The organism is Bradyrhizobium tunisiense, from assembly GCF_042263385.1.
Lineage (GTDB): Bacteria > Pseudomonadota > Alphaproteobacteria > Rhizobiales > Xanthobacteraceae > Bradyrhizobium > Bradyrhizobium tunisiense.
The window spans coordinates 734,509-792,179 of the sequence record NZ_JBHLEV010000004.1 but is presented as its reverse complement, the minus strand read 5'-3'; the positions used below and the strand labels follow the sequence as shown (position 1 = coordinate 792,179).

Annotated in this window: 50 protein-coding genes (1 of these 50 running past the window's edge); 8 read left to right on the top strand and 42 right to left on the bottom strand. The window is 64.5% G+C overall.

What is annotated here, in order from left to right; all coding sequences use genetic code 11:
* Together ACFDR6_RS22405 and ACFDR6_RS22400 are read right to left on the bottom strand one after the other, a co-directional pair.
* Positions 1-5,247, bottom strand: the start of a protein-coding gene (locus tag ACFDR6_RS22405) for a leukotoxin LktA family filamentous adhesin (protein WP_375859510.1). 12,153 nt of this gene lie to the left of the window's left edge; only the first 5,247 of its 17,400 coding nucleotides appear in the window; it begins with the start codon at positions 5,245-5,247; the stop codon falls past the left edge of the window.
* 12 nt (positions 5,248-5,259) lie between these two features.
* On the bottom strand, positions 5,260-6,021 hold the full coding sequence (locus ACFDR6_RS22400; RefSeq protein ID WP_375859509.1) for a hypothetical protein: 762 nt from the start codon (positions 6,019-6,021) through the stop codon (positions 5,260-5,262).
* Positions 6,022-6,315: 294 nt separating this feature from the next.
* Here ACFDR6_RS22400 and ACFDR6_RS22395 point away from each other — a divergent pair, with 294 nt between their 5' ends.
* Positions 6,316-7,347, top strand: a complete 1,032-nt coding sequence (locus ACFDR6_RS22395) for an ABC transporter substrate-binding protein (protein WP_317240243.1) — start codon at positions 6,316-6,318, stop codon at positions 7,345-7,347.
* Positions 7,344-10,037 (top strand): hybrid sensor histidine kinase/response regulator, encoded by a 2,694-nt coding sequence (locus tag ACFDR6_RS22390; protein ID WP_375859508.1) that lies wholly within the window; start codon positions 7,344-7,346, stop codon positions 10,035-10,037. The genes ACFDR6_RS22395 and ACFDR6_RS22390 overlap by 4 nt, the downstream gene beginning before the upstream one ends.
* Here ACFDR6_RS22390 and ACFDR6_RS22385 read toward each other — a convergent pair.
* On the bottom strand, positions 10,030-10,953 hold the full coding sequence (locus ACFDR6_RS22385) for a LysR family transcriptional regulator (protein WP_375859507.1): 924 nt from the start codon (positions 10,951-10,953) through the stop codon (positions 10,030-10,032). The two genes, ACFDR6_RS22390 and ACFDR6_RS22385, sit on opposite strands and share 8 nt — an antisense overlap.
* 129 nt (positions 10,954-11,082) lie before the next feature.
* Between ACFDR6_RS22385 and ACFDR6_RS22380 the strand changes: the two genes are divergently transcribed.
* Together ACFDR6_RS22380 and ACFDR6_RS22375 are read left to right on the top strand one after the other, a co-directional pair.
* Positions 11,083-12,021 carry a ring-cleaving dioxygenase gene (locus tag ACFDR6_RS22380; RefSeq protein WP_375859506.1) on the top strand — a complete coding sequence of 313 codons (939 nt, stop codon included), beginning with the start codon at positions 11,083-11,085 and terminating at the stop codon, positions 12,019-12,021.
* Entirely contained in the window at positions 12,018-12,644 is a 627-nt protein-coding gene (locus tag ACFDR6_RS22375; RefSeq protein ID WP_375859505.1) for an alpha/beta hydrolase, read from the top strand. The genes ACFDR6_RS22380 and ACFDR6_RS22375 overlap by 4 nt, the downstream gene beginning before the upstream one ends.
* A gap of 40 nt (positions 12,645-12,684) precedes the next feature.
* Here ACFDR6_RS22375 and ACFDR6_RS22370 read toward each other — a convergent pair whose 3' ends face one another.
* The 5 genes from ACFDR6_RS22370 to ACFDR6_RS22350 form a co-directional block, all read right to left on the bottom strand.
* On the bottom strand, positions 12,685-13,659 hold the full coding sequence (locus ACFDR6_RS22370) for a magnesium transporter CorA family protein (RefSeq protein WP_375859504.1): 975 nt from the start codon (positions 13,657-13,659) through the stop codon (positions 12,685-12,687).
* A 204-nt stretch (positions 13,660-13,863) separates the two neighbouring features.
* A complete protein-coding gene (locus tag ACFDR6_RS22365) occupies positions 13,864-14,172 on the bottom strand; it encodes a DUF1330 domain-containing protein (RefSeq protein ID WP_212092430.1) in 309 nt (102 codons plus the stop codon).
* Positions 14,173-14,304: 132 nt separating this feature from the next.
* A complete protein-coding gene (locus tag ACFDR6_RS22360; protein ID WP_212092429.1) occupies positions 14,305-15,138 on the bottom strand; it encodes an SAM-dependent methyltransferase in 834 nt (277 codons plus the stop codon).
* A 249-nt stretch (positions 15,139-15,387) separates the two neighbouring features.
* Positions 15,388-15,942 (bottom strand): hypothetical protein, encoded by a 555-nt coding sequence (locus tag ACFDR6_RS22355; protein ID WP_375859503.1) that lies wholly within the window; start codon positions 15,940-15,942, stop codon positions 15,388-15,390.
* A gap of 127 nt (positions 15,943-16,069) precedes the next feature.
* Positions 16,070-16,507, bottom strand: a complete 438-nt coding sequence (locus ACFDR6_RS22350) for a GFA family protein (RefSeq protein ID WP_375859502.1) — start codon at positions 16,505-16,507, stop codon at positions 16,070-16,072.
* Positions 16,508-16,818: 311 nt separating this feature from the next.
* On the opposite strand from ACFDR6_RS22350, the gene ACFDR6_RS22345 reads away from it, so the two are divergent.
* Complete coding sequence (locus tag ACFDR6_RS22345; protein WP_375859501.1) at positions 16,819-17,757, top strand: LysR family transcriptional regulator; 939 nt, start codon at positions 16,819-16,821, stop codon at positions 17,755-17,757.
* 122 nt (positions 17,758-17,879) lie between these two features.
* Here the strand turns inward: ACFDR6_RS22345 and ACFDR6_RS22340 are convergent, their stop codons facing one another.
* The 7 genes from ACFDR6_RS22340 to ACFDR6_RS22310 form a co-directional block, all read right to left on the bottom strand.
* Entirely contained in the window at positions 17,880-19,520 is a 1,641-nt protein-coding gene (locus tag ACFDR6_RS22340) for an amidase family protein (protein WP_375859500.1), read from the bottom strand.
* A gap of 206 nt (positions 19,521-19,726) precedes the next feature.
* The gene (locus ACFDR6_RS22335; RefSeq protein WP_212092425.1) at positions 19,727-21,223 is read right to left on the bottom strand and encodes an ABC transporter substrate-binding protein; all 1,497 of its coding nucleotides are present in this window, start codon (positions 21,221-21,223) and stop codon (positions 19,727-19,729) included.
* 55 nt (positions 21,224-21,278) lie between these two features.
* On the bottom strand, positions 21,279-22,283 hold the full coding sequence (locus tag ACFDR6_RS22330; RefSeq protein ID WP_375859499.1) for an ABC transporter ATP-binding protein: 1,005 nt from the start codon (positions 22,281-22,283) through the stop codon (positions 21,279-21,281).
* Complete coding sequence (locus ACFDR6_RS22325; RefSeq protein WP_375859498.1) at positions 22,280-23,293, bottom strand: ABC transporter ATP-binding protein; 1,014 nt, start codon at positions 23,291-23,293, stop codon at positions 22,280-22,282. Before ACFDR6_RS22325 ends, ACFDR6_RS22330 begins: the two co-directional genes overlap by 4 nt.
* Positions 23,294-23,295: 2 nt before the next feature.
* Positions 23,296-24,183, bottom strand: coding sequence for an ABC transporter permease (locus ACFDR6_RS22320; protein WP_317240257.1), 888 nt, complete (start codon positions 24,181-24,183; stop codon positions 23,296-23,298).
* Complete coding sequence (locus ACFDR6_RS22315) at positions 24,180-25,130, bottom strand: ABC transporter permease (RefSeq protein WP_317240258.1); 951 nt, start codon at positions 25,128-25,130, stop codon at positions 24,180-24,182. The genes ACFDR6_RS22320 and ACFDR6_RS22315 overlap by 4 nt, the downstream gene beginning before the upstream one ends.
* 84 nt (positions 25,131-25,214) lie before the next feature.
* On the bottom strand, positions 25,215-26,636 hold the full coding sequence (locus tag ACFDR6_RS22310) for an amidase (RefSeq protein ID WP_212092499.1): 1,422 nt from the start codon (positions 26,634-26,636) through the stop codon (positions 25,215-25,217).
* A gap of 122 nt (positions 26,637-26,758) precedes the next feature.
* On the opposite strand from ACFDR6_RS22310, the gene ACFDR6_RS22305 reads away from it, so the two are divergent.
* Positions 26,759-27,646 carry a LysR family transcriptional regulator gene (locus tag ACFDR6_RS22305; protein ID WP_212092420.1) on the top strand — a complete coding sequence of 296 codons (888 nt, stop codon included), beginning with the start codon at positions 26,759-26,761 and terminating at the stop codon, positions 27,644-27,646.
* 4 nt (positions 27,647-27,650) lie between these two features.
* Here ACFDR6_RS22305 and ACFDR6_RS22300 read toward each other — a convergent pair whose 3' ends face one another.
* From ACFDR6_RS22300 to ACFDR6_RS22230, 15 genes are all read right to left on the bottom strand, one after another.
* The gene (locus tag ACFDR6_RS22300; protein ID WP_375859497.1) at positions 27,651-28,586 is read right to left on the bottom strand and encodes a carbohydrate kinase family protein; all 936 of its coding nucleotides are present in this window, start codon (positions 28,584-28,586) and stop codon (positions 27,651-27,653) included.
* A gap of 5 nt (positions 28,587-28,591) precedes the next feature.
* On the bottom strand, positions 28,592-30,238 hold the full coding sequence (locus ACFDR6_RS22295) for an FGGY-family carbohydrate kinase (RefSeq protein WP_375859496.1): 1,647 nt from the start codon (positions 30,236-30,238) through the stop codon (positions 28,592-28,594).
* Positions 30,239-30,271: 33 nt separating this feature from the next.
* Positions 30,272-31,045, bottom strand: coding sequence for an SDR family NAD(P)-dependent oxidoreductase (locus ACFDR6_RS22290; protein ID WP_317240261.1), 774 nt, complete (start codon positions 31,043-31,045; stop codon positions 30,272-30,274).
* Positions 31,046-31,097: 52 nt separating this feature from the next.
* Positions 31,098-32,105, bottom strand: a complete 1,008-nt coding sequence (locus ACFDR6_RS22285) for an ABC transporter ATP-binding protein (RefSeq protein WP_212092416.1) — start codon at positions 32,103-32,105, stop codon at positions 31,098-31,100.
* A 15-nt stretch (positions 32,106-32,120) separates the two neighbouring features.
* Positions 32,121-32,951 carry a carbohydrate ABC transporter permease gene (locus tag ACFDR6_RS22280; protein WP_317240263.1) on the bottom strand — a complete coding sequence of 277 codons (831 nt, stop codon included), beginning with the start codon at positions 32,949-32,951 and terminating at the stop codon, positions 32,121-32,123.
* A gap of 4 nt (positions 32,952-32,955) precedes the next feature.
* Positions 32,956-33,828 carry a carbohydrate ABC transporter permease gene (locus ACFDR6_RS22275; protein WP_212092414.1) on the bottom strand — a complete coding sequence of 291 codons (873 nt, stop codon included), beginning with the start codon at positions 33,826-33,828 and terminating at the stop codon, positions 32,956-32,958.
* Between the two features lie 144 nt (positions 33,829-33,972).
* Positions 33,973-35,286 carry an ABC transporter substrate-binding protein gene (locus ACFDR6_RS22270; protein ID WP_375859495.1) on the bottom strand — a complete coding sequence of 438 codons (1,314 nt, stop codon included), beginning with the start codon at positions 35,284-35,286 and terminating at the stop codon, positions 33,973-33,975.
* 289 nt (positions 35,287-35,575) lie between these two features.
* Entirely contained in the window at positions 35,576-36,526 is a 951-nt protein-coding gene (locus ACFDR6_RS22265) for a sugar-binding transcriptional regulator (RefSeq protein WP_212092412.1), read from the bottom strand.
* Between the two features lie 7 nt (positions 36,527-36,533).
* Positions 36,534-37,196 (bottom strand): HAD family hydrolase, encoded by a 663-nt coding sequence (locus ACFDR6_RS22260; RefSeq protein WP_375859494.1) that lies wholly within the window; start codon positions 37,194-37,196, stop codon positions 36,534-36,536.
* Between the two features lie 74 nt (positions 37,197-37,270).
* Positions 37,271-39,190 (bottom strand): nitric oxide reductase activation protein NorD, encoded by a 1,920-nt coding sequence (locus ACFDR6_RS22255; RefSeq protein ID WP_375859493.1) that lies wholly within the window; start codon positions 39,188-39,190, stop codon positions 37,271-37,273.
* A gap of 10 nt (positions 39,191-39,200) precedes the next feature.
* The gene (locus tag ACFDR6_RS22250) at positions 39,201-40,010 is read right to left on the bottom strand and encodes a CbbQ/NirQ/NorQ/GpvN family protein (RefSeq protein ID WP_375859492.1); all 810 of its coding nucleotides are present in this window, start codon (positions 40,008-40,010) and stop codon (positions 39,201-39,203) included.
* A gap of 65 nt (positions 40,011-40,075) precedes the next feature.
* Positions 40,076-41,422, bottom strand: coding sequence for a cbb3-type cytochrome c oxidase subunit I (locus tag ACFDR6_RS22245; protein WP_375859491.1), 1,347 nt, complete (start codon positions 41,420-41,422; stop codon positions 40,076-40,078).
* Positions 41,423-41,462: 40 nt separating this feature from the next.
* The gene (locus ACFDR6_RS22240) at positions 41,463-41,915 is read right to left on the bottom strand and encodes a c-type cytochrome (RefSeq protein ID WP_212092407.1); all 453 of its coding nucleotides are present in this window, start codon (positions 41,913-41,915) and stop codon (positions 41,463-41,465) included.
* 98 nt (positions 41,916-42,013) lie between these two features.
* Positions 42,014-42,274, bottom strand: coding sequence for a cytochrome C oxidase subunit IV family protein (locus ACFDR6_RS22235; RefSeq protein WP_375847654.1), 261 nt, complete (start codon positions 42,272-42,274; stop codon positions 42,014-42,016).
* Positions 42,274-42,852, bottom strand: coding sequence for a cytochrome c oxidase subunit 3 family protein (locus ACFDR6_RS22230; protein WP_212092405.1), 579 nt, complete (start codon positions 42,850-42,852; stop codon positions 42,274-42,276). Before ACFDR6_RS22230 ends, ACFDR6_RS22235 begins: the two co-directional genes overlap by 1 nt.
* Before the next feature lie 173 nt (positions 42,853-43,025).
* Here ACFDR6_RS22230 and ACFDR6_RS22225 point away from each other — a divergent pair, with 173 nt between their 5' ends.
* Complete coding sequence (locus ACFDR6_RS22225; protein WP_091892367.1) at positions 43,026-43,181, top strand: hypothetical protein; 156 nt, start codon at positions 43,026-43,028, stop codon at positions 43,179-43,181.
* Between the two features lie 180 nt (positions 43,182-43,361).
* Positions 43,362-43,982 carry a response regulator transcription factor gene (locus ACFDR6_RS22220; RefSeq protein ID WP_317240270.1) on the top strand — a complete coding sequence of 207 codons (621 nt, stop codon included), beginning with the start codon at positions 43,362-43,364 and terminating at the stop codon, positions 43,980-43,982.
* A gap of 17 nt (positions 43,983-43,999) precedes the next feature.
* On the opposite strand, the gene ACFDR6_RS22215 is transcribed toward ACFDR6_RS22220, so the two are convergent.
* The 12 genes from ACFDR6_RS22215 to ytfQ all read right to left on the bottom strand — a co-directional run bounded on the left by ACFDR6_RS22215 (position 44,000) and on the right by ytfQ (position 57,265).
* On the bottom strand, positions 44,000-44,929 hold the full coding sequence (locus ACFDR6_RS22215; RefSeq protein ID WP_375859490.1) for a helix-turn-helix domain-containing protein: 930 nt from the start codon (positions 44,927-44,929) through the stop codon (positions 44,000-44,002).
* A gap of 49 nt (positions 44,930-44,978) precedes the next feature.
* Positions 44,979-46,169 carry a multiple monosaccharide ABC transporter permease gene (gene mmsB / locus ACFDR6_RS22210; protein WP_317240272.1) on the bottom strand — a complete coding sequence of 397 codons (1,191 nt, stop codon included), beginning with the start codon at positions 46,167-46,169 and terminating at the stop codon, positions 44,979-44,981.
* Complete coding sequence (gene mmsA / locus ACFDR6_RS22205; protein ID WP_375859489.1) at positions 46,166-47,743, bottom strand: multiple monosaccharide ABC transporter ATP-binding protein; 1,578 nt, start codon at positions 47,741-47,743, stop codon at positions 46,166-46,168. Before mmsA ends, mmsB begins: the two co-directional genes overlap by 4 nt.
* 130 nt (positions 47,744-47,873) lie before the next feature.
* On the bottom strand, positions 47,874-48,947 hold the full coding sequence (gene chvE, locus ACFDR6_RS22200; protein WP_375859488.1) for a multiple monosaccharide ABC transporter substrate-binding protein: 1,074 nt from the start codon (positions 48,945-48,947) through the stop codon (positions 47,874-47,876).
* Between the two features lie 72 nt (positions 48,948-49,019).
* Positions 49,020-49,898, bottom strand: coding sequence for an SMP-30/gluconolactonase/LRE family protein (locus ACFDR6_RS22195; protein WP_375859574.1), 879 nt, complete (start codon positions 49,896-49,898; stop codon positions 49,020-49,022).
* Positions 49,898-50,974 (bottom strand): aldose epimerase family protein, encoded by a 1,077-nt coding sequence (locus ACFDR6_RS22190; protein ID WP_375859487.1) that lies wholly within the window; start codon positions 50,972-50,974, stop codon positions 49,898-49,900. Before ACFDR6_RS22190 ends, ACFDR6_RS22195 begins: the two co-directional genes overlap by 1 nt.
* 2 nt (positions 50,975-50,976) lie before the next feature.
* Positions 50,977-51,903 (bottom strand): Gfo/Idh/MocA family protein, encoded by a 927-nt coding sequence (locus ACFDR6_RS22185; RefSeq protein ID WP_375859486.1) that lies wholly within the window; start codon positions 51,901-51,903, stop codon positions 50,977-50,979.
* Entirely contained in the window at positions 51,900-52,676 is a 777-nt protein-coding gene (locus ACFDR6_RS22180; protein WP_375859485.1) for a FadR/GntR family transcriptional regulator, read from the bottom strand. Before ACFDR6_RS22180 ends, ACFDR6_RS22185 begins: the two co-directional genes overlap by 4 nt.
* Positions 52,673-53,653: a galactofuranose ABC transporter, permease protein YjfF gene (gene yjfF, locus ACFDR6_RS22175; protein ID WP_375859484.1), complete on the bottom strand. Its 981-nt coding sequence runs from the start codon at positions 53,651-53,653 to the stop codon at positions 52,673-52,675. The genes ACFDR6_RS22180 and yjfF overlap by 4 nt, the downstream gene beginning before the upstream one ends.
* On the bottom strand, positions 53,650-54,642 hold the full coding sequence (locus ACFDR6_RS22170; protein ID WP_212092395.1) for an ABC transporter permease: 993 nt from the start codon (positions 54,640-54,642) through the stop codon (positions 53,650-53,652). The genes yjfF and ACFDR6_RS22170 overlap by 4 nt, the downstream gene beginning before the upstream one ends.
* Complete coding sequence (locus tag ACFDR6_RS22165) at positions 54,639-56,183, bottom strand: sugar ABC transporter ATP-binding protein (protein ID WP_375859483.1); 1,545 nt, start codon at positions 56,181-56,183, stop codon at positions 54,639-54,641. Before ACFDR6_RS22165 ends, ACFDR6_RS22170 begins: the two co-directional genes overlap by 4 nt.
* 116 nt (positions 56,184-56,299) lie before the next feature.
* Entirely contained in the window at positions 56,300-57,265 is a 966-nt protein-coding gene (ytfQ, locus tag ACFDR6_RS22160) for a galactofuranose ABC transporter, galactofuranose-binding protein YtfQ (protein WP_375859482.1), read from the bottom strand.
* Between the last annotated feature and the right edge of the window lie 406 nt (positions 57,266-57,671).

Genomic DNA, 57,671 nt, shown 5'->3' with positions numbered 1-57,671 from the left:
GTTGGAGTTCGCGCCGACCGCGACGTTGCCCGATGCGGTCAGCTTGGAGCCGGTGACGCCGGCGCTGACATTGTTGGCGATGCTGCTGTTGACCAGCGCCAGGCCCGCGGCGCTGCCCTGCGTCGAGGCACCCGCGACCGCGGCGGTTCCGGTGATACTGGAATTGTCGATCGCGCTGACAGAGATGTTGCGGCCCGTGACGGTCGATTGAGTCGTGCTCGACTGGCTGTTGCCGATAGAAGCCGAAACGGTATTGGAGATGCTGCTGATCGTGGTGCCGCCGACGCCCGCAAATTGTCCGGTCGCAAGACCGAAGCCGATCGTGACCGCCTGGATCTTCGAGGAGTCGACCGCGCTCACGCTGACATTGCCGTTGGTGCCTGCCGACATCAGGACGTTGGCGATATAGGCCGAATGCGTGGTCGCGATGGTGTTGTAGACGATCGAGGCGCCGACATTGTTCTTGCCGGCCTGGATCAGGCCCGCAACGGAGACGATGCTGGCGCCCGGACCGTTGCCCGTCCCGTCGTTGAGCGCGGCCGCGCTGAAGTCGATGCAGTTCTGCCCGCCCGTGCCGCCGGCGACGGTGCAGGTATCCGAGGCGAGAAGATTGTTGTTCGACTTCTTGACGAGGTTGCCGAGCGCCGTATCCAGCGCCGACACGGCGCCGCTGTCCGCCAGCACCGTCACGCGGCCGACGTTGATATTCACCGTCGCGCCGCTGTTGATATAGGCGGTCGTGGTGGGCGTGATCTCGCTGACGACGATCGCGCCGGCAAGTCCGTTGGAACCGGCGCCGCCCGAGGCCGCACCGGCCGCGATCACGCTGGCGCTGTCGGCCATCACCAACAGGGTGTCGTAGTTGGAGATCGACGTGCCGCGGATATGCGCATCGGTGGCGTTGCCGCCGGTGGGATCGGCGATCGAGGCATAGGTCAGCCCGATGCCGACGCCGGCCTGCCCGCCCGAGATGTAGAGCGAGCCGCCGCCGATCGCGACGTTCGTGGTCTGGTAGGCATCGACCTCCAGCGCGCGATTGACGCCTGAGGACTGACCCGTGATCGTCGAACTCTCGATATAGGCGTTGGCACTATCCGTGATGATGCCGACGGAAGCAGAAAGCGCCGCCGCGTTGGATTTCGATCCCGCCACGCCGATGGCGATGACGGTTTCCGAGCCGCCGTTGAGCGCCTGCACTGTCAGCGAACTCTGGTTGTTCACAGTGGTGCCGTAGATATAGGCGAGCGTCACGTTGCTGGACATCGCCGCCGCGATGGCGCCGCCGATCGCAGCGCCCTGGGCAGATGCGCCGGCCAGATTGAGCGCCGCAGAACCGGAACCATTGTTAAGCATGGTGTCGTTGAGCGCCTGGACGATCGTGTTCGTCACCACGGTTCCGGTCGTGGTGTACTTGTTGACCGTCGTATTCCTGATGTAGGCGCTGGTGCCGAGTGAGACGTCGCTCACTGAGGAGCTTCCGGCCAGATCGATGCTGAAGCCGTCGGTGCTCGATCCCGAAGTTGAGCCGATCTTGCTCACGGCCGTCGTAATGCCCGCGGTTCCCCCGGTCGCGCCGGCTCCGGCAGCGCCCGCCTTGTCGGAGAAGCTCGATGCGGCCGGCTCGGAGATCGACGCCGCGACGGCGGCCGCGGTGATGCGGCCGGACGTGGTCGCGCTGATCGTGAGATTGTCGACATTGACCGCGCCGCTCCCGCCGCTCGTACCGGCAAACGGATCGTTGGCGCTGAACGGGCCCGGGCGGATGTCGGAATGGTTGTCGCCAATATAGGCGGAGGTGTCGGCATTTGCACCGAGATAGGCGACCGCCAAGCCAACTGCCGAACCTCCGCTCGTGTTGCGGCTCATCGCGCCGGCAAGCGTCACGACCGACAGATCCTGCTGCGCCAGGATGCCAACGGTCGGAGCATAGACGGTGGCCTGGCTCGAGATCGACGCATGCGTCGTGTTGTTCAGGAAGCCAAGCGAGGTGATGCCGTTAAGCGCCAGCGCGCCCGCGGCCTTGCCGGACGACGGCGCGACGGCGACGAACTGGTCCGACGTGATCGCGTTGACGGCGATGTCGTCCGCCGCCCGGAGCGTCGCACGGTCCGAAACGCCGGCAATGGTGTTGGTCTTGAACTGGACGAGATTGAGCGCGCCGCCGACCGAAGAGCCGCCCGACGTATTGCCGGTCAGGAAACCGAGCGTGCCGACATTGCCGGCGGCGTCGATCGACGCGGTGGTCGTGGTCGCCGCGATCTGAATGGTGGCGTCGTAGGTGTGGACGTCGCCGTTGTCCATTCCGGCCGCCCAGCTGCTGCCGCAAGCCGCGGTCGTGCATGTCGCCGTCAGGCTCGCGCTACCCGCGACCCACGCCGTCGTATTATTGTTCACGACGAAATGGTTGAGCGAACCGGAGATGCCGATCGTGTCGCCGGCGTCGGCCGTGGCATTGGCATAGCTGGTCAGGATGTTGCCGCCGACGCCGAAACTGCCGTTGAGATGGCTCAACGTCGCACCCAACCCGTCCCATTTCAGCCAGGTGTTGGTGATCGGCAATTCCGTGGTGGCATCGACGGCGATGTTTGCCGCGTTGATCAGCGTGCCGCTGCCGACATAGGCGTTCGAATTGTGGGTGAAATTGCCCCAGGCGACGGCCGCGCTGATCGCCGTGCTCTCGCCGGATACCACGTCCTTGGTAATCGCACTGGCCGTCGCATTGCTGCGAACGCCGCGATCGATGACGTTGCTGGCGACGGCGACGTTGCCGCTGGCATAGATGCTCGGCGCGCCGCCGCTCGGATTCTGGGCGATCGCGGCGGTCGCACTCTGAGTGCTGCTGGCCAGGGCAAGCGCGCCCGCGGCCTTGAAATTGAAGTTCAGCGGCACCAGCGAGGACATGTGGTCCTGGATGATCGACGTCGGCGCGGTGACGGCGCGCAGTCCTCTCTCGATCGCCGCAATCAGCGCCGGCAAGCCGGCGATGGACGAGGCCATCGTGGAATTGCTCGTGGTGTCGGAGGTGGCCTCGACCAGAACGGAGCCGTTCATCCGGTTGGCGGCATCGGTTCCGAGCGATGCGCCGAGCGTTGCGGTCACGGACGTCGTGATGTCGCTGATGGCGAACGCACCTCCGACGGCGCCGCTCGCCCCTAGTCCGGGTGCCGCAACCGACGTCGCGCTGGTCGAGAACGAATTGTTATTGATCGCGCGTACCTTCAGCGTGCTCCCACTCGTGTTCACGGTCCCCGCCGCAATATGCGCGCCGCTCTCGACGTTGGCGATCGTGGTCACCGACCCCTTGGAATAGGCCACCGTCGGGACGATCTGCGCGCTCGTCGATGCCGCGAGGGCGGAGACGGCAATGGTCGCATCGTTGAGCGCCTTGATCTCGAGGTTGCCCCCGGCATTGATCGTCGCCCCCGAGGCCACGTTGGTCGTGGCGATGCCGTCGATCTTGCCGACAACGACGCCGGCGGCGACCGGCGTGAGGCTGCCGAGCAAGGTGGACGCGATGGCCGGATCCGAGGCGGTTTCCGATGCATGGGCGGAAATGGTGACATCGCCGCGGCCGTTGATGTCGGCATGGCTGTTGATGTTGATGGTCGCCGTGGCGCTGGCCGCAACATAGCCGCCATTGAGGCCCAGCAGCGAGCCGGCGAGCGTCGAGCCGACGAGCGCCAACGCCCCGACCGGCGAACCGTCGAGGAAACTGGATACAGCCGTCGAGGTCGCGGTGATCGATACGGTGCCGCCCGCGATCCTGCCGTCAACGGTGATCGCCGTCGCTGCGGTGGCCTGGCCGGACAGCTTGATGTCGCTTGCCGTAGCTCTCAGCGTGACGTTGCCGTCGGCGTAGTTGGTTCCGCCGAAATTGACCGTCTGCGCCAGGATCTGCGCGCCATTCTTGATATCGATGTTCGGCGCGTCGATGATGACGTTGTTGGCGTTGCCGGTCGAATGGCCGGCGCCATCGAGACGGCGGGCATCGATCATCGCATGCGCGGCGAGCGTGATGGAGTTGTCCGCCTGAACGAGGTAATCGGCACCGGCGCTGAGCCCCGCGAGCGCATTCGCGATCGAGCTGTTCGACAAGGTCACGCCGGTGTCGCCCTGGGTGGCGTCGCCGATCACCAGATCGATCGGATCGAACAGCAACGTGCCCGCCTTGCCGTTGGGCGCGGCAACATTGACAGAGACGCCGCGGCCGACGTCGATGACCCCGTTCGCGCTGAAATCGACCAGGCCGGCATTGCCGGCCTTCGAGCTGGCGTTGAACTTGGCTCCGCCCGCCACGGTGAGGTTCTGCGCCGCCTTCAGGCGGATCTCGCCGCTATTGCCAGTCGTGCTCGCGATATTCAGCCCGGCATTCTTGCCGATCTCGATATTGTTGCCGGCCTGAACGGTGATGCTGCTCGGCGCCGTGGTCTTGCTGCGCGCCGTCAGCCGTCCGTTGACCCTGGCGTTGTTGACGGCGCCGATATGGATCGAGCCGTTGCTAACGGTGATCGCGCTGGCGCTGCGCAGGCCCTTCGAATTGACCGAGGCTGCGAACTTGGCGGCATGGTCGAGATTGGCGACGTCGCGCTGGCTGGCACCGCCGACGTAGACGTTCTGCCCGGTCAGCCGCACCCCGTCCTGGGCGTTGACGCGGCCATAGATGCGGATGTTGCCGTCCGGCGAGACCGGGAACGAGCCCGCCATCAGATTGCCGACCGCCGACTGGTTGATCTGCCCGCCCGCGCCGACCAGGCTGTCGGTGAACTCGCGCGTCGGCGTCGAGACGTTGAGGCTGCCGACATTGACGACGCCGCTGCGGCTGACCACGAAACCCTTGGGATCGGCGAAATAGACGTTACCGCCGATCGCGCCGTTCATGTAGGAGTTCAAGGTGCCGTTGACGTAGACCGGCGCGTCGCGAACGATGTTGACGAGATTTTGCGTCCCGGTCGGCAGTTGCAGGTTGACGGTGTTGCCCTGCCCGACGCTGAACTGCGAGAACGAGTTGAAGGCGTTGTTGCCCGAGACCGTCGACGTCGTGACGTTGGTCACGCTGCCGGAGGTCTGCAAGGACGTCCCGGTGCGGCCGTCGGGAATGATGACGTTCGGCGTCTGCGCCTGAACGCGGACGCTGTGCACCGGCAGGAAGACCATCTGCATCGCACAGAGCAGCGACATCGAACGGAAGCGCGCAAGTCCGCGCAGGCCCGGTTCGTCCTCGTCCCGCCTCGCAGATGGCCCGCGCATGTCGAATCCTGCTCAGAACTGGCCGGGCGGCAGCTTGAAGATGTCGGGGCTCTTGGCGTCGGCCACGTAGAACAGCAGCAGGCTGGTCGGCGTCAGCACACGCTGGCTGTTCTCCTTGTTTTCGAACGTGCCCTGGAGCAGCAGGATCACCGAGCGATCCTTGGCGTCGCTGCCACGGAACATGACGATGCCGCCGGCGACGGGCATGTTGATCGCGATGGAGTCGGGCTTGAAGCCTTCGCCAATGAAATGGGCGCGCAGGATGTTGGCGTTCGAGAACAGCTTCTCCGGCGTCATCGCCGTATCGGTTCCCTTCGACCAGACCGCGCCGACCTGAATCAGCGACTTCGACTTGTAGCCGAACACGTAGGAGAGCTCCGCGGTCCCGCCGTTTGGCAGCAGATCGGGGGCCGAATACAGCAGGCTGTGCGTCAGCTCGGCGGCGTTGTCCTGCGCCTTGATGGCGTCGGGCCTGACATTGAAATCCTTCGCCATCGCCGCGCGCACATCGGCCTCGTTCATGCCGAACTTGGCGGAGCGGAAGCCGTCGACCGCTTTGGACTTGTCCTCCGCTCCTGGTGCCTCGGCCGACGGGGCCCCGGCGGCGACGGGCGTGCCGGCTGCAGCGGGAGCGCCGGCGGCCGCCGCTCTGGGTGCCGGCGCAGCCTTCTGCTTCGGCACGGCGCCCTGCACGGTCCCTTGGGCCGCGAGCGGCCCGGCTGCAACGGAAGTGAACAGGCCGACGACGGCCGGAATGAGATAGATTTTGCGCATCTAGAACCTTCGAAACAACTTGAAACAACGCTTCAAAATCGGCAGCTACGACGTCGTCTTCCCGAACCGTCATCGCCAACCGAGACGGAAAATGCTGCAACACCACAAGGCGTTACAAAGCGCCACGGAGGAGACAAGGCTCGAAACAGCGACTCTCTGACAGCGTAGGAATACGGTATCGGGCTGCCAAACGCTGCGAATGAGCGTTCATAAGCGCATTTTTTCATCAATTGTGGATGCGGCCCGTTCGCGGTAAGCATCCGAACCGGGGCAAGCCATCATGCAAAGAATTCCATGATCGAACGGCGTTCCGCATTCGCGGTCGATCGCCGCGGCTTCATTCGTCTTGCCGGAGCAGCCGCTGCGGGATGGACCGCGCTCGGCGCAACGCCGGATCGCATGCGCATCGTCGCCTCGCTGACCGCATTGCCGTTCGATGATGAGCTGACCAGACGCAGCATGACCGACACCCCGACCTCCCGCCTTGGCGGTCTCGTCATCGGCTTGAGGCAGCGCGGCTGGGTCGAAGGCGTCAACTTTCGCCTCGAGCTCCGTTCGACCTTCGGCGCGCCGGACAGGCTCAAGGCGGCGATTCAGGAGTTGCTCGATCTGAAGCCGGACGTGATCCTGACGGGTTCGACGATCGAAACCGCGGCCGTCCTGGCCGCCACCAAGACCATCCCGATCGTTTTCGCCACAGCCAACGATCCCGTCGGCAACGGCTTCGTCGCAAGCCTCGCCCATCCCGGCGGCAACGTCACCGGCTTCACCAACAGCACCGCCGAGATGGGCGGCAAATGGCTTCAGCTGATCCGCGAGGCCGTGCCTGACGTCGCGCGTGTCGGCATCCTGTTCAACCCCGCGACGACGCCGCGCGGCGGACGTTTCTTTCTCGACTCGATCGAGCAGGAGGCCGCAGCATGCGGCGTATCCGCGATCCCCGCCCCCGTAAACGCGCCGGCGGACATCGACGAGGTGGTCAGGCGCTTCTCCGAACCGTCCAAGGCAGCGATGGTCGCATTGGTCGACAGCTTCCTCGTGGTCAACCGCAAGGCGGTCGTCGCGGCAGCCGACAAATTTCGCGTGCCCACGATCTATCCGTTCCACTACTTCATGGATGCGGGCGGGTTGATGAGCTACGGGCCGACGCTGGAGGTGCGCTCGGCCGATTACGTCGATCTCATCCTGCGCGGCACCAAGGCCGGTGATCTTCCGGTGCAATCGCCGCGGAAATACGAGCTGCTCATCAACCGCACCGTCGCCCGCTCGCTGGGACTGACCCTGCCATTCACCCTGCTCGCACGCGCCGACGAGATCCGCGAGTGAACGAGACGGCCGACCAGGAGCCTTTGCGGACGCCTCCCGGCCGGCTGTTCCGCAAATATCTCTACTCGATCGTCGCCCTCGCCTTTGCCGCGCTTGCCGTCAACACCGGCTTCGACGTCTGGTTCTCCTATCGCGAGCAGAAGCAGCTTCTGGCGGCAACCCAGCGCGAGCAGGCGGCGTCCGCGGCCATTCAGATCGGCCAGTTCATCGGGCAGATCGAAAACCAGATCCGATGGCTCTCGCGCCTGCCGCCGGAGCTGTCGACGAATGACGACGAGCGTCTGAACGCGATCCGCCTCCTGCGCCTCTCGCCGGCGATTGCGGAAGTCGCCGAGCTGGACTCGCGGGGGCTCGAGCAGGTGCGCGTGTCCCGCCGTGTCGCCGACAGGGTCGGCAGCAAAGCCGACCGCTCCGCCTCGCCCGCCTTTCGCGGCGCCAATGAAAGCCGGGCCTATTACGGGCCGGTCTACTTCTTCGGCGACACCGAGCCGTACATGACGCTTGCCACGCGCGGTACCGGCCGCAATCCCAATGTGATCGTCGCCGAAGTCAATTTGCGTTTCATATGGGACCTCGTCACCGGGATCAGGGTCGGCAACACCGGCAAGGCCTACGTCGTCGATCGCATGGGGGTCCTGATCGCGCATCCCGATCTGTGGCGGGCATTGCAGCGCAGCGATCTCACCGGCGATGCGGACGTCCGCGCCGCGCTCGATGGCGTGGGGCCCCCTTCAGGAGGATTGGTCAAGGAGGGTCTGACCGGGCAACGCGTGCTCTCGACCTATGCGACGGTCCCCTCGCTCGGCTGGCTGGTGTTCGTCGAGCTGCCGCTCAGCGAGGCCTATGCGCCGATCTACGCATCGATCGGCCGCTCGACCTTCCTCCTCGTCGGCCTGCTGGCCGGTGCAGTGCTGGTGTCTCTCTTCCTCAGCCGGCGCATGACGGGGCCGATCCAGCTCCTGACGCAGGGCGCGCGGCGGATCGGGAGCGGCGATCTCGGCCTGCGGCTCGCGATCAAGACCGGCGACGAGCTGGAAGCGCTCGGCGACCAGTTCAACCGCATGGCCGCGCACTTGCGCGAATCCTATGCGACGCTCGAGCGCAAGGTGATCGAGCGGACCTCCGAGCTCGAGAAGGCGCGCGATCAGGCCCTTGCCGAGCACGACGCCGCCGAGAACGCGCGCAGCGCGGCGGTGGCGGCCAATGAGACCAAATCGCGCTTTCTTGCCGTCGTCAGCCACGAGCTGCGCACGCCGCTGAACGGCGTGATGGGTGTACTGCAATTGCTCGATGACGGCAGCCTGAGCGAAGCGCAGCGGCGCCACCTCGCGACCGCCGCGGCGTCGGGCGAAACGCTGATCGCGCTGGTCGATGCCGTGCTGGAATATGCCCGTCTGGAGGCCAGCACCGAAACCCTGGAGCCGCGCAATTTCCGCCTCGACCAGCTCATCGACGCGGCCGCCGAGCTGATGCGCCCCCAGGCCCTCGGCAAGGGACTGGCCTTCGACCTCGCCTGCGATGCGTCGGTCCATACATCGGTGCACGGCGATCCCGTCAGGCTCAATCGCATCCTGCTCAATCTGATCGGCAACGCCATCAAGTTCACGCCATCGGGCGGGATCGCCGTGAACGCGGCCGCCGAGCGGCACGACGATCATGTCCTGCTGCGCATCACCGTTCGCGACACCGGCATCGGCATCGCCCCCGACATGCACGAGCGGATCTTCGCGGATTTCGTGCAGGCAGACGACAGCATCGCACGGCGGTTTGGCGGCACCGGCCTTGGTCTTGCGATCGCACGGCGCCTGGCCCGCCTGATGCGCGGCGAGTTGACGGTTGCGAGCACGCCGGGCGCAGGCAGTACGTTCACGCTTCAATTGCCGCTCGGCCTCGCCGCGAGCGGCATCGCGCACGGCGAGCTGCCGCCGCCGCCGCGACAGCTCCGCGTGCTCCTGGTCGACGACGATCCCGTCAATTGCGAAGTCGGCGAGGCGATCCTGAAACGGCTCGGCCACCAAGCTACGATCACCACGAACGGCGCATCCGCCATCGCGCTCGCCCGCGATCAGGCGTTCGACGTCATCCTGATGGATCTGCACATGCCCGACATGGACGGCGTGGAGGCGGCCTCGCGGATCGGCGCGCTCGGTCTTGCCGAGATGCCGCGCATCATCGCCGTGACCGCCGACGTGTCCACCAGCGCGCGCAAGCGGCTCGCCAGCGCAGGGATCGCCAAGGTCGTCAGCAAGCCGATCCTGGTCAACGCGCTACGCGAGGCGATCGAGGAAGATCCGGAAGTCAAGCCAACGGCGCCACCGCTCGCCGCCGGCGCATTGATCGACCGGCACTTCCTCGACGACCAGAAAGAACTGCTGGGCCCGACGCAGATCGCAAAGCTCCACGTTTTGCTTCAGGAGACCGGCGACAAGTTGATCGCGGACATCGGCAAGGCCGCGGCGAGCGGCGATCACAAGCAGCTCGCCCGATCCGCGCACCAGCTCGGCAGCGCGGCGAGCGCGCTCGGCCTCGTCCGCCTGTTCGACCGCTGCCGTGATGTCGAGCTGGCAGCGCCCGCGATGTCGGAGCCTGAGCGCCAAAATTCTGCGCGTGAGCTCGCCGATCTTCAACGGGCGTCGATGCGAGCGCTGGACGATCTGCTTCAGCCTGCCGAACAGCGTTCGGTCAGCTAGCCCCGGCCAGCCGACGCACGTCCGCTTCCGCCTCCCGCCCGAACCTCTCCACCAGAAAATCGATGAACAGCCGCACCTTCAGCGACAGATGCCGCGTCGGCGGATACACTGCATAGAGCGCGAGCGGCGGCGCGGAATAATTGTCCAGCACCGTTCGCAGCTCGCCCTTCTTCAACGCGCCAGCGGCGATAAACTCCGGCAGCAGCGCCAGCCCCCTGCCCTTGATCGCGACGTCGCGCAGCACCTCGGCATTGTTGACGCAGAGCGACCAGGCGGGCTGGATCCAGTGATCGCCGTCCGCGCCGGTGAGCTTCCATTGGTTGCCGGTGAGCAGGAAGCCGTAAGTGAGCGAGGCGTGCTCGCGCAGATCCTGCGGATGCTTTGGCGTGCCGTGACGCGACAGATAATCCGGCGAAGCGCAGATCATGCGCGCTATCGGCATGATCTTTCGCGCGATCAAGCTCGAGGACTCGAGCTCCGCGATCCGCAGCGTCACGTCAAAGCCGTCCTGCACGGGATCGAGCAGGTCATCGCTGAGCACGATCTGGAGCTGAAGCTCGCCATGGCGCGCCATGAAATCGGCGAGCACGGGCCCGAGCCGCATCGTTCCGAACGACATCGGCGCGTTGACGCGAAGCAGCCCGCGCGGCGCCGACTGGGCCTGTGCCACCGCCTGGTCGGCCGCCTCGACCTCCGAGAGGATGACGAGCGCACGTTCGAAATAGCGCTGGCCGTTCTCGGTCGGGCTCGCATGCCGCGTGGTCCGGTTCAGGAGCTGGACACCGAGACTCTCCTCGAGGTCGGCGATGTATTTGCTGATCGCCGAGCGCGACAGCCGCAGCTGCCGGCCGGCTTCGGCAAAGCTGCCGCTTTCCACCACCTTCACGAAAGCCCGGAGGCTGCCGAGCTTATCCAAGGGCCCGCACCGACGATTGTTTCCAAATCGTAGACATAGCCGTCATATTTGCACGGATTGTCTCCAATCCCAAGCGGAACAATATTTCCGTCCAGAGCAAGACGGCTCCCCGAAGTTTGGAGGACGACAATGTCTGGACTGCACCATGTGACCGCGATTGCCGGCGACCCCATCCGCAATTTCGGCTTCTACACGAGGGATCTCGGGCTGCGCTTCGTCAAGAAGACGGTCAATTTCGACGATCCCGGCACCTATCACTTCTATTACGGCGACGAGACCGGCCGGCCCGGCACCATCCTGACCTTCTTTCCCTGGGCCGGCGTGTCGCCCGGACGCCGCGGCGTCGGCGAGACCCATCAGACCGCCTTCCGCGTGCCGCAGCGCTCGCTCGGCTACTGGACCCAGCGCTTAACCGAGAAGGGGATTGCCTACGAGGCGCTCGAGAAGCGCTTCGGCGAATCCGTGCTGCCGTTCACCGATCCCGACGGCATGGCGCTCGCGCTGGTGGGCATCCCCGGCGCCGAGAACGAGCCCGGCTGGAGCAATGGCGACGTGCCGGCCGAGCATGCGATCCGCGGCTTCCACGGCGTGACCTTGCTGCTCGACAGCGCGGCAAAGACGGCCGCCGTTCTCACCGACGTGTTCGGCTTCAAGGAAGCCGGCCGCGAAGGCTCGGTGATCCGCTTCAAGGCGCCTGGCGACGTCGAGGGCAGCGTCGTCGATATCTACGAGGCCAAGGGCTTTCTGCGCGGCCATCAGGGCGGCGGCTCGGTGCATCACATCGCCTTCCGCGCGGCTGACGATGCCGAGCAAGGGCGGATGGCGCAAAAGCTCGTGAGCAATCACGGCCTGCACCCGACCGAGCAGCGGGACCGCAACTACTTCCGCTCGATCTACTTCCGCGAGCCCGGCGGCGTGCTGTTCGAGATCGCGACCGACATCCCCGGCTTCGCCGTCGACGAGCCCGTCGCGACGCTGGGACGTGACCTGAAGCTGCCTGCGTTCCTCGAGCAGCACCGCAAGCAGATCGAGGACGTGCTGCCGAATCTGGAAGAGACCGCGTCATGACCGACACTGCATTCATCCATCGCTTCGAGCCCGCGACCCGCGCGGGCTCCCCTCCGCTCCTGCTGCTGCACGGCACCGGCGGTGACGAGACCGACCTGCTCGGGCTCGGCAAGATGATCTCGCCCGGCTCCGCCCTGCTGTCGCCGCGCGGCCGCGTGCTCGAGCACGGCATGCCGCGCTTCTTCCGCCGGCTCGCCGAAGGCGTGTTCGACGAAGAGGATTTGCGCCGGCGCGCGCATGAGCTCGGCGACTTCATCGCGGATGCGCGAGAGCAATACGGCATCGCCGCACCGGTTGCGGTCGGCTTCTCCAACGGGGCCAACATCGCGGCCGCGCTGTTGTTACTGAAGCCGGACGTGCTTGCCGGCGCGATCCTGCTGCGCGCCATGGTGCCGCTATCGGATCCGCCACCCGCCGATCTTGCGGGCAAGCCCGTGCTGCTGTTGTCCGGGCAAAGCGATCCGATCGTGCCGGCCGGCAATTCGGCACGGCTCGCGGCGCTGCTGTCACAGGCTGGCGCGCGCGTGAGCCACAGGATCCTGCCGGCGGGCCATCAATTGTCGCAAGCCGACGTCACGCTGGCCCGCGACTGGATCGGCAATGTCCAGGCCGAGGCAGCATGATCGAGCAGCGGCGCATCGTTTCCGAACGGTGCGCCGCCTCTCAATCGAACCAGCCGCGCCGCTTGAACCAGATCAGCGGCAGCAGGCCGCTGGCAATGACGGCAAGCCAGGCCAGCGGATAACCGAACGTCCAGTCCAGCTCGGGCATGTGCTTGAAATTCATGCCCCAGATGCCAACCAGGATCGTTGGCGGTACACCAACGACCGAGACGATCGTCAGTATCTTGAACAGCTCGTTCTGCTGGATGTTGATGAAGCCGAGCACGGCGTCGAGCAGAAGCTGGATCTTGTCGGACAGTCGCGTCTCGTAGTCGCCGAGCGAAGCGACGTCCTTCGACACGGCCTCGAGCCGCTTCTTCGACGCGGCCGTGATCCATTCACTGCCGACATCGCCGGCGAATGAGGCGACGCGCCCGACCCCGAGCAGAACGTCGCGCGCCTTCGCGAGCCGATCGGCAAGCTCGCCGATGTTCTCCAGCGCCTCGCGCATCCTGCGGCTGGAGCGCACCGGCCGCTGGCTGCGTACGAGCCCGCCCCTGAAAACTCCCCGCGACAGCTTGTCGACCTTGCCGCCGAGATGCTCCAGAACATCGGCGCCGCGGTCGATCATGGCTTCGAGCAGGCTGGTGAACACGCACATGCCGTTCTCCAGGCTGTCGTCCGAGCCGATGCGTTTACCGATGTCATCGAGGATCGGCAGCTCGGCAAAACGCACCGTGACCAGCACGTGCGGGCCGATGACGAAGCCCACCGGCGTGATCTCGGCCTCGTTCTCCTCGTCGAGCCGCACCGCCGGAGAGCTGAGATACAGGATGCCCTGGTCGGAGATCAGACGGCTCGACGCCTCGATTTCGCTGAGCGACTCCTCGGATGGGATACGTATCCCGAGCAACCGCTCGACGAACCGCTTCTCCTCGTCGGTCGCATTCAGCAGATCGGCCCAGATGATCTCCGAGGGCATTTCTGCGCCGATACTCCGCCAGTCGTCGGACGGCCACCTGTAAAGCTTGAGCAAGAACCGAACTCCGCGACCGCATCGTCACGCCGGATGGTGCATCCAGCGGTCATCCGCCGATTAACGCACGAGGGTTCCAAACGTTCAATGTCCTTTCCCGCGGCTGCCTTCAGCTTCGGGGGAAGCCTGCATCGGGACCAAAGCGGATGTCGACAGTGTATCAGCGAATGTCCGCAAAGGGCCCAACAGCAGATATCAATACGTTCAATCCGTAGGCTGCGGACCGTCGTAGCCTTCGACTATAGCCAGATCCATAAGCGATTTGCCCTGTCTGAGCGCCATGGCCTTCGCATACTCCGGCGAGCGGTAGCATTCGACTGCGGCAGCATAATCGGGAAATTCAATCACGACTGTCCGCGAACGCGTCTGGCCCTCCGGCGTTTCCGATTTGCCTCCTCGTGTGAGAAAGCGGCCGCCGTACTTGCGGAATGCCCTTGCGTTCTCGGCAATGTAGGCTTTGTAACCCTCCGGATCAGACACGTCCGCAAATGCGACCCAATAACCCTTGGCCATCAAGCTCCTCCATAGCGACGTTGACTTTTTAAGTTGCGCGATACGCATCGCGCCATAGGGGCGCAGCCAATTGGTCTTGTAGCAAGCGACTGGCTATTTGATCACCCGATGACACGCACGGAGCGTTGCCGCCTACTTGTTTGCTACAATTCGGACGCCGCCGAGCTTGCGCTGTTGAATGAGGTCGACGAATCGAATGTAAGATTCGTGAAATGCGTCGTGTCCCTCTGGAGTTCCGGACTGCTTCGCTTCCTCGCGCAGCCGTTGGTACATCGCGAGCCGCTCTTTGAGGATCGGTTGCCATTCCTCAGTCAAGTCAGTGACAGAGAGCACCTTCAAGCCAACGTCCTCGACCAAGCGCTGATAGTCCGGAATCGAACGGAGCGGCTGAATTGCCATGCCGTCCCACATCAGCTGCGCGTCCGCGGCTGCAAGCGGCTGATTGGCGACCCAATCTGTAAAAGCCAATCGGCCGCCTGCGTTTAGAATGCGCCTGGCTTCCGCCAGTGCCCTTCCTACATTCGGGACGTGACAGAATGATTCCTGGCTGACAACCGCATCGGCACTCGCATCGGCCAGTTGGACGTCCATCACGTTGCCCTCAATGATCCGCGCCGTCCCCTGAAGGCCGACCAGCCTGGTCAGTTCTTGCGCGCCTGCAGCGCGAACGGGCGTCAACTCAACGCCGGTGACGTCAGCTCCGTATTTGTGAGCGAGATAGCGTACCGTCCCGCCAAGACCGGCGCAAAAGTCGACGACGGTCGTTCCGGGACCGATCTGCGCCTGTCGCGCCAGTTCGTCCGTGGCGCTGAGGCCGCCATAATGGTCCTGGTCGTACGCATACAGGTCCTCCGGGCGCAAATTGTCGAGATGCCCGCGGCTTGTTCGCAGTTTGGCGACGATAATATCGTGCGAGATGGGATGACGATTGTAGAAATAGAATAATTGCGAGGAGGTGTCGTTCATGAATCCTGCTCCGCAGTTTAATTGTCCGTCGGAAAGACTCCGCCTTCGAATGGCCAAGGGTCAACGGTCAAATGGACCGCTCCGTAACCCCTCCGGCCAAAGCGGACTTTGGAAGCTGCAGCCGCGCAGGTCCCAATTGCATAAGAAGCATTTTGACTGCGACTTTCTAGAAGATTTTTCCGGGATTCATAATGCCGTCGGGACTCAACGAAAAGGGCCAGTTGCGGAAACCTAAGGCAGCGCCTGTGGCTACGCCGATGATCCCAGGAAGCTTTTTATAGGTCGCAGGGCGTCAATGGCGGGAATGGCGCGATAGGCTTGCTGATTTGAACACCAAGGATATGGCAACGCCCCAAGCCAACGCATGATCGGCTCCGAGGTCTCGGCAGGAAGTACGCACATAACTTCGATGTCGATCGCGAGCTTGCTCACGCGCCTATCGTCGCCCGAACTAAAATGCCAATTGTATCGTCCGCATCCCACGCGAATGGCACCTCCCTGCCTTGCAGACATTCCAACGAGCCAATCGCATTGGAAGTGCGGAAGGTAGTCTGCACTTGGTCGCGAGAGACAAAACGTACGCACATTCTGGTATTGGTCTCCGAAGCTTGTCACCAGAACTTGAGTGACTTCATCTAATCCCTTCGCTGAGCTTGGAAACGATATGGCATCCGTCTTTACAGTCATTTTCAATTCGCAGTCCGATGCGAATGCATCTTTCATCAATTGCGGACGGTTAGTATCCTTCGCCAAAATATAGGTGCCGAGCGCATCGGTAGCGTTGATAGCCGACGGTCGGTTCATGACTTGACCTCCACGGTCCGGGCCCCCTCCAGCGGTGCACCTAATTAAGCCGAAGGAACCCTGGGGGACAAGTCGTCGATGTCTGCTGTGGTCAAACAGCGCCGATTGAGTGGCGCCTTGTCGTGCTCTAACGATCAAAGCCGCCTCGCGGGCCGAACACAGGTTGCGTATCCATCTTCTTTATTGTCGGCAAGGTACTCAGCCACTTTTGCGCCGAGCGAAACCAAAACTGATCAGCCGGAATCAATTGGTCGCGCTGTTTGATGGCGCCGACGCGCAAGCTTAGGACTTTTGCGCCTTCGCCGATCGGCGCCGAATAGATTGGTGTACCGCAATCAGGACAGAACGTCTGCTCTCGCTTGTTTCCGCTCTCCCCGGTCTTGACGTAAACTTTCAACGCGCCCGACAGCAATTTGAAGCTCCCTTCTTTCGTCGCCACGACCGTACGGAAGGCCGCGCCAGACAACGTCTGGCAATCGGTACAGTGACAGATCAGCACCTTGGCAGGATCGACCTCCGCTTCAAAAGCTATGTAGCCACAGTGGCACGCGCCGCTGACTTTCATGAAGCGCTCCCTTTTTGCTGACCCTGTTGTTTCAAGATGCACGTGCGCATCGCGGTTCTCGAGCGCATCGCTTTGTCTTCTGCCGGCAGGAAACATACCCAAGACGGGCCGAATGATTGAGAACCACTATCCCCGAAGGGCGACACTCATCGCAATGGAGTCGAGATCGATCGCTCAATTCTGGCGACGTCGAACTTTCGTTGACCGGGCCACCGTGCCCTCCGTTCTTCGTCATGAGGGGACTGTATTCCACGCTCAAACAATGATAATCCTGATATCAGGAAATAGATTGATGAATTTTTGGATCGAATATGAGTAGCCCCGACGAGATGCGGGCGTTCGTCCAAGTTGTCGAGCGCCAAAGCTTTGGAAACGCTGCCACAGCGCTCGGGCTGACCCCTTCAGCCGTTTCCAAGCTTGTCACGCGGTTGGAGGATCGGCTTGGCGTGCGCCTCCTTCATCGAACGACCCGGCGGCTGGCGCTCACGCCTGAAGGTGACATTTATTTCGCTCGCGCGCGCCAGATTCTTGCCGATATCCAAGAAGCCGAAGCGCAAGTCGCGACGTTGCGCGCCGCGCCGCGGGGGCATCTGCGTATCAACACCAGCATTGGGTTCGGAATTCATCAGTTGGCACCGGCAATGCCCGACTTCCTGACGCGCTACCCGGAGATCGACGTCGAGCTTGCATTGACTGATCGCGTCGTCGATCTGGTCTCAGAGCACGCGGACATGACGATCCGCGCTGGTCCGGTGGCGGAGACGGCTTTGACGGCGCGAAAGCTCGCGGATGTTACGCGACTATTGTGCGCATCGCCAGCATACCTCGCCCGCTACGGCGTGCCGCAAACTCCAGCCGATCTCGCCAGACATAGTTGCATAGTGATGGCGTTTCAAACTCCCTACCGATGGGCATTCCGGAACCATGGAAAGATAGAGGAGATCGAAATTAAACCACGAGTGGTGACCGATAACGCCGAGGCTGCGCTCAGATTGGCGCTTGATGGTGCCGGGATCGTTCGGCTTAGCGATCTGGTCGTCGGCGACTCGATCCGCGGTGGCTTGCTCGTACCGTTACTTACGGAAACTCATCACGCCGAAGCCGTACCGCTGTCGGCTCTTTACCTGGCTGGACGTCACCGTTTGCCTAAGGTTCGGGTGTTTCTCGACTTCCTTATTGAACGATTTAGCTCCGCGACTTTGCAGGTTGCCGTCGCGCCTGGACGCTCTAATGCATCATCAGTGGTCTAAACTTGGTAGCAACGCGACGGAACGTCCGCTTCGGGTCCAACAGACGACCTTCCTCGAGCAGGCGCGCATGTCCGCTTTCCCTTTGCTCGTACATGTCCTTGGCGCAGCCCGGCGAGTATGATCTAGACGCCCGCCAGATCCGGGGGCGTTTGGCGCATGTCGGAGGCCTGCTCATAGGCGTAAGCCAGACGCAGCAGCTTGTGTTCGCTCCAGGCCCGGCCTGCGAAGGTGATCCCGAGCGGGTAGTCGGGCGTGTCCTTGTCGTCTGCTCCCGAGATGAAGCCGGCCGGCACCATGACGCTGGGGTAGCCTGCCTTTGCAGCGATCCCGCATCCTTCACTGCCGGGGAATAGCACGGCGTCAAGCTTGTGCCGGTTCATGTAGGCGTCCATGCCGCGCGTCCTGGCGGAGAGCAAATCCATGGCACGCGCCGACTTGTATTCGCGCTCGCTCAAATCGCCCCTGGTCATGTTCGCGGCCAGGAAGTGGTCCTGGCCAAAGCGTAGCGCCTTCTCCGCATGCGCCGCGTTGAAGGCGACGATGTCGGCAATGCTCCTGATGTCGGTGTCGGTCGCCCAATCCCTGAGGTAGAGGTCGAGATCGCGCTTCAGCTCGTAGAGGAAGACCACCGGCGGCCTCGCGACAGTGCCCTTGTGGCGGCTCAGCGGATTGCGGTTCAGCACGGCCATGGTCGTCCCCGGCCCGCCGATCCAGCCAGCCGGCGGCATGGCGGCGCGCACGATGACGGCTCCCAGATCTTCCAGCACCGTGATCGCGTCAGCGATCACCTTGGCCGACCTCGGCGACAGCTTGCCGTAAAAGGGATCGTTCAGCGGGTCGGCCGGGTCGCTCGGCACACCGATGCGTGCGCCCTTCATCGCATCGCGCGTGAGATCGGCGGTGTAATCGGCCGGCCGCCGCTGCAACTCCGTCGCTGGGTCGAGCGGGTCTTCGACCGCCAGCACGTTCAGCAGCATGGCCGCGTCGCGCACCGTACGCGTCATCGGCCCCGCGGTGTCCTGGCTGTGCGCGATCGGCACGATGCCGGCGCGGCTGACGAGTCCGACCGTCGGCTTGATGGTGACGAGGCCATTCTGGCTGGCAGGGTACAGCAGCGAGCCCGAGGTCTCGGTGCCGATCGAAGCGGCGCACAGGCCGGCCGCCACGGCGACCGCCGACCCCGCACTTGAGCCACCCGGCAGCACGAGCGGGAAGCCGCGATCGTCCATCAACGCCGGCGCGTAGGGATTTTTTACCTGACCGCCCAACGAGGAGTAGCCCGCGGGCATGTCGATCGCGAGCATGTTGGAGAATTCCGTCAGGTTCGCCTTGCCCAGGATCACCGCGCCGGCATCGCGCAGCAGCTTGACGATCGTCGCGTCGTCCCTCGCGTGCGCGCCCTCCAGCGCCAGCGAGCCCGCCGTGGTCGGCTGCTCGTCGCCGGTGGCGATGTTGTCCTTCACCAGGATCGGGATTCCGGCCAGCGGCTGCCTGGCCGATGGTTTTACGCCGTCGAGCTTCCCCGTGATCCCGAGCGCGTCGGGATTGAGCGCGCGCACGGCGTTCAGTGCGGGCCCACCGCGATCATAGGCCTCGATGCGCGCGAGATAAGCTTTGGCCAGCGCCGTCGCGTCGACCTGTCCGTTGGACAGGGCTTGAGCGATATCGCTCATCGCGGCATTGGCGAGTTTCAGGGAGGCCGGCGGCTCGGCCTTAACGGCCGCCGCGGCGATATCGGCATCGCGGCGCGATGGCTTCTTCACGGCGGCCTCGCCTGACGGAGCGTCCCGAACCATCAGGCCGCCAGTTGCCATGTTGCCAGTGTTTTGCCCGACGGGTCAACGTCGCGGCGCACCGCGCCAGCCCCGCAGCAGGCAACACGCAAGTCATTGAAATGACTACGCCCGGTTACTGTGCATGGGGTTGTTTTTCAGATTTTTGTTTTCGAGGGGCGCGTGCTGGCCCTGCCCTACTCCCAATACCACGTCGAGAAATCGTTCTCGTATTGCGGCACGTCCTTCCAGACGCCCTTCAGCTTCTTGTTGGTGATGGTGATGAGCTGCGGCTGGTACAGGTAGGCGGAGACGGCGTCGGTCGCGAGCATGCGCTGGGCGTCACCGAGCAGCTTTGCGCGGCCCGCCTCGTCAGGCGTCGACACGATCTGCTTGTAGAGCGCGTTGTACGCCGCGTTGTTGTAGCCGAGATAGTAGTCCGCCTCGGTGATCTTGACGAGGTCGAACGGCTCGACATGGCTGATGATGGTGAGATCGAAATTGTGCGGGCCATTGCCGGCGAAGACCTGCGACAGCCATTGCGCCCATTCGACGTTCTCGATCTTGGCGATGATGCCGACCTTTGCGAGCTGGGCTGCGGCGATTTCGCCGCCCTGCCGCGCATAGGACGGCGGCGGCAGCTTCAGTGACAATTCGAGCGGCGTGGTGACGCCGGCCTCAGCGAGCAGCTTCTTGGCCTTCTCGGGGTCGTAGGGGTTGATGCCGGTGGTGTCGACATAGCCGAGCGCGCCCGGCACGTAGAAACTGCCGATCGGCGTGCCGAAACCGTCGACGGCGCCGTCGATCATCGCCTTGCGGTCGATCGCGGCGAGAATGGCACGGCGGACGCGGACGTCGTCGAGCGGCTTCTTGCGGTGATTGATCGCGACGATGGTCTTGGCCCTGGAGCCGCCGACCAGCACCGTGAAGCGCGGATCGGCCTTGAACTGCGCCATGGCACGCTGTGCGGCGACGCGCGGAAACGCATCGACGTCGCCCGAGAGCAGCGCTGCGGTCTGCGCCGCCGGCTCCGAGATGAAGCGGATCGTCACCTTGGACAGCTTGACCGCGGCGGCGTTGCGGTAGTCGGCCCATTTGGTCAGCGTGATTGAAGAGCCCTTGGCCCAGGTCCCGAGCTGATAGGGCCCGGTGCCGACGGGCTGCGTAATGTTGGTGGCGGCGCTCTTCGGCTCGACGATCGAGCCGCCCGCCTGCCCCAGCAGGAACGGCAGGTTCGGCTCGCCATATTTCAGGGTGATCACGACCGTCTCGGCGTCCGGCGCCTCGACCTTCTCGAAAGCCTGGTACAGGCTCTTGTCCTTGTTGGTGCTGTTCGGCGCGGCGTTGCGCTCGAACGAGAACTTCACCGCGGCGGAATCGAACGGCTCGCCGTTGTGGAATTTGACGCCCTTGCGCAGCTTGAACGTATAGGACTTCAGGTCGGGCGATGCGGTCCAGCTCTCGGCCAGCAGCGGCGCGACGGAGCCGTCCTCGTTGATCTTGGTCAGGGTCTCGTAGATGTTGTAGAGCGTGACCTCGGCAATCGCGGCAGCGGCCGCGTTGGTCGGATCGAGCCCCGGAGGCTCCAGTGCCATCGCCATGACGACGCTGTCCTTCTTGCTCTGCGCCAGCACGGGCAAAGGCGCCGCGATGAGCGCGGCGGCAAACGCGACGATCGACAATTTCCTCAACATGCCTAACTCCCCGGCCCTGTTCCGTTCTAAGCCTACGCCAATCCTGATCCGGACACTAACTTTCCATGGCCATCTGCGGCAACGCCATCACGGCCTCGGCCCTGTGGCAGGCGGCAAGGTGCCCCTCGCCGACCTTGCGTAACTCAGGCCGAACCTCGCGGCAATGCTGGTCGGCGAGCGGACAGCGCGAGACATAGGCGCAGCCGGTCGCCGCCGCCGCTTGCGAGGCGATGGCCTGGGCCCCGCGCCGCCGCCGGCCGCCGCCGGCGCGCGCCCGCGGCACGGCGTCCAGCAGCGCCCGCGTGTAGGGATGCGCGCAATGCTCGAACAGATCTTCGGGCCGGCCCTGCTCGACGATGCGGCCGAGATACATCACCGCGACCTCGTCACAGAGATAGTCGACGACGGCGAGGTCGTGGCTGATCAGGATAAAGCTCAGCCCGAATTGCTCCTGGAGGTCCTGCATCAGGTTCAGCACCTGCGCCTGCACGGAGACGTCGAGCGCGGAGACCGGCTCGTCGGCGACGATCAGCTTGGGCTGGGTGATCAGCGCGCGCGCGAGCGCGATGCGCTGGCGCTGGCCGCCGGAGAATTCGTGCGGATATTTGTCCATGTCGGCATCGCGCAAACCGACCTGGCGCAGCGCCGCGGCGACGCGTTCACGGAACGTCGTCCGATCGGCTCCCTCAAGCACCGTCAGCGGCTCCGCGACGATGCGGGCGATAGTCTGGCGCGGATCGAGCGAGCCGTAAGGGTCCTGGAACACCATCTGGAAATCGCGGCGGGCACGACGCAGCTCGTCGGCGGAGATGCGATTGAGATCGCGGCCGAGCAGCGCGACCTTGCCCGACGTCGGCCGCTCCAGCGCCATCACCAGCCGTGCGAACGTCGACTTGCCCGAACCGGATTCGCCGACGACGCCGAGGCTCTTGCCCGCGGCAACCTGCACGCTCACGCCATTGAGCGCACGCACCTGCCCGGGCGGGCGAAACAGGCTTTCCCGCGGCAGAGCGTAGCGCTGTTCGAGATCCTTCACGTCGAGAAGCGGCGTGGTGCTCATGCGGTCAGCGCTCCGACGCGTTCTGCCATCGAGACATCCGTCCTGATGCAACGTACGAAGTGCCCGGGCCCAACGTCGGCCATGGGTGGCAGCGCGGCGCGGCACTGATCGATCACGAGCGGGCATCGGTCGGAGAAGGTGCAGCCGGAGGGTAGATCGGCGAGCTCCGGCACCGTGCCCGAGATCGTCTTCAGCCGCGTCCCCTTGCGCGCGCCGAGCTTCGGCCGGGCGCGGAACAGGCCCTGCGTGTAGGGATGTCCCATCCGCCGGAACACCTCGTCGGTCGGCCCGCTCTCGACGACGGTGCCGCCATACATCACCATCATGCGCTGCACGTTCTCGGCGATGACGCCGAGATCGTGCGAGATCAGGATCATCGACATGCCGCGCTCCTCGACGAGGTCGGCAATGAGATCGAGGATCTGGCCCTGGATGGTGACGTCGAGCGCGGTGGTCGGCTCGTCCGCGATCAGCAAATCAGGCTCGCAGGCGAGCGCCATGGCGATGGTGATGCGCTGGCGCTGGCCGCCGGAAAACTGGTGCGGATAGGCATCGACGCGGCGCGCCGGGTCGGGCAGCCCGACGCGATCGAGCAAGGCGATCGCCTCGTTGCGCGCCTGCGCCGCCGAATGTCTCTTGTGACGCCGCAGCGGCTCGGCAACCTGATCCCCGATCGTGTGCATCGGGTTGAGCGCGGTCATCGGCTCCTGGAAGATCATGCTGATGCGGTTGCCGCGCAGGCGGCAATATTCCGCGTCCGGCAATCGCACGATCTCGTTGCCGTCGAGCTTGATGCTGCCCGAGACCACGGCGCTATCAGGCAGCAGCCCCATCAGGGACATCGCGGTAACCGACTTGCCGCAGCCGGACTCACCGACGAGGCCGAGCGTCTCGCCACGCTTCAGGGCGAAGCTGACGCCGCGCACGGCTTGTGCCGGGCCACGGCTGGTATTGAGGCGCACGCCGAGATTGGCGACCTCGATCAGCGGCATGTTGGAGCGCTCGCCCATCGTCATCGCTCCCGTGCCAATCGTGGATCGAGCAGGTCGCGCAAGCCATCGCCAAGGAGATTGAGACCGAGCACGGCGATGGCAATCGCAGCGCCCGGATAGACCGCGAGCATCGGCGACTGGAACAGCAACGTTTGCGCATCGTTCAACATCCGCCCCCAGGACGGCTGCGGCGGCTGCGTGCCGAGGCCGAGATAGGACAAGGCTGCTTCGGCAAGGATCGCAAGCGCGAACTGGATGGTGACCTGCACGATCAGGATCGACAGGATGTTGGGCAAGACGTGCTCGATGGTGATGCGGAAGGCGCCCTTGCCCGCCGCCCGTGCGGCCAGCACGAATTCTCGCGCCCAGATCGCGTTGGCCGAACCGCGCGTCAGCCGGGTCAGCGTGGGGATCTGGAAGATGCCGATCGCGACGATCGAGGTCACCATGCCCGGTCCCGCCACCGCCGCGAGCATGATCGCGGACAGCACGGCCGGAAAGGCGAAGGTGAAGTCGGAGAAGCGCATGATGATCTCTTCGGTCCAGCCGCGCCGGGCCGACGCGATCAGGCCGAGCGTGACGCCAAAGGTGAGACCGATGCTGACAGCGATGATACCGACCATGATGGTGGAGCGGGCGCCGGCGAGCAGCAGCGAGACGATATCGCGACCGAAGGAATCGGTGCCGAGCCAGTGCGCTGCCGAAGGCGGCCGAAGTTTTGAAGCGATGTCGATCTCGTACGGCGACCACGGCGTCCACAGCAGCGAGAGCAGCGCGGATGCGAGCACCAACAGGCTCAGCGAACCGCCGATCACGAAGCTGCGGTGGCGCAGCGCGCGGCTCCAGAACGTACGGGCCGGCACCCGGCGCGCTGCCATCGGCGCGTCAATGGTCATGGGCGCGCTCACAGGTCGTGAACCTTGATGCGGGGATCGATGAAGGCATAGAGAACGTCGACGACGAAATTGACGATGACGACCATGGTCGCGAGCAGCATCACGCAATTGCGCACGACAATGAGGTCGCGGTTGGCGATCGACTGGAAGATCAGGCGGCCAAGACCCGGAAGGTAGAACACGTTCTCGATCACGATGGTGCCGGCCAGCAGATTGGCGAACTGCAGCCCCATCACCGTCATGACGGGGATCATGGCGTTACGCAGCACGTGGCCCCACAGCACTTCGCGCTTGCCGAGCCCCTTCGCACGCGCGGTGCGAACGAAGTCCTCGCGCAGCACTTCCAGGACGGCCGAGCGCGTGACGCGCGCGAGGATCGCGGCCTGCACCACCGCGAGCGAGATCGCCGGCAGCAGCAGCGACTTCAGGCCGAGCCAGATGCCGTCCTCCCAACCGGCAAAGCCGCCCGCCGAGAGCCATTGCAGCCGCACGGAGAACAGGAGCACCAGCAGGATCGCGAACCAGAAGTTCGGCAGCGCGATGCCGACCTGGGTCAGCGACATCACACCGACGTCGCCAAGCTTGTTGTGGTTGGCGGCGGTGTAGATGCCGGCAGAGAGCGCCAGCGTCACCGTGATCGTCATGGCCATGATGGCGAGCGGAAACGTCAGCACCAGCCGCTCCGCGATCAGGCTGGCGACCGGCGTGCCGTAGACATAGGAATTGCCAAGATCGCCGGAGAGAAGTCCTTTGATCCAGTGCAGATAACGAACCGCCAGCGGCTGGTCGAGCCCGAGCTTGACGGTGAGCGCGCGGACCGCGTCCGGCGAGGCGTCGGCGCCCATCAGCATCTGCGCCGCGTTGCCCGGAAGCGCGTCGAGCACCAGAAAAATGATCAGCGAGGCGCCGACCAGCGTCGCCAGCAAGGTCAACAGACGTCGGAGGACAAAGACGCTCATGCGCGCTCGGCTTCAGGGCTCGGCTGCAGCACGATCAACATGTCCGGTCCCCCGAGGCAAGCTCTTTGCTGCATGCCCATCTCCTCAAGCCGGCCAGCGGGACAGAAGGTCGGTCGAAGCCTCGAACAGTGCGCTGACGCGCAGCAATTCGGCGTCGGCGCGGAAGCGGCCGACGAGCTGAAGCCCGATCGGCAGGCCGTCGCGGCCGAAGCCCGCGGGTAGGCTCACCGCGGGATGGCCGGTCATGTTGAACGGCATGGTCCAGGGGAACCAGTTCGGGCGGACGCTGTCGAAATGCTTGCCGTCGATCTCGATGCTGCCGAATAGATCCTGCTCGATCGGCAGCGCGGTCCGCGTGAGTGTCGGCATCGCCAGGACGTGCCCGCGCGCAAGCAGCGATTGCACCCGGCGGAACAGCGCGGTGCGCGCGAACATCGCCTCCTGGTAGTCGGCGCCGCTGACCTCGGCGGCGAGCGCGAGCTGCTTGAGGAAAGCCTCGCTCAGTTCGTCCTTGTGCTCGGTCGCGAGTTTGGCAAAGCGCGTGCGCCAGACGGTGTGGTTGATGGCGCGCCAGATCGGCTCGATATCGAAACCTTCGCCGGAAAATTCCTCGAGCTCGGCCCCTAACCCTGCCAACCGGTCGAGGCTCGCCTTGAAACTGATGGCGACCTCTGCGGACACCGGACGGCCCGGCGGCGTCAGGCAGTACAGGATCCGCTGTCCGCGCAGATTGCCGCGCGCGGCAACCGTGCCGACGAAATCCGGCACAGGAACGCCGATCGACCAGGGATCGCTGGGATCCTCGCCTGAGATCGCCTGCATCATCAGCGCAGTGTCGGCAACGGTGCGGGTGGTCGGCGTGACATAGGTCTGGTTGCCGAACACGTCCAGCGCCTGGCTGTGCGGGATCACGCCGTTGCTCTGCTTCAAGCCCACCACGCCGTTGCAGGCGGAGGGAATCCGCGTCGAACCGCCGCCGTCGGTGGCGATCGCGAGCGGTGCGATGCCGCTGGCAACTGCAACAGCCGCGCCGCCACTGGAGCCACCCGAGGAGCGCTCTGCGCTCCACGCATTGCGGGTACGGCCGAACAAGGGCGAGTCCGTCAGGCATTTGCTGCCGAATTCCGGCGTCGTGGTCTTGCCGATCAGGATCGCGCCTTCGCTGCGCAGCCGCGCCACCGCAACGGCATCCTCATTCGGCACGTTGTCCTTGTAAGGAACCGCGCCGAAGGTGGTCTTGACGCCCTTGGTGTTGACGATGTCCTTGACGGTGACGGGGATGCCGTGGAGCAGGCCGAGCGGCTCGCCGGCCATCACCTTGCGCTCCGCCGCGCGCGCCTGCACCATCGCCTCGTCGCCGCACAGCGTGATGAAGCAGTTCAGTTCGGGCTGGAGGGCCTCGGCGCGCGCGAGCACGGCACGGGTGATCTCGACGGGGGAAATCTTCCTTGTGGCGATAAGCCCACGCAGTTCAGTTGCGGACAGCAGGCAGGGATCGCCGTTCATCGTCACTTCACGCTCCGGAGCGGGCCGCCGTTGGCCCAGCCATTGACAGCGAGAATGACAGTTTTGTTAACTTGCCGTCCAATACCATTTTGATCGCCAACCCATACGTTTTCGGTATGCCAATGGATCTTCGCCGGCTCCGCTATTTCGTCGCCGTCGCCGAGGCGCGCAGCGTCGGCAAGGCCGCCGAGGTGCTGCGGATGGCGCAGCCGCCCCTTTCCGTCCAGATCCGCAAGCTGGAAGCCGAGATCGGCGCGCCTCTGTTCCGCCGCGGCACGCGCGGCATGGACCTGACCGAGGCGGGCCAGGCCCTGCTGGCGCGCGCCAGCGAGGCGCTGGCGCTCGCGGCCGACGGCGCCGAAGCCGCGCGCGCGGTTGCATCCGGGCGACGCGGCCGGCTGTCGGTCGGCTACATGTTCGTGCTGGCCAATGCGGTTCTGCCGCGCCTGATCCCCGAGCTGCGCCGCTCGATTCCCGGCGTCGACCTCGACTTCGCCGAGCTCAGTGCCTCGACGCGCGAGGCGCGGCTGCTCGACCGCAGCGTCACGATCGCGCTGTGCATGCCGGCGATTCATCACCCTGAAATCCAGGTGGCGCGGGTCGGCGCCCAACCGTTCATGCTGGCGATGCCGATCCGCTCGCCACTCGCCCGCCTCGGCGCGGTGCCGATGGCGAAGTTGCAGGGCCGTCCCCTGATCGCGCTGCCATGGCCGGACCACGACCCCGCCTCCTCCGCGGTCGCGGCCTTGCTGCGGCGACATCAAATCGTGATGCCGATCGCGAGCCGGGTGGAGACGGTGCATTCGGCGATGAGCCTGGTCCTGGCCGGTGAAGGCCTCGCCATCCTGCCGGCCTGCGCGCAGCTCGGGGCACCACGCGGCATCGTGTTCAGGCCGCTGCGCGACGCCACCGATTCCATCGATATCGCGGTCTGCTGGCGGCGGGATTCTCAGAGCCCGCTGATCCGAACTTTCCTCAAATGCGCCGAGAAAGTCGTCGCGCCGCTGTGACGGGCTACAAGGGCGAGGTGATCTCACGGCTCCAGGGCGGGTCGGCGCCCGGGCGGGTGCAGGTCAGGCCGGCGCAATTGGCGGCAAAGGACAGTGCGCGGCGGAGCTCGTCCGCTCCGATGTTCTTCAATCGCGGCCGGGCGATGCGTCCCAGCTTGTGCAGAGCGAACAGCAGCGCCGCCTGAAAGCTGTCGCCGGCGCCGATGGTGTCGGCGACCTCGACCTGCGGCGAGGTGACCTCGATTGCTCCTGCCCCGACGTGCCATGCGATCGCGCCGTTGTCGCCGCGGGTGATGACAACGAGGCTCGCGCCTTGCCGCAGTAGCGCACTCGCTCGCTGCTCGTAACGCTCCTCGCCGAAGAGGTAGGCGAAGTCCACGTCCGACATCTTGACGAGATCGGCGCTGCCCGCGAACTCGGCCATCCGCGCCAGGTAGGCCGGCTTGTCCTTGACCAGATTGGGCCGGCAGTTCGGATCGAAGGAGATCGTCGAGGATGCGCGCGCATCCGCGATCAGCGCTTTGGTCTCGGCGGCTCCCTGCTCGTTGACGAGCGTGGTCGAGCCGACATGAACGGCCTCGACCGTATCGAAGGGAATAGACCGGCGCCGGTAGGCCCAGTTTCGCGTCGCGGTCCCGGCGTCGTAGAAGGCGTAGTGCGACTCGCCCGCGACGATGCGGACGAAGGCGAGCGTGGTCTGAAGGTCGCTGCGGGTGGCCAGGCTGAGGTCGACGTTAGAGGCGGCGGCGTGATCGGCGATCATTCCTCCGAACAGGTCGGTCGAGATGCCGCCGACAAAGCCGGTCGGCGCGCCGAGCCGCGCCATGCCGATCGCGACGTTCAGGCATGAGCCGCCGACTGCGGGCATCACCGCCTCGCGCCCCTCGGCGTTTCGCGTCGGGACGCAATCGATCAGCGCATCGCCGCAGGCAATCAGCATGTCTTTCAACCTCTCGCGATGTCGCGCATCGCCGCGCGGCTGCCGCGATCGACTTCGCGCAGCAGCTTGTAGACCTCGCGCTTGCGCGTATGAAACGCCTCCATGTCAAGCGCGGTCGGTTCGCTCTTCCCTCCCAGCGCCGACATCTTGGCCATGGTCTCGCCGATCGAAGCATACGCGCCGCCGGCCACCGCCCCCAGCATCGCCGCCCCCAGCAGCACCGGCTCCCTGGTCTGCGGCAGCGCGACGGTGAGACCCGTCGTATCCGCCATGATCTGCCGCACCAGCGGGCTTCGACTGGCACCGCCACCCATGATCATGATGCTGGAGCGCACGCCATGCGCGGCGAAGGCTTCGATCACCTCGGCGAGCCCATAGGCGAGCCCGCACAGGCCGGCGACGAACAGCCGCTCCATCGAGGCGATGTCGGTGTCGAGATCGAGCCCCGTGATCACCGCGCGCGTATCAGGGTCGGCGTAGGGCGAGCGGTTGCCGATGAATTCAGGAAGCACATGAACGTCGCGGGCGAGCAGAGCGGCGCGGCTGACGCTGCCCGCACGCGCGATGATGCGACGCTCGAGGAAGTCGATGAGGTCGAGGCCCTCGCCGCGCGCCGCCGCGCTCGCCTCAGCATGAGCCGGATGCGACTTGAGGAGATGGTCGATCGCCGCACCTGCCGCCGATTGGCCGCCCTCGTTGAGCCAGAAGTCCGGGACCATGCCGGAGTAATAAGGCCCCCACACGCCGGGCACGAAGCACGGCTCGCGGGTCGTCGCCATGATGCAGGCCGAAGTTCCCATGATGTAGGCGAGCCGGTCGCAGACATCGCTCGCCCCGCCCACACCGTCGCGTCCGCCGATCGCGCCAATGCCGCCGGCATGGGCGTCGATCAACGAGGCACCGACCGGTATGCCCGGCGGCAGGCCAAGCTCGGCCGCCGCCGCGCGGGTGAGACCGGTGCCGAGCCGTGTGCCGGGGGCGACGATCTCGGTGCCGATGCGGGCGTATTTCTCGTTGACGAAGTCCGACAGGCCGATGCGCTTGAAAAATTGCGCGCTCCAGCCGCCGCCGTCATGGGCGAGATAGTTCCATTTGCAGGTGACGGTGCAGGTCGAGCGCTGCAGCGAACCCGTCGCGCGCCAGCTCAAATAATCGGAGAGATCGAAGAAATGGCCAGCGGCGTCAAAGCTCCCGCGAAGGTGCCGCTTCAGCCATAGCAGTTTCGGCATCTGCATCTCGGGCGAGATCGAGCCGCCGACATAGCGCAACACGTCATCCTCGGTCTCATTGATCAGCCGCGCCTCGGCGATGGCACGATGATCCATCCAGACGATGACATTGCGTTGCCTGTCGCCGGATGCGCTGACGGTGAGCGCCCCGCCCTGCCTGTCGAGGACGACCAGAGAGCAGGTAGCATCAAAGCCGATGCCGCCGACGCTATCGGGTGCGATGGCGGCTTCCGCCATCGCCGCTCGCACCGAAGTTACGCAGGCCTCCCAGATGTCCTGGGACGACTGCTCGACGATGTCGCCGGGCTCGTGCCATATCCGGATCGGATGCCGCGCGGTCGCAAGCAGCGTCCCGGCCTCGTCAAACACCCCTGCCCGCGTGCTCGTGGTCCCCACGTCGACGCCGATATACGCTCGCGGCATTGTCGCTCCAGCTTCGTCGGTTTTGACGCAAGCCTACCAGCAAGTGTAGCCGCCATCCACCAGCACGATGCTGCCGGTCATCAGGCTCGCGGCTTCGGAGGACAGGAACAAGACGACGGAGGCGATCTCCTCGACCTGCCCCATCCGCGCCATCGGGGTTCCACCAATCCAGGCGTCGTACATCTTGGCGTTGCTCTTCACGAAAGCGTTGAGCGGCGTCTCGATATAGGTCGGCGCCACCGCATTGACGCGAATGCCGCGCGCGCCCCATTCGGCGGCCAGCGATTTGGTCAGATGATGAACGCCCGCCTTGGAGGCGTTGTAGAAGCACTGCTCCTGCGGCTTGTTGACGATGAAGCCGGACATCGAGCCGACATTGACGATGGCGCCGCTCCTGGCCTTCAGCATGTGCCTGCCGAACTCGCGGCAGCACCAGAACGTGCCATTGAGGTTGACGTCGATGACGTTGAGCCAGTGCTCGTCGGTGACGGTCTCGGCCGGGGTTTCGCTGCGGGCGATGCCGGCATTGTTCACGAGGATGTCGACCTTGCCATGGCGGGCGACGAGGTCGTTCGCGACCTCCGCCACACGCCTGGTATCGGTCACGTCCATGATCGCGGTCTCGATGTCAAAGCCCTTCGCCTTCAGGCTGGCCTTGGCGCTGTCGGCGACCTTGCCGTCGCGGTCGCCGATGATGACCCTGGCGCCGGCCTCGGCCAGCGCTTCCGCGCAGCCGAGGCCAATGCCCTGCCCGCCGCCGGTGATGAACGCGGTCTTGCCGCTCAGCTTGAATTTTTCCAGGTACATGGTGGCCTTTCCGTCTCGTTGCCGTTTCTTGCCGTTCTCTTGCCGTTTCTTGTCAGCCTCGCAGCGCGTTGCCGCCCTGATCGAAGCGATGGATGCGTGCGGGGTCCGGCAGCAGCGACACGCGGTCGCCGGCATGCAGGCTCAACTCGCCGACATAGCGCGCTGTCAGCATGCCGAGCGGACCGGCATCGACGTAAAGGAAAGTGTCGCTGCCGAGATGCTCGGCGACGGCAATGGTTCCGAGCCAACCGCCTTCGCCCTCGCGCTCGATCCTGAGATGCTCCGGCCGCACCCCGATGGTGGCGGCGCCGCGCTGCAGGGCGAGTTCGCCGGTGACGAAGTTCATCTTGGGCGAGCCGATGAAGCCGGCGACGAAGAGATTGGCGGGCCGCTCATAGAGCTCCAGGGGCGAACCATATTGCTCGATCTTGCCGCCATTGAGCACGACGATCTTGTCGGCCATGGTCATGGCCTCGACCTGGTCGTGGGTGACATAGATCGCGGTGGTGCCGAGCTGCTTCTGGAGCCGCGTCACCTCGATGCGCATCTGCACGCGTAGCGCGGCATCGAGGTTGGACAGCGGCTCGTCGAACAGGAATGCCTTGGGCTCGCGCACGATCGCGCGGCCGATCGCGACGCGCTGGCGCTGGCCGCCGGAAAGCTCGCGCGGCTTGCGATCGAGATAGGGCGTGAGATTCAGCGTCGCGGCGGCGGCCTCGACCTTGCGATTGATCTCGTCTCTGGCAAGGCCCGCCATCTTCAGGCCGAAGCCGATATTGCCGCGGACGCTCATATGCGGATAGAGCGCGTAGGACTGGAACACCATCGACAGCCCGCGCTTGGCGGGCGGCGTATCGACGACGTTCTTGCCGTCGATCAGGATCTTGCCACCGGAGACGTCTTCGAGCCCGGCGATCAGCCGCAAGAGCGTGGTCTTGCCGCAGCCGGACGGACCGACAAACACGACGAAGGAGCCGTCGGCGATGTCCAGGTCGGCGCCCTTGATGATGTGCACCGGGCCGAAGGATTTTTGCACGCCCTGAAGTGTGATCTGGCCCATGATCCGGCAGCCCCTCTATTTCACCGCGCCGAAGGTAAGCCCGCGCACGAGCTGCTTCTGGCTGAACCAACCGAGGACAAGAATGGGCGCGATCGCCAGCGTCGAGGCTGCCGACAATTTTGCCCAGAACAGCCCTTCCGGGCTGGAATAGGACGCGATGAATGTGGTGAGCGGCGCAGCGTTCGAGGTCGACAGATTGAGCGTCCAGAACGCTTCGTTCCAGGCGAGGATCAAATTGAGCAGCATCGTCGAGGCCAGCCCCGGGATCGCCATCGGTGTCAAGACGTAGACCAGCTCGCGGCCGATGGTGGCGCCGTCCATGCGCGCCGCTTCGAGGATGTCGCGCGGGATCTCCTTGAAGTAGGTGAAGAGCATCCAGATCACGATCGGCAGATTGCCGAGGCACAGGATGAAGACGAGACCGGCACGGGAATCGAGCAGGCCGAAGCTCTTGTAGATCAGGTAGATCGGCACCAGCACGCCGACCGGCGGCATCATCTTGGTCGAGAGCATCCAGAGCAGGATGTCCTTGGTGCGCTTGGTCGGCGAGAACGCCATCGACCAGGCCGCGGGAACGGCTATCAAGAGAGCGATGAGCGTCGAGCCGCCGGCGATGATGATCGAGTTCATCGCGTGGTGGAGATAATCGCTGCGCTCTTGCACCGTCGCGTAATTCTCGGTGGTCCAATGAAAGAACAGGAAGGACGGCGGCACGGAGAAAGCCTCGAGCTCGGTCTTGAAGCTCGCCAGCACCATCCAGAGGATCGGGAAGAAGATCAGGAAGCCGAAGAACCAGGCCCCGATCGTCGAAACCACCACCTGCTGCGTCGTCGCCCTCCGTGCCATGGTGTCACGCCTCCAGATTGCGGCCGACGATGCGGACCAGGAAGAAGGCGACGACGTTCGCGATCACGACAGCAACCAGGCCGCCTGCCGAGGCCGTGCCGACGTCGTACTGAATCAAGGCCTGCGAATAGATCAGGAAAGCGATGTTGGTGGTGGATAGGCCGGGGCCGCCGCCCGTGGTGACGTAGATCTCCGCAAAAACCGTCAGCAGGAAGATGGTCTCGATCAGGATCACCACCGTGATGGGGCGCGCGAGATGCGGCAGGGTGATGTAGATGAAGGTCGAGACGGCGCTGGCGCCGTCCATCTCGGCGGCCTCCTTCTGCTCCTCGTCGAGCGATTGCAGCGCGGTGAGCAGGATCAGCGTCGCGAACGGGAGCCATTGCCAGGTCACGATCAGGATCACCGCAAACAGCGGCACGTCGTTGAACCAGTCGATCGGCGTCAGGCCGAACAGAGTGGCCAGCCAGGCGAACAGGCCGGACACCGGGTGCATCAGCAGGTTCTTCCAGACCAGCGCGCTTACCGTCGGCATCACGAAGAACGGCGCGATCACCATCAGCCGCACGAAATTGCGTCCGACCACCGGCTGATCCATCAGCAGCGCCAGTGGAATGCCGAGCATGATCGTCAGCGCCAGTACCGAGCCGACCAGCACCAGCGTGTTCTGAAGCGAGGCCAGGAAGGCGGGATCGGTGAGGAAGTAGCGGAAGTTCTCCAGCCCGACAAACGACTCGGAGCCGGGATCGAGCAGGCTGTAATGCAGCGTCGAGAAATAGATCGTCAACCCCAGCGGGACGATCATCCAGATGAAGAGTAGCCCGACCGCCGGCGTCAGGAGCGAGCGCGCAAGGAGCTGCGTCTGCCGTGTCGCCATCGTTGGCTTCTCCTTAGAGCGTTTTCGAGCGAAGTGGGGATCGGTTCGCGGGAAGAAAACGCGTCAAATGAAACCTCGGGAAGAAGGCGGCCATCCATGAATTTGGATGGCCGCAAGTCGGAGCTCAGGAGGAAGAGCTCGGGTTCACTTGATATAGCCGGCGCGCTTCATCTCGCGCTCGGTCACGGACTGCGCCGCGGTCAACGCGGCATCGACCGTCATCGACCCCGCCAGCGCGGCCGAGAATTGCTGGCCCACCTGGGTGCCGATGCCCTGGAATTCCGGGATCGCGGCGTATTGCACGCCGACGTAAGGAACCGGCTTCACCGTCGGCTTGTTCGGATCGGCCGCGTCGATCGAGGCCAGCGTCAGCTTCGCGAACGGGGCGACCTTCAGATAGTCGGGGTTCTGGTAGAGCGAGGTGCGCGTGCCCGGCGGCACGTTGGCCCAACCCTCCTTCGACGCGACGAGCTTGGTGTAGTCCTTGCTCGTCGCCCAGGAGATGAACTTCTCGGCGGCTTCCGTCTTCTTGGAGCCGGCGGGGATCGCGAGATTCCAGGCCCACAGCCAGTTGGCGTTCTTGCCAAGCCCGGTGTTGGGCGCGAGCGCAAAGCCGACCTTGTCGGCGACCTTGGACTCCTTCGGATTGGTGACGAAGGATGCCGCGACCGTGGCGTCGATCCACATGCCGCACTTGCCGGCGTTGAACAGCGCCAGATTCTCGTTGAACCCGTTGGAGCTCGCGCCGGGAGGCCCCGCTTCCTTCATCAGATTGACGTAATTCGTCAACGTCGCCTTCCATTCCGGCGTGTTGAATTGCGGCGCCCACTTCTCATCGAACCAGCGCGCGCCGTAGGAATTGGCCATGGCCGAGAGGAACGCCATGTTCTCGCCCCAGCCGGCCTTGCCGCGGAGGCAAATGCCGTAGGTGCCGGCGCCCTTGTCGGTCAGCTTCTTGGCCGCGTCGATCACGAAATCCCAGGTCGGCTTCTCCGGCATCTTCAGGCCGGCCTTCTCGAACAGGTCGGTACGATACATCACCATCGAGCTCTCGCCATAGAAAGGCGCGGCGTAGAGCTTGCCGTCGACGGAGACCGCATCCTTGATCTTGGGCAGGAGATCGGCGACGTCGTAGTCGCCGCCGAGATTGGCGAGGGGTACCAGCCAGCCCTTCTTGGCCCAGATCGGCACCTCATAGGTGCCGATGGTGAGCACGTCGAACTGGCCACCCTTGGTGGCGATGTCGGTGGTGACGCGCTGGCGCAGCACGTTCTCCTCCAGCGTCACCCATTTCACTGAAATGTCGGGGTTCTTCTTGGTGAACTCAACCGTCAGCCCCTGCATGCGGATCATGTCGCCATTGTTGACGGTGGCGATCGTCAGGATCGTTTCGGCCACCGCGGGGACGGCCAGCAAAAGTGCAGACGCGCCGCAGACGGCGCCCAGGACATGTTTCACGGTGACCTCCCTCAAACTCGCGTTTTGGGCATCTGCCCACGCGTTGGGCGTATGTTCAACGCAAGGAAGGACGGTTGTCAAGCAGGCGAAGGGCCGTTCTCGCAACTTATGAGTGCTGCGGTGCGGGAGTGATGGCCGGGCGGCACCCACACACGCTGTCATGCTCCGCAAAAGCGGGGCATCCAGTACTCCATGCAGTGAGTGACTTGCCCCAAGAGAAGCCGCGGCGTACTGGATCATCCGCTTTCGCGGATGATGACAGCGGCGCAAGTGGCGGGACCGTCCGCCCCTACCGCTCCAGGATGGCCTTTGCGGTCGTCTCGTCCGTGATCAACCCGTTGATCAGGCCCCCGTTCAGCGCCGCCGCGATCGCCACTACCTTGGCTGCACCGATCGCCGCGGCGATCGTGGTGGTCTTCGCCGGCACTTCCGGCGGGATGCTGGTGAGCCGCTTGTTGGTGCCGGATTTGAGCAGGCGACCCTTTGAATCATAGGCCCAGCCGGTGATCTCGCCGATCGCACCCAGCCGCATCATCTCGAACAATTCGTCGCGGGTCACGAAGCCGTCGACATGAACCTGCGCCTTCTGGTCCATCTGGCCGATGCCGACAAGGCGCAAATCCGCTTTGGCGGCGACCGCCTTCACCTTGGCGATCGGCTCGATGCGGACCATCTTGTTGCGCTCGTCCTCGGACGACATCAGGAACGGCAGCGGCATCGGATAGTGCCGCGCACCCGTGCGATCGGCGAGCCGGCCGACGGTGTCGTAGAAACTCGCCGAGCCGTCGGCAGAGATGTTGCCGACCAGCGAGACGATCTGGTGATTGGGCCGGTCGATCGGCGTGACGCGCTCGACCGCAGCGCGCACCGCCCGGCCCGTGCCGAGCGCGACGATCACGGGCGTCTCCGAACGCAGCGTGGAATCGAGCAAATTAGCGCAACGCTCGGCGATACCCGCGGTGGCTTGCGGCGCCGCTGGATCGGCCGGGACCACCTCGCAATGAACGAGATCGAAGCGCTCCTTCAGGCGCGCCGCCAATTCCATGCAGGCGGCGATGGGATGCTCGAGCCGGAAGGTGATGAGGCGCTCGGCGAGGCACAACGAAACCAGCCGTTGCGCCGAGGCGCGCGAGACCTGCAGCATCTTTGCGATCTCGTCCTGGGTGTGACCCGCGATGAAATAGAGCCAGCCGGCGCGCGCGGCGTCGTCGAGTCGCGATCTGTCGTTCTCGGCGGCCATGCGGGCCTCACGTCTCCCAGAAGTCGATCATGCGCGAGAACACCCGGTCGGCCCCCGCGCCGGACAATATAGCCTGTCCGTCGCGTCCGCGATAATGGCCGCCGCCGACAAATCCCCAGACGGTCATGCCGGCCGCCTTGCCCGCCTGAACGCCGCTGACGCTGTCCTCGATCACCAGGGTGCGCGCAGGTTGCACCCCCATCTTCTCCGCCGCGAGGAGAAAGAGATCGGGCGCCGGCTTGCCGTGCCTGACCATTTGCGCGGTGTAGATCCGATTCCCGAAATGCGCCCGCAGCCCGGTGACGTCGAGGGAGAGCGCCACGCGATCGATGTCGCTGGATGAAGCCACGCAACACGGCACGGACAAGTCGGACATCACGCCGGCAATGCCGGGGGTCGGCTGAAGCGAAGCTGCGAAGGTCGTCAGCACTTGCGACTTCAAGCGCGGCAGAAAACTGTCCGGCACGATCTGCCCGAGATCACGATAATGCTGCTCGATCGCCTTGGTGCTGCGCCCCAGGAAGAGCTCGAGCGCCTGCTCTACGCTGAGCGCGATGCCGAAGTCTGCCAGCACCTCGGACAGGCACTGGCAGCTCAACAGCTCGCTGTCGACGAGCACGCCATCGCAATCGAAGATGATCAGATCGGAACTTGACCGGCGGAGGACCATTCAACCATTCGATCATATACCCAAATGATGAGCAATAGCTCATGAAGAGAGCTGCCCTCGGGATTTTTCCGCCGTCAGTGCGCAACCTGCCGGTAGATCGCCGGTAGTGCCGCAGGCAACCGCTTGATGTTGCCGACGATGGCGTAGCCGCCGCGACCGAACAGGGTCGGGAAGTAGGATTGCGCAGTTGTGTCCACCGTGACGCCGAAGGCGGCGATGCCGAGGCGGCGCGCCTCGTGGACCGACTTGCGGGTGTCCTCGACAGCGAAGCGGCCCTCGTAATGATCGACGTCGTTCGGCTTGCCGTCAGTTAGGACGATCAGCAGCTTCTTGCGCTGCGGCTGGCGGGCGAGCTCGGCGGCGGCGTGGCGCACAGCCGTGCCGATCCGCGTGTAATAGCCGGGCTTCAGTGCGCCGATCCGGCGCTCTATCGCCCCGCTCATCGGCTCCCCGAAGGCCTTGACCGTTTCGAGCCGCACCCAGGAACGGCGGCGCGAGGTGAAGGTCAGGATGCTGTGGTGATCGCCGCACGCCGAGAGCCCGTGGGCGAGCACCAGCAGCGCCTCCTTCTCGACGTCGAGCACGCGATGGCCGTCGACCCAGGCGTCAGTGGACAGCGAGACGTCGACCAGCAGCGTGACCGCGAGATCGTGCCCTTGCGGTCGCATGGCGACATGGATGCGATCGAGACCACTGCCGCCGCTGCCGGCGCGAAGATCGCACCGCGCACGCACGAGTGCGTCGAGATCGAGATCGTGTCCATCGGCCTGGGCACGCATCAGCTCATGGCGCGGCCGCAACACTTCGAAGCGGCGGCGCACCTGGCGGGTGTGCCGGCGCGTTGCGTCGTCAGGTATCCAGCTCTCCCCTTGCTCGGAGGCCGCAGTGGCAAGCACGCGGCAATGATCCGGCAGATAGGAGCCGCTGCGATAGTCCCATTCGGGATAGGTGAGGTCCGCATCGAGCTTCGAGGCATCGAGCGCTTCCGGCGGCAGGTCGAGGTCGAACTTGAACCGGCTCGCCGGCTTGCCGCTACGGCGGCTGAGGGTGATCTCCTCGAGATCGTCGGCCGCTTTCTGCGCATCCTCGTCCTCGCTGTCGTCGGCCGGACGGTCGACATTGACCATCTCGGCCATCGCGAGGATCTTCTCGAAGCGGTTGAGCACGAAAGGATCGCGGCAATTGGCATTGTCCTCGCGCTCGCGAACGGCAAAGCGCTTGCGATCATCCTCCGGCGCGGCCTCCGCGCCCGGTGCGCACTCGTCCTCGCCGGCATGTACGGGCGAGAGCTCGCGCGTCCAGCAATCTCCCCAGAGCGGGCACGGCAGGATCGAATGATAGCCCGGCGGCGCCTGGTCCGGCAGCGGCCCCGTCCCCATCATCGCCGGCCACAGCCTGCCCGCAGGCGCCTTGCCGGCTCCGAGCAAGGCCAGCACGATCTGCTCGACCTCCTGCTCGATGCGCGGCAAGGGGCGACGAGGCCGGGCCTCGGCCGTTGCTGCGGCGAGCTGGGCGTAATCAGCGACGAGCCCGGGGAATTGCGCGAGCACCCAGGCTGCTGTCTCGCTCGCCCGGCTCAACACCAGAAGATCCCGTCGCAGCGGATCGGCTTCCGTGATCGTCTCGATCGGCGCGGCGGCGAACCACGCCGCAAGCCAGCGATAGAGCGCCGCATTGAGCGCAAGGTCGGGAAAGATCGAGATGCGATCGGGGAGGAAGATGGTCGCGGCGTCGCGGCCGGGCTGCTCCAATCGCTCGTCTCCGAGGCCGATGCGCTGGCGCCAGCCGAGACGGTGCCCCGATTTCCGGGCACCAGCGCTTGCAATCTGCACCCCGGTCTCACCGCCGAGCGCGCGGAACATCACCGCGAGCCGACCCTTCATCTCGGCGAGTGCGACGGCCTGATCGTCGTGAACCGGATAGCTCGCGGTGCCGCCGACCATCCTGTGCCAGGCGCGGCCGACCGTCTCCTCCAGTTCGAGGAAGTCGAGCATGGGCGCGGCCTCACCCGATGACGGCGCGTGCGACGTCCAGCAGCGCCGCCTTCACGTCGGAATCGTCAGTGAGGGGCTCGATCATGCCGGCCAGCACGGCATCGGCAGTCGGCGTGCCCGCCGCAATCAAGGTCGCGCAATAGACTACGAGCCGGGTCGAGACGCCCTCCTCCAAATCGTGGCCCTTGAGCGCGCGCAGCCGGCCAGCCAGCCCGACCAGCGGCCGCACCCGCTCCGGCGTCAGCCCGCTTTCGGCGGACACGACGCCGATCTCCTGGTCCGGCGGCAGGAAGTCGAATTCGATGGCGACGAAGCGCTGCCGCGTCGACGGCTTCAGCGCCTTCAGCAGCGTCTGGTAGCCGGGATTGTAGGAGACGACGAGCATGAAGCTGCTCGGTGCCACCAGTTCCTCGCCGGTGCGCTCCAGCGGCAGGATGCGGCGATCGTCGGTGAGAGGATGCAGCACGACGGTGACGTCCTTGCGCGCTTCGACGACCTCGTCGAGATAGCAGATGCCGCCTTCGCGCACCGCACGCGTCAGCGGACCATCGGTCCACACGGTATCGCCTCCCCTGAGCAGATAGCGGCCGGTGAGATCGGCGGCGGTGAGATCGTCATGACAGGCGACCGTGTGAAGCGGCAGTCCCAGCCGCGCCGCCATATGCGCGACGAAGCGCGTCTTGCCGCAACCGGTCGGTCCCTTGAGCAGCACCGGCAGACGACGCCGCCAGGCATGCTCGAACAGCTCGCATTCGTTTCCGGATGGAACATAGGCCGGCAGCTCGGGCGTCGAGGTCACCGTGTGAAGGGCAGCTTTCATGATGTTTCTCCGGAATTTCTTTGGAAAGCTGGCGACCGCGGCGAACCGCGGCCGCCCTTTCTCGTTTACTCGGCCGGCTGCAGCGCGGCGGGGATGACCGCCTGCTTCTCGCGGCCCGGCACCAGCACGGCCCAGATGAACATCAGCGCGGAGATCGCCACGAACACACCGGAGCCGAGACGGACCCAGTAGAACATCGCGAGCTGGTCCTGCACATCCATGTAACCTTGGCCGAGCACGCGCTGGAGATGAACCTGGACCACGCCGGCGAAGGTCAGCGCGAAGGTCATCACCATCATGGCCGTGCACATGATCCAGAAGCTGGTCATGGAGAGCCACTGGTTATAGGGCGCACGTCCCTTGATCTGCGGGATCGCATAGGCCATCACCGACAGGTTCAGCATCACATAGGCGCCGAAGAAGGCGAGATGGCCGTGCGCAGCGGTGACCTGGGTGCCGTGGGTGTAGTAGTTCACCGAGGACAGCGTATGCAGGAAGCCCCAGACGCCGGCCCCCAGAAACGCCATCACCGAGCAGCCCACCGACCACAACAGCGCAGCGCGGTTCGGATGCTTGCGGCCGGCCTTCCAGGTCATCTGCACCGTGAAGATCACCATGGTGAAGAACGGCGCCACCTCGAGCGTTGAGAACAGCGAGCCGATCCACTGCCAGTAGCCGGGCGCGCCGATCCAGTAGAAATGGTGGCCCGTGCCGAGAATGCCCGAGAACAGCGCAAGGCCGATGATGACGTAGAGCCACTTCTCCACGACCTCGCGGTCGATTCCATTGAGCTTGATCATGAGATAGGCGAGCACGGAGGCCATGATCAGCTCCCAGACGCCCTCGACCCAGAGATGGACGACGTACCACCAGTACATCTTGTCGACGGCCAGATTGATCGGATTGTAGAACGCGAACAGGAAGAAGATCGCAACGCCCCACAGGCCGAACAGCAGGATGTTCGTGACCGTGGTCTTGCGGCCCTTGAGAGCCGTCATCGTCACGTTGAACAGGAACATCAGGCAGACGACGACGATGCCGACCTTGATGATGAAGGGCTGTTCGAGGAATTCGCGGCCCTCGTGGTAGTGAAAGAGATAGCCGACCACGGCCGCACCTGCCGCGCCGAAGAACATCCAGAACTGGATTTTTGCGAGCAGCGGGCTGTACAGCTCGGTCTCGGTCTCCTCAGGCAGGAGGAAGTAGGTCGCGCCCATGAAGCCGATCAGCGACCATACGATCAGCGCGTTGGTGTGGATCATCCTGACGATGTTGAACGGCAGGAGGGTCGACAGCGTGTTGGGGAGGACGTAGATCATTCCGGCGAGCAGGCCGAACAGGACCTGTGCGAGGAACAGCGTCAGCGCGCCGTAAAAATACAGCATCGCGACTTTCTGGGTCTGATATTTCATCTCAGGCTCTCTGTCTTGAGTGATTCACGAGGCAATGCGCTCAGCCGGCCTTGTTCGGCGGCCATTGCTGGGTCTTGATCTTGCTGGTCCATTGCAGGAAGTCGGCGAGATCGTCGAGCTCCTGGTCCGTGAGGTTGAACTGCGGCATCTGCCGGCGGCCCGGCGCGCCCGAGGGCTGCGATTGCATCCAGGCCTTCAGCGTCTCACGCGCCGCGGCCGGATCCTCGTTCCCGCCCCAGCGATCCCAGACATTGCCGACTTCAGGCGCGAAATAGGCGCCCTCGCCGAGCAGGGTGTGGCAGTTGATGCAGGCGTTCTTCTCCCAGACATGCTTGCCGCGGGCGACCGACGAGGTCAGCGTCGCCGCGTCGGTCGAGGTCGTGGCCATGTAGTAGTGGCTATGCGCCGTCAGCCCTATGAAGATGGCGAAGAAAAAGGCCGAGCCGCCGTAGAAGACGTTTCGAGCGGCCGACTTGGTCAGGCGTTCAGCCATTGCCAATCCTTTCCGGTTTGAGTCGTCGAGAGAAAATCGGTGCTGCTATTTATTGCCGATCCGCGAGGGTCGCTCTTTGTCGAGGCGCAAGGAGCGCGTCAGATCAGGGCGACGATGGCGGATGCAAGCCAGGCGAACAGCACAACGATGACAACCCAGGCGGTGACAAGGCTCCGCCAGAGCGCCGGCGCAGAGCGAAGATCGAGGAAATCGAGCACGATGCGGCGGCCCTTGAGCGCGGCAAACGTCAGCAGCAACGCATTGGCGAACAACGGGCGCGACACCAGCGGCGGAACCAGAATGGTCGCAAGTGCAAGGCCGATCAACGCGATCCAGGCAATGTCGAGACGATCCGGAATCACGGGTGCACCAGATAGATGATGGGAAACATGACGATCCAGAGCAGATCGACCATGTGCCAGAAGGCGGTGCCGGTCTCGACGCCCGCGGCCCCGGCACTCCGGGAAACCACGGCCAGGATCACGATGCCGAGGCCGACATGCAGGAGATGGAATCCGGTGAGAAGGAAGTACAAAGTGAAGAACGGGCTCGTTTCCAGGCCGTTGCCTTGCGCGATCTCGCCGGCATATTCGAACAGTTTGATCGCGATGAAGAGAGCGCCAAGAGCCATGGCGCCAAAGAGCCAGCCGCGCGCTCGCACCCTTTCGCCCGCCCGTGCGGCAGCGGCCCCGCGCGCGGCGGCCCAGCCACTGGTCACCAGCACGATGGTGTTGATCCCGGCCAGATGCGTATCAAGAGTAGCCTGACCGGCCGCGAAGATCGCAGGATGAATCACGCGGGCAATGACGAAAGCACCGAGGAAGAGGCCGAAAGCGGCGAGCTCGCTGAAGATCAGCACCCAGATCATGGGGTCGCCGGGAAGATCTTCCAGGATGCCCCAGCCGGTTTCTTGTTGTTCGCAACCCGTCGCCGACATCTGATTTCCAAACCAGGACGCCGAACGGATATCTCACCGGAGCGGTTCCGACTTTGTCGCCGCACAAAGAGTGCAACCGGCCGAACGAACGTTTGCGCTATCGCAACGTCCCTTCCGCTCGGCCGTCATAGGATCAATGTATCCGGCGGTCCCGCAAAACAGCGAGCGATGCGATGAGCGATGCACAAATCGGGCTGATGACCGCGACCCCCATCATCATCGCGTTCGCCATCGCGCTCCGGCGCATGGGCGTGCTGTCGACCGTGGCAACGGTCTCGGCGGTGAGCCTCTCCGTCGCGATCGCGGCGGTGCTGTTCACGACGCAGTAGTTTCGCAAGATCGGCAAGCCAATGCCGGAACAGTGTCAAAAATTGCGGCAAGTACCATTTCTTGCGGTGAAAGGAGGTCAAGCCGTTGACTTCCATCGCGGGAACCCAAAAACCTGAATCCAGGAGCGCACGGGGCGGCGAAGTCTAGTTAAGGCAACGCCTTCCTTGTCAGGAGAGCAGTTGTCGGACACCGTCTACATTGTCGATGACGACGCTCCCTTCCGCACCACGCTCCAACGGCAATTGGAGCAGTCCGGATACCGCGTGGTCGCCTACGCGTCGGCCGAGCAAGCGCTGGAGCAGCCGTTCATCGAAAACGAGCCCGGCTGCATCCTCCTAGATGTCCGGATGCCTGGCTTGAGTGGCCTGGCGCTGCAAAGCAGTTTGCTGGAGCTCGGCTCGAGCCTTCCGATTCTGTTTCTCACCGGCTATTGCGACGTCAGTACGACGGTAAAGGCTATCAAAGCAGGTGCGGAAGACTTCCTGATCAAGCCTGTCGGGCTGGATGAACTCCTTCACGCGATCGCGCGAGCTCTGACGCGTCACCGGTCATTGCTCGTTCTCAAACGCGAATTCGATGATCTGCGAAATCGCCTTGCAACCTTAACCCCACGCGAACGGCAGGTATTCATGTTCCTTGTCGGAGGGAAGATCAGCAAGCAGGTGGCTCACGAACTGGGCACGTCGCTGCGGACCATCAAGGCACACCGCAAGAAGGTGATGGAGAAGATGAGAGCTGGTGGTCTGGCTGAGCTTGTGTTGATCGGCCAACGCCTGGGCGTCGGCCCGCGTGATCACTAATTGGGACGGGTGCAACTTTATGGAAAACGAGAGCCGCTTTCACGCCGGAAAACGGTCGGTGTAACACCAACGAACTTCCGAAATACTCGATTTAGCTGCGATGTATCGCTAAACCCTGCCGCTCGTGCCACGTCTTCGAGCGAGAGATCGGGCGTCGACAGCAGCAGCCCTTTCGCATGGCGGGTTCTCTCCGACAGGACGTATTGGTAGGGCGAGTGTCCAGCTGCCTCCTTGAACGTCCTGATGAAGTGGTAATGGCTCAGCCCTGCCACACTTGCCAGGTCGGATATCGAGATTTCGGTCGAGATCTGAGCGTCGACGAACTCCTGAACGCGCCTCAACTGACGCAAAGTCAGACCTCCCCGGATCTGGCTACGAGGTGAACGCTTCGGGTCAACTGCGTGTCGTAGTTCCCACAAGAGCAACAGCCCAAGTGTCTCCGCATAGGCATGGTCGTTGATGCCGGCTCCATTCACGACACTCTGGAGCTTCTGGAGCGTCGCCTTGAGATTGTCGCTCTCGAAATAAAGCGATGGAGGAATTTCCGAGATATCGTCTGCCCTGCGAACCGATTTGGCCGGAACGAGATGCACCGCAAAGACGGACGAGACGCCGCCCTTGAAACGGTTCCAGCCCTGGACCGAAGATCCGGCCGGCACGAACGTCAACCTGCCTCGAAGATCGGTTCGCGTCGAAGGGCTCCCTCCGTCGATCGTCGTCTCTCCCGCAGCGCGGATAGAATCATGCAACGCCAGGAAGGCTGCATCTCCCTTGACGCGAAATTCCAGCTCCGTTTGCCAAAATTGCAGAAGCTCCGCGGAGAACCAGGACCACGACATCCGCTTGACTGAGGGACGACACCGCATCTCGGGGTCCCGCTGATGCCATTCGAGCTTCCCGTACGGCTCCAAACTCTTCTCCGAGGATTCCTTCTGCTTCGGAGACACTGCAAACTTCCGCAGAAATCCGCAACCCTTTTCGGGTCGCTTCGATCCGCTACCGCCGCTGATTGTACACGTCGATGCACACCGCTCCCAGCAGCACCAGGCCCTTGATGACCTGCTGATAGTCGATGCCGATGCCGAGGATGGACATGCCGTTGTTCATCACGCCCATGATCATGGCGCCGACCACGGCGCCGCCGACGCGCCCCACTCCGCCATAGGCCGAGGCACCGCCGATGAAGCAGGCGGCGATGACGTCGAGCTCGAAGCCGAGCCCGGCCTTCGGGGTCGCGGTGTTGAGGCGCGCAGCGAAGACGAGGCCGGCGAGCGCGGCAAGCACGCCCATGTTGACGAAGGTGAGGAAGGTCAGCCGCTCCGTCTTGATGCCCGACAGTTTTGCCGCTTTCGCATTGCCGCCCACCGCATAGACCTGCCGGCCGATCACGGTACGCCGGGTGACGAAGCCGTACAGCGCGATCAAAGCCGTCATGATGACCAGCACGTTCGGCATGCCGCGATGCGAGGCGATCAGATAGGTGAAATAGAGCACGGCGCAGGCGAGCAGAACGCTCTTTCCCAGGAAGAACGCATAAGGCTCGACCTCGATGCCATGCGATTGCTCGCGCGACCTTCCTTTGGCGCTGGCATAGACGAGGCCGAGCGCAAGCACGGCACCGATCAGCATGGAGGTCGGATGCAGTGTGCCGGCCTCCGGCAGAAGCTCCGGAATGAAGCCGGAGGACAGCTTCTGGAACGTCGCGGGGAACGGGCCGAGCGACTGCCCCTGCAGCACCGCGAGCGCGAGCCCCTTGAACACCAGCATGCCCGCCAGCGTCACGATAAAGGACGGAATGCCGAAATAGGCCACCCAATAACCCTGCGCCGCACCAATCGCCGCGCCCAGCAACAGGCAGGCGATGAAGGCGAGCGTGTAGTCGACCTTGTACGTCACCATCAGCACCGCGGCCACCGCTCCGACGAAGCCGGCAACCGAGCCGACCGACAGGTCGATATGGCCGGTGACGATCACCAGCAGCATGCCGAGCGCCATGATGACGATGTAGCTGTTCTGGAGCACCAAATTCGTCAGGTTCAGCGGCTGCAGCAGCGTGCCGCCGGTCATGACCTGGAAGAACAGCATGATCGCGATCAACGACATCAGCATGCCGTAGTTGCGCAAATTGTTCTTGATGAAGCTGCCGTGCCGGCGCTCCTCGGGCAGCGATACCGTCTTGTCGGTCATGGCTGCGATCCTCCCATCTCGACGGCCGCGGGCGCGGCGTTCCCAATGTTGCGTTCGTTGCGCATGATGGCGCGCATGATCTTTTCCTGTGTCGCATCAGAGCCCTTGAACTCGCCGACGAAGGCGCCGTCGTTCATGACACAGATGCGGTCGCAGATGCCGAGCAGCTCGGGCATCTCCGAGGAGATCACCACGACGCCGCGGCCGGCTTCCGCCAGTTCGTTGATGATACAGTAGATCTCGTATTTGGCACCGACGTCGATGCCCCGCGTCGGCTCGTCCAGGATCAGGACCTTGGGGTCGGTCATCAGCCATTTCGACAGCACCACCTTCTGCTGGTTGCCGCCGGAGAGCTGGCCAGTCTCCTGGTAGACGTCGGAGCAGCGGATGCGCATGCGGGTGCGATAATCGCTGGCGATCTTCAGCTCGGCGATGTCGTCGATGACGCGCTTGGGTGCGACCTGGTCGAGACTGGCGAGCGTGATGTTCTTGCGGACGTCGTCGGCGAGGATCAGGCCGAGCTGCTTGCGATCCTCGGTGACATAGGCAAGGCCGGCGTCGATCGCGGCTGCGACGCTCGGCAGCGCCATCTCCCGGCCTTCGAGCCGGAGAGAGCCGCTGATCGCAGTGCCCCAGGAGCGGCCGAACAGGCTCATGGCGAATTCGGTGCGGCCGGCGCCCATCAGGCCGGCAATACCGACGACCTCGCCACGCCTGACGCTGAAATCGACATTCTTGATCACCTGCCGCTCGGGATGAATCGGATGGTAAACCGACCAGTTCTCGACGGTGAGCACGGGCTCACCGATCTTCGCGTTGCGCTCCGGGAAGCGGTGGGCGAGATCGCGATTGACCATGCTGCGGATGATGCGGTCTTCCTGGATCGGCTCGCTGCGGCAGTCGATGCTGTCGACGGTGCGACCGTCGCGCAGCACCGTGATGTGGTCGGCGACGTTGGCGACCTCGTTGAGCTTGTGGGAGATCAGGATTGATCCGATGCCCTGCTCGCGGAACGCCATCAGGCGTTCGAGCAGCGCGGCGCTGTCGGCCTCGTTGAGGCTGGCGGTCGGCTCATCCAGAATGAGCATCCGCACCCGCTTGGACAGCGCCTTGGCGATCTCGACCAGTTGCTGCTTGCCGACGCCGAGATCGGTGATGAGGGTGTCAGGAGATTCCTTGAGGCCGACCTGCGTCAGCAGCTCACGCGTGCGCCGGTAGACCTCGTCGCGGTCGATGACACCGAGCTTCGAGGGCGGATGCGACAGGAAGATGTTTTCCGCGATCGACATCAGCGGGATCAGCGCCAGCTCCTGGTGGATGATGATGATGCCGAGCGCCTCGGAATCGTTGATGTCGCGGAAGCGCCGCTCTTCGCCATCAAAGACGATGGTGCCCTCGTAGCTGCCGTGCGGATAGACGCCGCTCAGCACCTTCATCAGGGTCGACTTGCCCGCGCCGTTCTCACCGACCAGCGCGTGGATCTGCCCGGCGTGAACCGAGAAGTTGACGTCGCGCAGCGCCTGCACACCGGCAAAGCTCTTGCTGACGTTGCGCATCTCCAACATGGCGGTCATTGTCGTTTCCCTCAATCGCCGTCGTTCCGGGGCGCCCGAAGGGCGACCCGGAACCTCGAGATTCTCAGGTGCGCAATTGCGCACCATCGTTCGATGCTGCGCATCGCCCCGGAATGACGGAAGTAACGTCCTACTGGAACTGCGCCTTCTTGTAGTAGCCGCTGTCGACCAGCACCTTCTCCCAATTGTCCTTGTAGACCACGACCGGCTTGAGCAGGTAGGACGGCACGGTCTTGACGCCGTTCTCGTAGGTCTTGGTGTCGTTGACCGTGACCTGCTTGCCGGCAAGTGCGGCATCGACCATGTCGGCGGTCACCTTGGCGAGGTCGCGGGTGTCCTTGAAGATGGTCGAATACTGATCGCCGCGCAGCATCGCCTTGATCGAGGGCACCTCGGCATCCTGGCCGCTGATAACAGGCATCGGCTGGCCGGCGCTGCCATAACCGACGCCCTTCAGCGAGGAGATGATGCCGATCGAGATGCCGTCATAGGGCGACAGCACGGCATTGATCTTCTTGTTGCCGTAGTAGGCGCTGAGCAGATTGTCCATGCGGGCCTGGGCGGTGGCACCGTCCCAGCGCAGCGTCGCGACCTTGTCCATGCCCATCTGGCCCGAGCCAACGACGAGCTTGCCGCTGTCGATGTAGGGCTTCAGCACGCTCATCGCGCCGTTGTAGAAGAAGTAGGCGTTGTTGTCGTCGGGCGAGCCGCCGAACAGCTCGATGTTGAACGGCCCCTTGCCTTCCTTCAGGCCGAGGCCCTGCTCGATCGATTGCGCCTGGAGCACACCGACCTGGAAATTGTCGAATGTCGCGTAATAGTCGACGTTCGGCGTGCCGCGGATCAGGCGGTCATAGGCGATCACTGTGATGCCCTTGGCCTTGGCCTGCTTGAGCACGTCGGACAGCGTGGTACCGTCGATCGCGGCGATCACCAGGGCTTTCGCTCCCTTGGTCACCATGTTCTCGACCTGCGAGAGCTGGTTCGGGATGTCGTCTTCGGCATATTGCAGGTCAGTGTTGTAGCCGCGCTCCTTCAACACCTTGACCATGTTGTTGCCGTCGTCGATCCAGCGCGCCGAGGATTTGGTCGGCATCGCGATGCCGACGGTCGCCTTGTCCTGGGCGGACGCGGTGACGCCTGCGGCCATGGACGCAGCGCCGGCCAGCGCCAGTGCAAGGAATGTCATCTTCAGTTTCAGCATGGTTTACTCCCTTGGTGTCAGACTGTTTCTTTGTTTCGTCGAGAACGTCGTCGTGGGCTGTTTTCTGGTCTCCTATGCGAGCTTGACGTCGGGCTCCGCGCGACCGCGCGCGGATGCCTCCAGCAGAAAAGTGCAGCCGGCTTGCGGATCGGCGGCGCGTGCGGCCGTGTCCATATCCTGCCAGGCCGACGTGACGAGAACGCGCGACAGATCGGAGCCGACGAAAGCGGGGCAGCTCGCCTGTCTGGCCGGCACGCTCAGTGAGCGCAGACGCTCGCCTTGTGGAGAATAGACATCGACGCGACCCGCGCCCCAGCAGGCATTCCAGATGTTTCCGTCGGCATCGCACACCGAGCCGTCGAGACCGCCAATGCCGGTGTGGCGTAGCAACACCTCGGGCTCGCCGCGCGGCAGGCCGGTCGCGGGGTTGAGCGGCACGGCGTAGAGCACGGCATGCGGCGTGTCGGTGAAATAGCCGGTGGCGCCGTCAGGCGAGAAGCAGATCGAATTGGGGATGCTGATGCCGGGAAACAGCGTCGAGATCTTGCCGCGATGGAGCGCGTAGATCGCGCCGGCCTTCGGCTCGGCCTTCTTGCCCATAGTGCCGACCCAGAACGTGCCGGACTGGTGCACGCGGCAATCGTTGGAACGCGTGGCTGTATTGTCGGCTTCGAGCGGAAGCAACAAGGTCATCGCGCCGTCGGCAAGCTTGCGGATATAAAGCCCGTCCTCGGCAACGATCAACTGCCGTTCGGCATCGATGCGCCCGAGCGCGCTCGCCATCCGGCCGAGCGCATGGACGCGGATGCTGCCGCTGCCGAGCCGCGCCTCGAACAGCCGTCCCTCGCGGATGTCGAACCACCACGCAGTGTCTGTGCTTACGTCATAGGTCGGGCCCTCGCCGAGATGGCAGGGATCGCTCGAGATAACCGAGGTCGGCACCTGTTCCATCATGGCGTCTGCACTCCGAAGCGATAGACGGTGTGATGACGGTAGAGTTCGCCGGGCTCAAGGCGCGGGCTCGGAAAATCCGGCCGGTTCGGCGCGTCAGGCCAGATGTGCGGCTCCAGGCACATGGCGTCCGACTGTCGGATGAGCTTGCCGCCCTTCCCCGAAATCGTGCCGTCGAGATAGTTGCCGGAATAGACCTGAAGTCCCGGCTGATCGGTGAACAGCTCCATGATCCGCCCCGCGCGTGGTGCCTCCAGCCGCGCTGCGAGTGCCAGTTTGCCGTCGCGGGGGAGGCAGTAGGTGTGGTCGTAGCCCCTGCCGTTCTGCAATTGCTGATCGCTCTCGCGGATGCGCTCGCCTACGGGCCGGGGCCCGCGGAAGTCGAACGGCGTACCAGCAACGCTACGCGGCGGTTCAGGCAACGGAATGGCGGTGGGATCGATGGCGAGGAAATGATCAGCGGCGACCATCAGCTTGTGGTCGAGAATGGGCGTGCCTGACGTCGCCCCCTCGAGGTTGAAGAAGCTGTGGTTGGTCAGGTTGACGATGGTCGGCCGGTCGCTCCGCGCCTCCATGCTCAGCGACAGTTCGGTCGGCCCGGTGATGCGATAGGTCAGGCGGATATCGAGCCTGCCGGGGTAGTTCTCTTCCCCATGCGGGCTGACATAGGTCAGCGTCACCGCGGGGTGGGCGCCATCGTCGATTGCTGCGATGTCCCAGAGCTTGCGGTCAAAGCCATCGAGGCCACCATGCAGCGCATTCGGCCCGTTGTTGACGGCAAGCTGCACCGTCTCGCCATCGAGCGAAAACTGGCCTTTGGCGATTCGGTTGGCGTAGCGGCCGACGGTGGCGCCGAAGAACTTTCGTTCCGCGAGATAGCCGGCGAACGCGTCATGGCCGAGCACGACGTCGTCGTGGCCGCCCTTGGCATCCGGCGCGATCAGCGCCTGAAGCACCGCACCATGGGTGATGACGCGCGCCTCGAACCCGCCCTCGCCGCGCAGCACGATGCGCTCGACGTTGCGGCCGTCCGGCAGCGTTCCGAAGACATCTCTTTCGATTCTTGAGCCAGCCATGTCTAGTCCACAAATGGTTCGACGACGGTGCGCCGGCCGAGCAGGAAGGCGTCGGCAACGAGACGAAGCGGCGTCAGGTCGACGTCGCTTGTACCCGTCGTGGTAAGCTCGACGAAGCGCCGGTAGAGTCCGCGATATTCCTCATCGGGCGCCTCGGCAAGCACCTTGCCATCGACAGCCATGCGCGCGCCACCGCTGGACAAGGTCATCCGGCCCTGATCGGTTTCGACCACAATATCCCAGCTTTGCGGCCCGGTCTGACGAAAGTCGAACTCGGCGGTCACAGGCAGGCCGCCAATGTCGGTCAGCGTCAGGCTCGCAGCGATCGGCGCCTGGCAATTGGCCGGAAAGGCCAGTTCAGCCGCGGTGACGAACACCTGACACGGCAGGATCCTGGTCAGGATCGACAGCGCGTTGATGCCGGGGTCGAACACGCCAAGGCCGCCCGGCTCCCAGATCCAGCCCTGACCCGGATGCCAAATGCGAACGTCTTCCTTCCAGTCGATGTGCACCGACGTGATGCGTCGGCCAGCGAGCCATTGCCGCGCGGGCTCCACCGCCGGCGCGTAGCGCGAATGCCAGGTCGCAAACAACGTCCGCTTTGCCTCCGCCGCCATCGCGATCAGCGGATCGAGCTCGGCAACGCCGATCCCCGGCGGCTTCTCCAGCATGACATGCTTGCCGGCTTTGAGCGCCGCGGCGGCCTGCGCGCGCCTCACCTGCGGCGGCGCGCAGAGCGACACCGCATCGACGTCCGGCCCCTTCTCGAGCAGCTCCTCGATAGTGGCGAAATGCGGCAGTCCAGGCAGCGAGGCATTGCGGCTGGCGACAGCCGCGAGCGTCGCGCCCGACGTCGCGGCGATCGCACCGACGTGCTGGTCGCGCGCGATCTTGCCGAAGCCGACGATGGCGATACGAAGTTCCGTCACGATCTCTCTCCAGATTCCACGGATGGCAACGCCTCGGCCGGCGCGGTCTCGATCACGGCGCCCTCGTGGCGATGCATGCCGTTGTGAATGACGAAGACCATCGCCTCCGCGGCCGCCTCGGCATCGCCCGCTGCGATCGCATCGACGATATTCTGGTGCCAGAGCAGCACGGTGTCGCGGTCCTCCGGCTCGATCGGTGCGCTGAGCAGGAACGAGGCGCGCAGCGCCGCCTCGATGACGTGGCCGATCGAGCGCATGAACAGATTGCCGGAGGCGCGCGCCACCGCGACGTGGAGCGCGAGGTCGGCGTCGGCAAAGCCGACCGAATCGGATGCTTCCAGCCGCATGCGATCCATGCAGCGCCGCAGTTCGGCGAGGTCCTCCTCCGACCGCTGCGTCGCCGCAAGCATCGCGGCGCGCGGCTCGACCGCGAGACGGATCTCGGCGAGGTCGTTGAGGAAACGCTTGTCGATGCCGGCATCCAGGTGCCAGGCCAGCACGTCGGCGTCGAACATGTTCCAGGCCGCGCGTTCGCGCACGACGGTGCCGACGCGCGCCTTGGTGGTGAGCAGGCCTTTGGCGACCAGGGTCTTCACGCTCTCACGCAGCACCGGCCGCGACACGCCGAACATGGCGATCATCTCGGCATCTCCCGGCAACCGCGTCCCCTCCGCGTAGCGGCCGGCGATGATGTCGACGCCGATCGAGCGGGCGACCTCCGCATGGTTGGAGTGAGCCCGCCGCGTCGGAATGACGACGATACGCGAGGTCATGTCGCGGCTCCCAGGCTTTTCCTCGCCGGCCGGCGCGCGAGTGCGACCAACCCCTGCTGCAAGGCGATGAATGCAAACAGCAGGATACCGGTTGCGATCTTGGTCCACCAGCTCGACAATGTGCCGTCGAAATTGATGTAGGTCTGGATCAGGCCCTGGATCAGCACGCCGAGAAAGGTGCCGATCACCGAGCCCTGCCCGCCCGTGAGCAGCGTGCCGCCGATCACGACGGCCGCGATGCTGTCGAGCTCGACGCCGACGGCGGAGAGCGAATAGCCGGCGCTGGTGTAGAAGGAGAAGACGATGCCCGCGATGCCCGCCAGCAGGCTCGACAGCATGTAGATCTTTATCGTCATCTTGCCAACAGCAACGCCCATCATGCTCGCGGCCGCCCGGCTGCCGCCGAGCGCATAGACATTGGCGCCGAACCGGGTGAGCTGCAATAGCAAGGCTCCGCCGATGACGATCACGAGCATGATGATCGCTATCGCGGTCAATCGCCCGCCGCCGGGCATGCGAAGCGCGAAGTCGGAGACCGTCGAATAGACCGGCGCCGTGATCGGCACCGATTCCGTCGACAGCAGGAAGCTTGCACCCCGTGCCAGGAACATGCCGGCGAGCGTCACGATGAACGGCGGTAGATCGAAGACATGGATCACCGCGCCCATCGTCGCGCCAAAGGCCGCCGAGAGCGCGAGGACGGTAACGAAGGCGACCAGCGGCGGCATGCCCCAGCGCTCGATCGCCAGCGCGACGAAGACCGTCGTAAATCCAATCACCGAGCCGACCGAAAGATCGATGCCGCCGGAGATGATGACGAAGGTCATGCCGACAGCGACGATGCCGAGGAAAGCGTTGTCGGTGAGGAGATTGCCGACCACGCGGGTCGAGGCAATATTGGGGAATTGCACCGCGCAGAGCGCAAAACCCGCGACGAGCACGATGGCCGTGATCAGGACGGGCGGCAGGCCTTTCATGCTTTCGTTCTCCGCAGCCGCGCGACGATTCCAGCAAAGCCGGTCAGCTTCGGCGATTGCAACAGCAGCACAGCGAGCACCACCACGGCCTTGACCAGCAAGTTGAATTCCGGCGGATAGCCGGACAGCAAAATTCCAGTGTTCATGGTCTGGATGATCAGAGCGCCAAGCACGGCGAGCCCGAGGCTGAAACGGCCGCCGAACAGCGAGGTGCCGCCGATCACCACGGCCAGAATCGCGTCGAGCTCGAGCCAGAGGCCGGCATTGTTGGCATCCGCGCCCATGATGTCGGCCGCCGCGATCACGCCGGCGAGCGCGGCGCAGACGCCGCACCAGACATAGACCGAAAGGATCATCGCGCGCGTACCGACGCCGGCAAGCTCGCTCGCCCGCGCATTGCCGCCGGTCGCCTCGATCATCAGACCGAGCGCCGAGCCGCGCACCACGAGGCCGGTCAGGATCAGCATGCAAAGGGTAATCGCGACTGGAACCGGAAGGCCAAGCACCGCACCGTTGCCGAGCCAGACCAGATCCGGCGAGGAGAACGTGACGATGCGCCCTTCGGTGATAAGCTGAGCGATGCCGCGCCCCGCCACCATGAGGATCAGCGTCGCCACGATCGGCTGCATCCCAAGCACGGCGACGAGAAATCCGTTCCACAGTCCGCAGACAAGGCCCGCTCCAAGAGCGGCCGCCAGCACCACCGGGAGGCTGTGGCTATCGGCAAGACTCGCCGCAATCGCGCCTGAGATCGCCATGACGGCGCCAACCGACAGGTCGATGCCGCGCGTTGCAATCACCAACACCATGCCGAGCGAAAGCAACGCCACCGGCGTGCCGCGATTGAGCACGTCGATCAAGCTGCCGAACAGCCGGCCGTCCTGGAGGCGCAAATCGAAGAATTGCGGCGACACCATGCGATCCACCGCGAGGATGACGATCAACGCGAGGATCTGCGCCAGACCGCGGCGCGGCAACAGCGCTGTCATGTGTGAGCCTCGAGCGCAACCGCGGCACCGTCGGCGGCAATGGCCGCGAGGATGTTGCCGACATCGATCGCCTCGCCCGCGAGCTCCTCGACATGGGCGCGGTCGCGCAGCACCACGACGCGGTCGGAATAGGTCACGATCTCGTCGAGCTCGGAGGAGATCACCAGCAGCGCCAGACCATTCTCGCAGAGCTCGCGGATGAGGCGGATGATCTCGGCATGCGCGCCGACATCGATGCCGCGGGTCGGCTCGTCCAGCACGAGCAGCCGCGGCGAGGTCGCGAGCCAGCGCGCCAGCAGCACCTTCTGCTGATTGCCGCCGGACAACAGGCCGACGGGGCGTTCGGGATCGGCAGGACGAATGTCGAGCATCTTGACGTAGCGGCGTGCGATCTCGTCCTGCTCGCGGCGCGACAGCGGGCGATGCAGGCCGCGCTTGGCCTGGAGCGCGAGCACGATGTTCTCACGCACGGTGAGCTCGGCGACGATACCGTCGGTCTTGCGTTCCTCCGGGCAATAGCCAAAGCCGTGGCGCACGCCGTCGCGGGGCGACTGGAGCCGCACCGGCGCGCCTTCCACCTTCGCCTGCCCGCCATCAGCGCGCTCTGCGCCGAACACCAGCCGCGCCGTCTCGGTGCGGCCCGAGCCGAGCAGTCCGGCGAGACCGACAACCTCGCCGTGACGCAGCTCCAGATTGAACGGCGCGACATAGCCGGCCTTGCCGTAATTCTCGAAGGTCGCGCAGACCTCGCGTGCCCGGTGTTCACCTGCCGAGGCCCGCGCGCTGGTGGTCTCGGCCAGCTCACGGCCGAGCATCATCCGGATCAGCTCGAGCCGCGGCAGCCAGGCGGTCTCGCGCTCGCCGACCAGGCGGCCGTTGCGCAGCACCGTGATGCGGTCGGATATTTCGTAGACCTGATCGAGGAAGTGGCTGACGAAGACGATGCCGATACCGCGCTTTGCGAGCTGGCGCACGATGCCGAAGAGAATCTCGACCTCGTGGCGGTCGAGGCTGGCGGTTGGCTCATCGAGGATCAGCACGCGAGCGGAGAGATCGACGGCCCGCGCGATCGCAGTGACGTGCTGGATGGCGACGGAATAGCTGCCGAGCGGCGCGGCGACGTCGATCTCGAGGCCGAAATCCGCCAGCAGCGCTTTGGCGCGGCGGCGCATTTCAGCTTCGCGCACGATGCCGAAGCGCATCGGCTGGCGGTCGAGGAACAGATTTTGCGCCACCGAAAGATTCGGCAGCAGGTTGACCTCCTGGTAGACGGTGGCAATGCCCGCTGCCACCGCCGCCTTGGCCGAGCGCGGCGCGATCTCGTCGCCGCCGAGCCTGACGATACCGGCATCGCGCGGAAACACGCCCGTGATCACCTTGATCAGCGTGGACTTGCCGGCGCCGTTCTCGCCGAGCAACGCATGGATCTCGCCGGCGCGCAGCGTGAAGTCGACCTCCTGCAACGCGCGTACAGCGCCGAAGCTCTTGCTGATCCCGCGCACCTCCAACAAAGGCGGAGCAGAATCGGGACTGTTCTCCATGGCGACGTCACTCCCGCGGGCGCCCGCTGACGTTGCGAACACCCGGCCTTTTCCTTCGCGCTGCGGCTTCGAAGGTACGCCGGACCGCGGGGAGCGGCCCGGCGCGATGTCTCGCCTCAGTAACCGAGACCCTTCTTGCTGTCGTAGATCTTCTGCGGATCGTCGGCAGCGGTATAGAGCTTGGATTCGGTCTGGATCCATTTCGGCGGAACCGTGCCCTTCTCCTTGAAGGCCGCGACGGCATCGAGCGCGGGGCCGGCCATGTTCGGCGTCAGCTCGACCGTCGCATTGGCTTCGCCGGCGGCCATCGCCTTGAAGATATCCGGAACCGCGTCGATCGAGACGGTGAGGACGTCCTTGCCGGGCTTGAGGCCGGCTTCCTTCATCGCCTGGATCGCGCCGACCATCATGTCGTCGTTGTGGGCATAGACCGCACAGATGTTCTTGCCGCCGCCCTCGGCCTTGATGAAGCTCTCCATTACCTCCTTGCCCTTGGCACGGGTGAAGTCGCCGGTCTGGCTGCGCACCACCTTCAGATTGGCGTGCTTGGCGATGGCGGTGTCGAACCCCTTCTTGCGGTTGGTGGCAACGCTGGCGCCGACGGTGCCTTGCAGTTCGACGATATTGCAGGGCTTGCTGCCGACGGTCTTGGCCAGCCAGTCGCCGGCGACCGCGCCTTCATGCACGCTGTCGGAGGTGACGGCGGTGAGATAGAGGTCCTTGCCGGAGGGATCGATGTCGCGGTCGAGCAGCACGACCGGGATCTTGGCCTCCTTGGCCTCCTTCAGCACCGAGTCCCAGCCTGTCGAGACGACGGGCGCGAGGAAGATCGCATCGACGTTCTGCGCGATGAAGGAACGGATCGCCTTGATCTGGTTCTCCTGCTTCTGCTGCGCGTCGGCGATCTTGAGATTGACCTTTCGCTTGGCGGCCTCCTGCTTGGAGACCGAAGTCTCGGCCGCGCGCCAACCGGATTCCGATCCGATCTGCGAAAAGCCGATGGTGAGCTCGGCAGCACTGGCCGGCAGCGCGAGCAGCAACGCGGTCGTGGCGCTGGCCGCAAAGAGGGCTTTGAGGGTCATCAGGCGTGTCTCCCAAGAGATGATCTTCTGTTATCTCGGGCGCCGATCGGTAGCATGGCACCCATAGGCCGACCCTTTGAGGTGGCGGCAGGCACTATTTCACGGAAGACGGGTTCCGACTAGTCATATTATTTGACTATTTGATGACAATTTGGACGGGGAGCGCGCGCTGCGCATATGACACGCCAAGCGCGATTTTGTTCCGCGAATGCAACGAGGAGATGAAGAAGCTTGTGCAGGGTGGATGGAGAAAGCGGTATCGCAGCGACGGTGATAGACGGTCGCGCGAACTCTCCTCCCGTCATTGCGAGCGCAGAGTTCTGCGTCTATTCACCGGATGGACGCACGGAGAGTCCCCTCACCCGCGCCGCTTCGCATGTCGGCCCCTCCCCGCAAGCGGGAGAGG

Coding starts and splice junctions, on each gene's coding strand:
- ACFDR6_RS22225 (WP_091892367.1), top strand. CDS start 43,026: ATGAGCGATGCACAAATCGGGCTGATGACCGCGACCCCCATCATCATC.
- ACFDR6_RS22240 (WP_212092407.1), bottom strand. CDS start 41,915: ATGGCTGAACGCCTGACCAAGTCGGCCGCTCGAAACGTCTTCTACGGC.
- ACFDR6_RS22180 (WP_375859485.1), bottom strand. CDS start 52,676: ATGACCTCGCGTATCGTCGTCATTCCGACGCGGCGGGCTCACTCCAAC.
- ACFDR6_RS22280 (WP_317240263.1), bottom strand. CDS start 32,951: ATGGCACGGAGGGCGACGACGCAGCAGGTGGTGGTTTCGACGATCGGG.
- ACFDR6_RS22250 (WP_375859492.1), bottom strand. CDS start 40,010: ATGAAAGCTGCCCTTCACACGGTGACCTCGACGCCCGAGCTGCCGGCC.
- ACFDR6_RS22335 (WP_212092425.1), bottom strand. CDS start 21,223: ATGTTGAGGAAATTGTCGATCGTCGCGTTTGCCGCCGCGCTCATCGCG.
- ACFDR6_RS22315 (WP_317240258.1), bottom strand. CDS start 25,130: ATGAGCGTCTTTGTCCTCCGACGTCTGTTGACCTTGCTGGCGACGCTG.
- ACFDR6_RS22350 (WP_375859502.1), bottom strand. CDS start 16,507: ATGAAAGTCAGCGGCGCGTGCCACTGTGGCTACATAGCTTTTGAAGCG.
- ACFDR6_RS22290 (WP_317240261.1), bottom strand. CDS start 31,045: ATGTACCTGGAAAAATTCAAGCTGAGCGGCAAGACCGCGTTCATCACC.
- ACFDR6_RS22345 (WP_375859501.1), top strand. CDS start 16,819: ATGAGTAGCCCCGACGAGATGCGGGCGTTCGTCCAAGTTGTCGAGCGC.
- yjfF (WP_375859484.1), bottom strand. CDS start 53,653: ATGAAAGGCCTGCCGCCCGTCCTGATCACGGCCATCGTGCTCGTCGCG.
- ACFDR6_RS22255 (WP_375859493.1), bottom strand. CDS start 39,190: ATGCTCGACTTCCTCGAACTGGAGGAGACGGTCGGCCGCGCCTGGCAC.
- ACFDR6_RS22355 (WP_375859503.1), bottom strand. CDS start 15,942: ATGAACCGACCGTCGGCTATCAACGCTACCGATGCGCTCGGCACCTAT.
- ACFDR6_RS22165 (WP_375859483.1), bottom strand. CDS start 56,183: ATGGAGAACAGTCCCGATTCTGCTCCGCCTTTGTTGGAGGTGCGCGGG.
- ACFDR6_RS22295 (WP_375859496.1), bottom strand. CDS start 30,238: ATGCCGCGAGCGTATATCGGCGTCGACGTGGGGACCACGAGCACGCGG.
- ytfQ (WP_375859482.1), bottom strand. CDS start 57,265: ATGACCCTCAAAGCCCTCTTTGCGGCCAGCGCCACGACCGCGTTGCTG.
- ACFDR6_RS22275 (WP_212092414.1), bottom strand. CDS start 33,828: ATGGCGACACGGCAGACGCAGCTCCTTGCGCGCTCGCTCCTGACGCCG.
- ACFDR6_RS22300 (WP_375859497.1), bottom strand. CDS start 28,586: ATGCTGATTGCCTGCGGCGATGCGCTGATCGATTGCGTCCCGACGCGA.
- ACFDR6_RS22365 (WP_212092430.1), bottom strand. CDS start 14,172: ATGGCCAAGGGTTATTGGGTCGCATTTGCGGACGTGTCTGATCCGGAG.
- ACFDR6_RS22375 (WP_375859505.1), top strand. CDS start 12,018: ATGACCGACACTGCATTCATCCATCGCTTCGAGCCCGCGACCCGCGCG.
- ACFDR6_RS22170 (WP_212092395.1), bottom strand. CDS start 54,642: ATGACAGCGCTGTTGCCGCGCCGCGGTCTGGCGCAGATCCTCGCGTTG.
- ACFDR6_RS22245 (WP_375859491.1), bottom strand. CDS start 41,422: ATGAAATATCAGACCCAGAAAGTCGCGATGCTGTATTTTTACGGCGCG.
- ACFDR6_RS22230 (WP_212092405.1), bottom strand. CDS start 42,852: ATGTCGGCGACGGGTTGCGAACAACAAGAAACCGGCTGGGGCATCCTG.
- ACFDR6_RS22285 (WP_212092416.1), bottom strand. CDS start 32,105: ATGGGCCAGATCACACTTCAGGGCGTGCAAAAATCCTTCGGCCCGGTG.
- mmsB (WP_317240272.1), bottom strand. CDS start 46,169: ATGACCGACAAGACGGTATCGCTGCCCGAGGAGCGCCGGCACGGCAGC.
- ACFDR6_RS22305 (WP_212092420.1), top strand. CDS start 26,759: ATGGATCTTCGCCGGCTCCGCTATTTCGTCGCCGTCGCCGAGGCGCGC.
- ACFDR6_RS22400 (WP_375859509.1), bottom strand. CDS start 6,021: ATGCGCAAAATCTATCTCATTCCGGCCGTCGTCGGCCTGTTCACTTCC.
- ACFDR6_RS22380 (WP_375859506.1), top strand. CDS start 11,083: ATGTCTGGACTGCACCATGTGACCGCGATTGCCGGCGACCCCATCCGC.
- ACFDR6_RS22325 (WP_375859498.1), bottom strand. CDS start 23,293: ATGGGCGAGCGCTCCAACATGCCGCTGATCGAGGTCGCCAATCTCGGC.
- mmsA (WP_375859489.1), bottom strand. CDS start 47,743: ATGACCGCCATGTTGGAGATGCGCAACGTCAGCAAGAGCTTTGCCGGT.
- ACFDR6_RS22360 (WP_212092429.1), bottom strand. CDS start 15,138: ATGAACGACACCTCCTCGCAATTATTCTATTTCTACAATCGTCATCCC.
- ACFDR6_RS22330 (WP_375859499.1), bottom strand. CDS start 22,283: ATGAGCACCACGCCGCTTCTCGACGTGAAGGATCTCGAACAGCGCTAC.
- ACFDR6_RS22260 (WP_375859494.1), bottom strand. CDS start 37,196: ATGGTCCTCCGCCGGTCAAGTTCCGATCTGATCATCTTCGATTGCGAT.
- ACFDR6_RS22395 (WP_317240243.1), top strand. CDS start 6,316: ATGATCGAACGGCGTTCCGCATTCGCGGTCGATCGCCGCGGCTTCATT.
- chvE (WP_375859488.1), bottom strand. CDS start 48,947: ATGCTGAAACTGAAGATGACATTCCTTGCACTGGCGCTGGCCGGCGCT.
- ACFDR6_RS22195 (WP_375859574.1), bottom strand. CDS start 49,898: ATGGAACAGGTGCCGACCTCGGTTATCTCGAGCGATCCCTGCCATCTC.
- ACFDR6_RS22265 (WP_212092412.1), bottom strand. CDS start 36,526: ATGGCCGCCGAGAACGACAGATCGCGACTCGACGACGCCGCGCGCGCC.
- ACFDR6_RS22190 (WP_375859487.1), bottom strand. CDS start 50,974: ATGGCTGGCTCAAGAATCGAAAGAGATGTCTTCGGAACGCTGCCGGAC.
- ACFDR6_RS22310 (WP_212092499.1), bottom strand. CDS start 26,636: ATGAACGGCGATCCCTGCCTGCTGTCCGCAACTGAACTGCGTGGGCTT.